Source organism: Salmonella sp. 32020114201800008SM (genome assembly GCF_017572025.1).
In the GTDB taxonomy this organism is placed as follows: Bacteria; Pseudomonadota; Gammaproteobacteria; order Enterobacterales; family Enterobacteriaceae; genus Salmonella; species Salmonella enterica.
In genome coordinates this window covers 57,672-115,342 of sequence record NZ_JAGEQM010000005.1, presented here as the reverse complement: position 1 = coordinate 115,342, position 57,671 = coordinate 57,672, and the positions used below count along the sequence as shown (strand labels likewise).

Annotated in this window: 43 protein-coding genes and 1 pseudogene (2 of these 44 cut by a window edge); 27 read left to right on the top strand and 17 right to left on the bottom strand. The window is 54.5% G+C overall.

Annotated elements, in window-relative coordinates; all coding sequences use genetic code 11:
• The 5 genes from J4613_RS14705 to gntU all read left to right on the top strand — a co-directional run.
• A protein-coding gene (locus J4613_RS14705; RefSeq protein ID WP_000172396.1) for an oxidoreductase crosses the window boundary here: on the top strand, positions 1 to 701 show its 3' portion. 337 nt of this gene lie to the left of the window's left edge; the window shows 701 of its 1,038 coding nt (coding positions 338-1,038); its start codon lies off the left edge, out of view; its stop codon occupies positions 699 to 701.
• A 123-nt stretch (positions 702 to 824) separates the two neighbouring features.
• On the top strand, positions 825 to 1,520 hold the full coding sequence (locus J4613_RS14700; RefSeq protein ID WP_000639790.1) for a pirin family protein: 696 nt from the start codon (positions 825 to 827) through the stop codon (positions 1,518 to 1,520).
• Between the two features lie 129 nt (positions 1,521 to 1,649).
• The gene (gene gntR / locus J4613_RS14695) at positions 1,650 to 2,645 is read left to right on the top strand and encodes a gluconate operon transcriptional repressor GntR (protein ID WP_000730239.1); all 996 of its coding nucleotides are present in this window, start codon (positions 1,650 to 1,652) and stop codon (positions 2,643 to 2,645) included.
• A 138-nt stretch (positions 2,646 to 2,783) separates the two neighbouring features.
• Positions 2,784 to 3,317: a gluconokinase gene (gene gntK, locus J4613_RS14690; protein WP_000108340.1), complete on the top strand. Its 534-nt coding sequence runs from the start codon at positions 2,784 to 2,786 to the stop codon at positions 3,315 to 3,317.
• Positions 3,314 to 4,654, top strand: coding sequence for a gluconate transporter (gene gntU / locus J4613_RS14685; RefSeq protein WP_000105950.1), 1,341 nt, complete (start codon positions 3,314 to 3,316; stop codon positions 4,652 to 4,654). The genes gntK and gntU overlap by 4 nt, the downstream gene beginning before the upstream one ends.
• On the opposite strand, the pseudogene J4613_RS14680 reads toward gntU, so the two are convergent.
• Positions 4,577 to 4,950: pseudogene (locus J4613_RS14680) on the bottom strand (MarC family protein); the annotation flags it as partial. The gene gntU and the pseudogene J4613_RS14680 sit on opposite strands and share 78 nt — an antisense overlap.
• Before the next feature lie 126 nt (positions 4,951 to 5,076).
• On the opposite strand from J4613_RS14680, the gene asd reads away from it, so the two are divergent.
• The 7 genes from asd (at position 5,077) to J4613_RS14645 (ending at position 16,832) form a co-directional block, all read left to right on the top strand.
• A complete protein-coding gene (asd, locus tag J4613_RS14675; protein WP_000799937.1) occupies positions 5,077 to 6,183 on the top strand; it encodes an aspartate-semialdehyde dehydrogenase in 1,107 nt (368 codons plus the stop codon).
• Positions 6,184 to 6,529: 346 nt separating this feature from the next.
• Complete coding sequence (glgB, locus tag J4613_RS14670) at positions 6,530 to 8,716, top strand: 1,4-alpha-glucan branching enzyme (RefSeq protein WP_000098552.1); 2,187 nt, start codon at positions 6,530 to 6,532, stop codon at positions 8,714 to 8,716.
• On the top strand, positions 8,713 to 10,689 hold the full coding sequence (gene glgX, locus J4613_RS14665) for a glycogen debranching protein GlgX (protein WP_000192491.1): 1,977 nt from the start codon (positions 8,713 to 8,715) through the stop codon (positions 10,687 to 10,689). The genes glgB and glgX overlap by 4 nt, the downstream gene beginning before the upstream one ends.
• A 14-nt stretch (positions 10,690 to 10,703) precedes the next feature.
• Positions 10,704 to 11,999 (top strand): glucose-1-phosphate adenylyltransferase, encoded by a 1,296-nt coding sequence (glgC, locus tag J4613_RS14660; RefSeq protein ID WP_000253995.1) that lies wholly within the window; start codon positions 10,704 to 10,706, stop codon positions 11,997 to 11,999.
• The gene (glgA, locus tag J4613_RS14655) at positions 11,999 to 13,432 is read left to right on the top strand and encodes a glycogen synthase GlgA (protein WP_001197669.1); all 1,434 of its coding nucleotides are present in this window, start codon (positions 11,999 to 12,001) and stop codon (positions 13,430 to 13,432) included. The genes glgC and glgA overlap by 1 nt, the downstream gene beginning before the upstream one ends.
• 19 nt (positions 13,433 to 13,451) lie before the next feature.
• Positions 13,452 to 15,899 carry a glycogen phosphorylase gene (glgP, locus tag J4613_RS14650; RefSeq protein ID WP_000993428.1) on the top strand — a complete coding sequence of 816 codons (2,448 nt, stop codon included), beginning with the start codon at positions 13,452 to 13,454 and terminating at the stop codon, positions 15,897 to 15,899.
• Between the two features lie 177 nt (positions 15,900 to 16,076).
• Complete coding sequence (locus J4613_RS14645; RefSeq protein WP_000724553.1) at positions 16,077 to 16,832, top strand: IclR family transcriptional regulator; 756 nt, start codon at positions 16,077 to 16,079, stop codon at positions 16,830 to 16,832.
• 43 nt (positions 16,833 to 16,875) lie between these two features.
• On the opposite strand, the gene J4613_RS14640 is transcribed toward J4613_RS14645, so the two are convergent.
• From J4613_RS14640 to J4613_RS14630, 3 genes are read right to left on the bottom strand one after another with little or no spacing between them, the layout of a single operon-like run.
• Positions 16,876 to 17,781: a dihydrodipicolinate synthase family protein gene (locus tag J4613_RS14640; protein WP_000192194.1), complete on the bottom strand. Its 906-nt coding sequence runs from the start codon at positions 17,779 to 17,781 to the stop codon at positions 16,876 to 16,878.
• A 43-nt stretch (positions 17,782 to 17,824) separates the two neighbouring features.
• Positions 17,825 to 19,540 carry a dihydroxy-acid dehydratase gene (locus tag J4613_RS14635; protein WP_000078494.1) on the bottom strand — a complete coding sequence of 572 codons (1,716 nt, stop codon included), beginning with the start codon at positions 19,538 to 19,540 and terminating at the stop codon, positions 17,825 to 17,827.
• On the bottom strand, positions 19,537 to 20,871 hold the full coding sequence (locus J4613_RS14630) for an MFS transporter (RefSeq protein WP_001518078.1): 1,335 nt from the start codon (positions 20,869 to 20,871) through the stop codon (positions 19,537 to 19,539). Before J4613_RS14630 ends, J4613_RS14635 begins: the two co-directional genes overlap by 4 nt.
• Before the next feature lie 337 nt (positions 20,872 to 21,208).
• Between J4613_RS14630 and J4613_RS14625 the strand changes: the two genes are divergently transcribed.
• The 3 genes from J4613_RS14625 to J4613_RS14615 all read left to right on the top strand — a co-directional run bounded on the left by J4613_RS14625 (position 21,209) and on the right by J4613_RS14615 (position 24,526).
• Positions 21,209 to 22,318, top strand: coding sequence for a glycerol dehydrogenase (locus J4613_RS14625; RefSeq protein ID WP_000258838.1), 1,110 nt, complete (start codon positions 21,209 to 21,211; stop codon positions 22,316 to 22,318).
• Positions 22,319 to 22,411: 93 nt separating this feature from the next.
• Positions 22,412 to 23,971, top strand: a complete 1,560-nt coding sequence (locus tag J4613_RS14620) for a PstS family phosphate ABC transporter substrate-binding protein (RefSeq protein WP_111742213.1) — start codon at positions 22,412 to 22,414, stop codon at positions 23,969 to 23,971.
• A 9-nt stretch (positions 23,972 to 23,980) separates the two neighbouring features.
• Positions 23,981 to 24,526: a hypothetical protein gene (locus tag J4613_RS14615; RefSeq protein ID WP_000393233.1), complete on the top strand. Its 546-nt coding sequence runs from the start codon at positions 23,981 to 23,983 to the stop codon at positions 24,524 to 24,526.
• Between the two features lie 46 nt (positions 24,527 to 24,572).
• Here the strand turns inward: J4613_RS14615 and glpD are convergent, their stop codons facing one another.
• On the bottom strand, positions 24,573 to 26,081 hold the full coding sequence (glpD, locus tag J4613_RS14610) for a glycerol-3-phosphate dehydrogenase (RefSeq protein ID WP_000448179.1): 1,509 nt from the start codon (positions 26,079 to 26,081) through the stop codon (positions 24,573 to 24,575).
• A 198-nt stretch (positions 26,082 to 26,279) separates the two neighbouring features.
• Here glpD and glpE point away from each other — a divergent pair, with 198 nt between their 5' ends.
• The 3 genes from glpE to J4613_RS14595 all read left to right on the top strand — a co-directional run bounded on the left by glpE (position 26,280) and on the right by J4613_RS14595 (position 28,364).
• Positions 26,280 to 26,606, top strand: coding sequence for a thiosulfate sulfurtransferase GlpE (gene glpE / locus J4613_RS14605; RefSeq protein WP_000434523.1), 327 nt, complete (start codon positions 26,280 to 26,282; stop codon positions 26,604 to 26,606).
• A 75-nt stretch (positions 26,607 to 26,681) separates the two neighbouring features.
• Positions 26,682 to 27,512 carry a rhomboid family intramembrane serine protease GlpG gene (gene glpG, locus J4613_RS14600; RefSeq protein ID WP_000928701.1) on the top strand — a complete coding sequence of 277 codons (831 nt, stop codon included), beginning with the start codon at positions 26,682 to 26,684 and terminating at the stop codon, positions 27,510 to 27,512.
• A 93-nt stretch (positions 27,513 to 27,605) separates the two neighbouring features.
• On the top strand, positions 27,606 to 28,364 hold the full coding sequence (locus J4613_RS14595; protein ID WP_000815085.1) for a DeoR/GlpR family transcriptional regulator: 759 nt from the start codon (positions 27,606 to 27,608) through the stop codon (positions 28,362 to 28,364).
• Here J4613_RS14595 and rtcR read toward each other — a convergent pair.
• Positions 28,361 to 29,944 carry an RNA repair transcriptional activator RtcR gene (gene rtcR / locus J4613_RS14590; RefSeq protein ID WP_111742214.1) on the bottom strand — a complete coding sequence of 528 codons (1,584 nt, stop codon included), beginning with the start codon at positions 29,942 to 29,944 and terminating at the stop codon, positions 28,361 to 28,363. The two genes, J4613_RS14595 and rtcR, sit on opposite strands and share 4 nt — an antisense overlap.
• A 189-nt stretch (positions 29,945 to 30,133) precedes the next feature.
• On the opposite strand from rtcR, the gene J4613_RS14585 reads away from it, so the two are divergent.
• From J4613_RS14585 to J4613_RS14570, 4 genes are all read left to right on the top strand, one after another.
• Positions 30,134 to 31,687, top strand: coding sequence for a TROVE domain-containing protein (locus J4613_RS14585; RefSeq protein WP_111742215.1), 1,554 nt, complete (start codon positions 30,134 to 30,136; stop codon positions 31,685 to 31,687).
• Between the two features lie 590 nt (positions 31,688 to 32,277).
• Positions 32,278 to 33,492 (top strand): RNA-splicing ligase RtcB, encoded by a 1,215-nt coding sequence (gene rtcB, locus J4613_RS14580; RefSeq protein WP_001105531.1) that lies wholly within the window; start codon positions 32,278 to 32,280, stop codon positions 33,490 to 33,492.
• 3 nt (positions 33,493 to 33,495) lie between these two features.
• The gene (gene rtcA / locus J4613_RS14575) at positions 33,496 to 34,530 is read left to right on the top strand and encodes an RNA 3'-terminal phosphate cyclase (protein ID WP_080194217.1); all 1,035 of its coding nucleotides are present in this window, start codon (positions 33,496 to 33,498) and stop codon (positions 34,528 to 34,530) included.
• Positions 34,527 to 35,027, top strand: coding sequence for a hypothetical protein (locus tag J4613_RS14570; RefSeq protein WP_111742216.1), 501 nt, complete (start codon positions 34,527 to 34,529; stop codon positions 35,025 to 35,027). The genes rtcA and J4613_RS14570 overlap by 4 nt, the downstream gene beginning before the upstream one ends.
• Before the next feature lie 201 nt (positions 35,028 to 35,228).
• Here the strand turns inward: J4613_RS14570 and malT are convergent, their stop codons facing one another.
• Entirely contained in the window at positions 35,229 to 37,934 is a 2,706-nt protein-coding gene (gene malT, locus J4613_RS14565; RefSeq protein ID WP_000907030.1) for an HTH-type transcriptional regulator MalT, read from the bottom strand.
• A 593-nt stretch (positions 37,935 to 38,527) separates the two neighbouring features.
• Between malT and malP the strand changes: the two genes are divergently transcribed.
• Together malP and malQ are read left to right on the top strand one after the other, a co-directional pair.
• Entirely contained in the window at positions 38,528 to 40,921 is a 2,394-nt protein-coding gene (malP, locus tag J4613_RS14560) for a maltodextrin phosphorylase (protein ID WP_111742217.1), read from the top strand.
• 9 nt (positions 40,922 to 40,930) lie between these two features.
• Positions 40,931 to 43,009: a 4-alpha-glucanotransferase gene (gene malQ, locus J4613_RS14555; RefSeq protein ID WP_111742218.1), complete on the top strand. Its 2,079-nt coding sequence runs from the start codon at positions 40,931 to 40,933 to the stop codon at positions 43,007 to 43,009.
• A gap of 118 nt (positions 43,010 to 43,127) precedes the next feature.
• Here malQ and gntT read toward each other — a convergent pair whose 3' ends face one another.
• From gntT to gntX, 3 genes are all read right to left on the bottom strand, one after another.
• On the bottom strand, positions 43,128 to 44,444 hold the full coding sequence (gene gntT / locus J4613_RS14550; RefSeq protein WP_001131737.1) for a gluconate transporter: 1,317 nt from the start codon (positions 44,442 to 44,444) through the stop codon (positions 43,128 to 43,130).
• Between the two features lie 376 nt (positions 44,445 to 44,820).
• Entirely contained in the window at positions 44,821 to 45,396 is a 576-nt protein-coding gene (gene nfuA, locus J4613_RS14545; protein ID WP_000619387.1) for a Fe-S biogenesis protein NfuA, read from the bottom strand.
• A gap of 58 nt (positions 45,397 to 45,454) precedes the next feature.
• The gene (gene gntX / locus J4613_RS14540) at positions 45,455 to 46,138 is read right to left on the bottom strand and encodes a DNA utilization protein GntX (protein ID WP_000958732.1); all 684 of its coding nucleotides are present in this window, start codon (positions 46,136 to 46,138) and stop codon (positions 45,455 to 45,457) included.
• A gap of 37 nt (positions 46,139 to 46,175) precedes the next feature.
• Here gntX and bioH point away from each other — a divergent pair, with 37 nt between their 5' ends.
• A complete protein-coding gene (gene bioH / locus J4613_RS14535; protein WP_000998144.1) occupies positions 46,176 to 46,946 on the top strand; it encodes a pimeloyl-ACP methyl ester esterase BioH in 771 nt (256 codons plus the stop codon).
• A gap of 35 nt (positions 46,947 to 46,981) precedes the next feature.
• Here bioH and J4613_RS14530 read toward each other — a convergent pair whose 3' ends face one another.
• The 6 genes from J4613_RS14530 to greB all read right to left on the bottom strand — a co-directional run bounded on the left by J4613_RS14530 (position 46,982) and on the right by greB (position 54,283).
• Positions 46,982 to 47,896, bottom strand: a complete 915-nt coding sequence (locus tag J4613_RS14530) for an Rpn family recombination-promoting nuclease/putative transposase (protein ID WP_000235955.1) — start codon at positions 47,894 to 47,896, stop codon at positions 46,982 to 46,984.
• Between the two features lie 234 nt (positions 47,897 to 48,130).
• Positions 48,131 to 48,367 carry a [Fe-S]-dependent transcriptional repressor FeoC gene (gene feoC / locus J4613_RS14525; RefSeq protein WP_000157590.1) on the bottom strand — a complete coding sequence of 79 codons (237 nt, stop codon included), beginning with the start codon at positions 48,365 to 48,367 and terminating at the stop codon, positions 48,131 to 48,133.
• Positions 48,368 to 48,379: 12 nt separating this feature from the next.
• Positions 48,380 to 50,698 (bottom strand): Fe(2+) transporter permease subunit FeoB, encoded by a 2,319-nt coding sequence (feoB, locus tag J4613_RS14520; RefSeq protein WP_079959466.1) that lies wholly within the window; start codon positions 50,696 to 50,698, stop codon positions 48,380 to 48,382.
• 18 nt (positions 50,699 to 50,716) lie between these two features.
• Positions 50,717 to 50,944, bottom strand: coding sequence for a ferrous iron transporter A (gene feoA, locus J4613_RS14515; RefSeq protein ID WP_001160955.1), 228 nt, complete (start codon positions 50,942 to 50,944; stop codon positions 50,717 to 50,719).
• 436 nt (positions 50,945 to 51,380) lie between these two features.
• A complete protein-coding gene (locus J4613_RS14510; RefSeq protein WP_023243446.1) occupies positions 51,381 to 53,711 on the bottom strand; it encodes a Tex family protein in 2,331 nt (776 codons plus the stop codon).
• A 98-nt stretch (positions 53,712 to 53,809) separates the two neighbouring features.
• Entirely contained in the window at positions 53,810 to 54,283 is a 474-nt protein-coding gene (greB, locus tag J4613_RS14505) for a transcription elongation factor GreB (RefSeq protein ID WP_000856695.1), read from the bottom strand.
• A 225-nt stretch (positions 54,284 to 54,508) separates the two neighbouring features.
• Between greB and ompR the strand changes: the two genes are divergently transcribed.
• Positions 54,509 to 55,228 carry a two-component system response regulator OmpR gene (gene ompR / locus J4613_RS14500; protein ID WP_001157751.1) on the top strand — a complete coding sequence of 240 codons (720 nt, stop codon included), beginning with the start codon at positions 54,509 to 54,511 and terminating at the stop codon, positions 55,226 to 55,228.
• Positions 55,225 to 56,577, top strand: a complete 1,353-nt coding sequence (gene envZ, locus J4613_RS14495) for a two-component system sensor histidine kinase EnvZ (RefSeq protein WP_001253818.1) — start codon at positions 55,225 to 55,227, stop codon at positions 56,575 to 56,577. The genes ompR and envZ overlap by 4 nt, the downstream gene beginning before the upstream one ends.
• Positions 56,578 to 56,651: 74 nt before the next feature.
• Here envZ and pckA read toward each other — a convergent pair whose 3' ends face one another.
• Positions 56,652 to 57,671: the 3' portion of a phosphoenolpyruvate carboxykinase (ATP) gene (pckA, locus tag J4613_RS14490; protein WP_001265689.1), read on the bottom strand. 600 nt of this gene lie beyond the right edge of the window; only the last 1,020 of its 1,620 coding nucleotides appear in the window; the start codon falls outside the window, past its right edge; the stop codon is at positions 56,652 to 56,654.

The window sequence follows — 57,671 nt, the reverse complement described above, 5'->3', positions numbered from 1 at the left end:
GAAGCAAAGGACTGACCGTCACGCCATATCAGAATCGTCGTTTTGATTCCTGTTTTCTCACGGCTAAAAAAGCGATAGAGAGCGGCAAACTGGGCAAGATTGTCGAAATTGAAAGCCATTTCGATTATTACCGCCCGGTAGCAGAAACCAAACCGGGCCTGCCGCAGGACGGCGCTTTCTACGGACTTGGCGTCCACACCATGGATCAAATTATTTCGCTATTTGGCCGCCCGGATCATGTCGCGTATGACATTCGTAGCCTGCGTAATAAAGCGAATCCGGATGACACCTTTGAAGCGCAACTGTTTTATGGCGATTTGAAGGCTATCGTTAAAACCAGCCATCTGGTGAAAATCGACTATCCGAAGTTTATTGTTCACGGTACCAAAGGTTCGTTTGTGAAATACGGTATCGATCAACAAGAAACCAGCCTGAAAGCGAACATTATGCCTGGCGAGCCGGGTTTTGCCGCTGACGAATCCGTCGGTGTGCTGGAGTATGTCAATGACGACGGCGTTACGGTGAAAGAAGAGGTGAAACCGGAAACGGGTGACTATGGCCGCGTCTATGATGCGCTGTACCAGACGTTGACCGTCGGTACGCCTAATTACGTCAAGGAATCTGAAGTTCTTACCAACCTGGAAATCCTCGAACGTGCTTTCGAACAGGCAACGCCTGCGACGATAACCCTCGCTAAATAGCCCTTACAGACTCCTCTGCGCTTATTCATATTATTTGAACAGAGGAGTCAATTTTCACCCTCTATGATCCCGGACGGAATGAGTCCACACTTATTCCATCGAAAACATCTGGGGGTGAACACAATGATCTACTTACGCAAAGCAAACGACCGCGGTCATGCGAATCATGGCTGGCTTGACTCCTGGCATACCTTTTCTTTTGCCGATTATTACGATCCGAACTTTATGGGGTTCTCGGCGCTGCGTGTGATTAACGACGATGTGATCGACGCAGGCCAAGGTTTCGGCACGCATCCGCATAAAGACATGGAAATTTTGACCTATGTGCTGGAAGGTGCCGTAGAACACCAGGACAGTATGGGCAATAAAGAACAGGTTCCGGCCGGTGAATTCCAGATTATGAGCGCCGGGACCGGCGTTCGCCACTCCGAGTACAACCCGAGCAAAACGGATCGTCTGCGGCTGTACCAGATCTGGATCATTCCGCAAGAAACCGGCATCACGCCGCGCTACGAACAGCGTCGCTTCGACGCCGCGCAGGGCAAGCAACTGGTGCTTTCGCCAGATGCTCGCGATGGTTCGCTGAAGGTCCACCAGGATATGGAGCTGTACCGCTGGGCGCTGCTCAAAGAGGAGCAGTCGGTGCATCAGATTGCCGCTGAGCGCCGCGTCTGGATACAGGTGGTAAAAGGTAACGTGACCATTAACGGTACCAAAGCGACGACCAGCGACGGCCTGGCGATTTGGGATGAGCAGGCAATCTCGATTCATGCCGATAGCGACAGTGAAGTGTTGCTGTTTGACTTGCCGCCAGTTTAACGTGCTGTAACCTTTTGTAGGCCGGATAAGACGCGAAAGCGTTGCCATCCGGCTTTTCATCGTTTGTCATTAATTCCGCACGTCCGTGGTAAACTGGGCAAATCTATCCCTTTTATACCTTTCAGGACGATGAAAAAGAAAAGACCCGTACTTCAGGATGTAGCCGACCGCGTGGGCGTGACCAAAATGACGGTCAGCCGCTTTTTGCGTAACCCGGAGCAGGTCTCCGTGGCGCTGCGGGGCAAAATTGCCGCTGCACTTGATGAGCTGGGTTATATTCCCAATCGCGCTCCTGATATCCTTTCTAACGCCACCAGTCGCGCTATCGGCGTGCTGTTACCGTCTCTCACCAACCAGGTTTTTGCGGAAGTGTTACGCGGCATTGAGGCCGTCACCGACGCGCATGGTTATCAAACCATGCTGGCGCACTACGGCTATAAGCCCGAAATGGAGCAGGAGCGCCTGGAGTCGATGCTCTCCTGGAATATCGACGGTCTTATCCTCACTGAGCGTACCCATACGCCGCGCACCTTAAAAATGATCGAAGTCGCCGGGATTCCGGTGGTGGAACTGATGGACAGCCAGTCGCCGTGTCTCGATATTGCCGTTGGTTTTGATAACTTCGAGGCCGCCCGTCAGATGACCGCCGCGATTATCGCGCGTGGTCATCGTCATATCGCCTATCTGGGGGCGCGCCTCGACGAACGTACTATCATCAAGCAGAAGGGCTATGAACAGGCGATGCGGGACGCAGGCCTGGTTCCTTACAGTGTGATGATGGAGCAATCTTCATCCTACTCTTCCGGTATCGAACTCATGCGCCAGGCGCGACGTGAATACCCACAGCTTGACGGTATTTTTTGCACCAACGATGACCTGGCGGTGGGGGCGGCCTTCGAATGCCAGCGCCTGGGGCTAAAAATCCCGGACGACATGGCGATCGCCGGGTTCCACGGTCATGACATCGGCCAGGTGATGGAACCGCGTCTGGCAAGCGTCCTGACGCCGCGCGAGCGAATGGGCAGCATTGGCGCGGAACGTCTGTTGGCCCGCATTCGCGGCGAAACGGTCACGCCGAAAATGTTAGATTTAGGTTTCACCTTGTCACCGGGCGGATCTATTTAGTCTGACAACTTTGAAGTAGCTCACACTTATTCACTTTTGGCACGAATGGTCATTGCGTCGTGAATGGTGCGGTTGGACAATGTTACCGATAACAGTTACCCGTAACAAATTTTGCAACTTGTAGAGTGGGGGCCCGCTTTGAGCACGACTAATCATGATCACCACGTTTACGTTCTGATGGGCGTATCAGGCAGCGGTAAATCCGCTGTCGCAAGCGCCGTGGCGCATCAGCTTCATGCCGCGTTTCTGGACGGCGATTTTCTGCATCCGCGCTGCAATATTGAAAAAATGGCTTCCGGCGAGCCGTTGAATGATGATGACCGCAAACCGTGGTTACAGGCGCTGAACGACGCCGCTTTCGCGATGCAGCGAACCAATAAAATCTCGCTGATCGTCTGTTCCGCACTGAAAAAACATTATCGTGACCTGCTGCGCGAGGGAAACCCGAACCTCTCCTTTATCTACCTGAAAGGTGATTTCGACGTCATTGAAAGCCGTCTGAAAGCGCGCAAAGGTCATTTCTTCAAAACCCAGATGCTGGTGACGCAGTTTGAAACGCTGCAAGAGCCGGGTGCCGACGAACGCGATGTTCTGGTGGTGGATATCGACCAGCCGCTGGAAGACGTCGTGGCGAGCACCATTGAGGTCATCAATAAAGGCAGTACGCTGTGAGTACATTAACACTGGTTTTAACCGCCGTCGGTTCCGTCTTACTGCTGCTGTTTCTCGTGATGAAGGCGCGTATGCACGCCTTCGTCGCGTTAATGGTCGTCTCAATGGGCGCGGGGCTTTTTTCAGGGATGCCGCTTGATAAAATCGCCGCGACCATGGAAAAAGGGATGGGCGGCACGCTGGGCTTCCTGGCGATTGTGGTCGCGCTGGGGGCGATGTTCGGCAAGATTCTGCATGAAACCGGCGCGGTCGATCAGATAGCCGTGAAAATGCTTAAATCCTTTGGCCATAACCGCGCGCACTATGCGATTGGCCTGGCCGGGCTGATTTGTGCGCTTCCGCTGTTCTTTGAAGTGGCGATTGTGCTGTTGATAAGCGTGGCATTCTCTATGGCGCGTCATACCGGCACAAACCTGGTGAAGCTGGTCATTCCGCTGTTTGCGGGCGTGGCGGCAGCCGCGGCGTTTTTGTTGCCTGGGCCTGCGCCGATGCTGCTGGCTTCCCAGATGCATGCTGATTTCGGCTGGATGATCCTGATTGGGCTGTGCGCCGCCATTCCTGGCATGATTATCGCCGGGCCGCTGTGGGGGAATTTTATCAGCCGCTACGTTGAGCTGCGTATTCCTGACGACATTACCGAGCCGCATCTGGGTGAAGGTAAAATGCCTTCTTTCGGCTTCAGCCTGTCGCTGATCCTGCTGCCGTTGGTGCTGGTAGGGCTGAAAACGATCGCCGCGCGTTTTGTGCCGGAAGGTTCCACCGCTTACGAATGGTTTGAGTTTATCGGTCACCCCTTCACTGCGATTCTGGTCGCTTGTCTGGTAGCGATTTACGGCCTGGCGATGCGCCAGGGGATGCCGAAAGACAAAGTGATGGAAATCTGCGGCCACGCGCTGCAACCGGCGGGCATTATCCTGCTGGTGATTGGCGCAGGCGGGGTGTTCAAACAGGTACTGGTTGACTCCGGCGTCGGCCCGGCGCTGGGCGAAGCGTTAACCGGTATGGGACTGCCGATTGCCATTACCTGCTTTGTGCTGGCGGCGGCGGTGCGCATCATTCAGGGTTCCGCGACTGTGGCGTGTTTAACCGCGGTTGGTCTGGTGATGCCGGTCATTGAGCAACTGAATTTCTCCGGCGCGCAGATGGCGGCGCTCTCTATCTGTATCGCCGGCGGTTCAATTGTGGTTTCTCATGTTAACGACGCCGGCTTCTGGCTGTTCGGTAAATTTACCGGCGCGACCGAAGCGCAGACGCTGAAGACCTGGACGATGATGGAAACTATCCTCGGCACGGTCGGCGCGATTGTCGGGATGATTGCTTTCCAACTGCTGAGCTGAGTCTTGTTGCTCGGTGGCGCTGTGCTTACCGGGCCTGGAAACGGGCACATATCGACACCGTAAGCCGGGTAAGGCGTAATCGCTACCCGGTTTTTTATTGAGGTGTGCATGGCAATCGCCCAACGACATTTTGCCTCGCCATGTTTCAGTACGCGCATAAAAGCAGGCAAATTTCTACGCTGATCCATAATTAGGATCAATAAAACAGCGACGGAAATGATTCCCTTCCTAACGCAAATTCCCTGATAATCGCCACTGGACTTTCTGCTTGCGCGGTAAGGCAGGATAAGTCGCATTACTGATGGCTTCGCTATCATTGATTAATTTCACTTGCGACTTTGGCTGCTTTTTGTATGGTGAAGGATGCGCCACAGGATACTGGCGCGCATACACAGCACATCTCTTTGCAGGAAAAAAACGCTATGAAAAATGTTGGTTTTATCGGCTGGCGCGGAATGGTCGGCTCTGTTCTCATGCAACGCATGGTAGAGGAGCGCGATTTCGACGCTATTCGCCCTGTTTTCTTTTCTACCTCCCAGTTTGGACAGGCGGCGCCCACCTTCGGCGACACCTCCACCGGCACGCTACAGGACGCTTTTGATCTGGATGCGCTAAAAGCGCTCGATATCATCGTGACCTGCCAGGGCGGCGATTATACCAACGAAATTTATCCAAAGCTGCGCGAAAGCGGATGGCAGGGTTACTGGATTGATGCGGCTTCTACGCTGCGCATGAAAGATGATGCCATTATTATTCTCGACCCGGTCAACCAGGACGTGATTACCGACGGCCTGAACAATGGCGTGAAGACCTTTGTGGGCGGTAACTGTACCGTTAGCCTGATGTTGATGTCGCTGGGCGGTCTCTTTGCCCATAATCTCGTTGACTGGGTATCCGTCGCGACCTATCAGGCCGCCTCCGGCGGCGGCGCGCGCCATATGCGCGAGCTGTTAACCCAGATGGGTCAGTTGTATGGCCATGTCGCCGATGAACTGGCGACGCCGTCTTCCGCAATTCTTGATATTGAACGCAAAGTTACGGCATTGACCCGCAGCGGCGAGCTGCCGGTTGATAACTTTGGCGTACCGCTGGCGGGAAGCCTGATCCCCTGGATCGACAAACAGCTCGATAACGGCCAGAGCCGCGAAGAGTGGAAAGGCCAGGCGGAAACCAACAAGATTCTCAATACTGCCGCTGTGATTCCGGTTGATGGTTTGTGTGTGCGCGTCGGCGCGCTGCGCTGTCACAGCCAGGCGTTCACCATCAAGCTGAAAAAAGAGGTATCCATTCCGACGGTGGAAGAACTGCTGGCGGCACATAATCCGTGGGCGAAAGTGGTGCCGAACGATCGTGATATCACTATGCGCGAATTAACCCCGGCGGCGGTGACCGGCACGTTGACTACGCCGGTTGGTCGTCTGCGTAAGCTGAACATGGGGCCAGAGTTCTTGTCGGCGTTTACCGTAGGCGACCAGTTGTTATGGGGCGCCGCCGAGCCGCTGCGTCGAATGCTGCGCCAGTTGGCGTAGTAGCTATTGCAGCGCTTATCGGGCCTGCGTGTGGTTCTGTAGGCCGGATAAGGCGCGTCAGCGCCGCCATCCGGCGGGGAAATTTGTGTTAAACCAGGGGTGCATCGTCACCCTTTTTTTGCGTAATACAGGAGTAAACGCAGATGTTTCATTTTTATCAGGAGTTAAGCAGAGCATTGGCTATTCTTTAAGGGTAGCTTAATCCCACGGGTATTAAGCCTAACCTGAAGGTAGGACGACGCAGATAGGATGCACAGTGTGCTGCGCCGTTCAGGTCAAAGAAGTGTCACTACCTGATGTTGAATTCAGTGAGATGGAGTGACGCCACAAAACAGGATGACAAACCATGTCCAGTCGTATCGATAGAGACGTGATTAATGCGCTAATTGCAGGACATTTTGCGGACCCTTTTTCCGTACTCGGAATGCACCAGACCCAAGCCGGACTAGAAGTCCGCGCCCTATTACCTGACGCCACCGACGTATGGGTGATTGAACCCAAAACCGGACGTAAAGTCGGCAAACTGGAATGTCTCGACGCTCGCGGTTTTTTCTGCGGCGTTTTACCCCGACGTAAAAATTTCTTTCGCTATCAGCTCGCCGTGACCTGGCACGGACAGCAGAACCTCATCGACGATCCTTACCGTTTTGGTCCATTAATACAGGAAATGGATGCCTGGCTATTGTCGGAAGGCACCCACCTGCGTCCTTATGAAACGCTGGGCGCGCACGCCGATACGATGGATGGCGTCACCGGCACCCGTTTCTCCGTCTGGGCGCCTAATGCTCGTCGCGTTTCGGTTGTCGGGCAATTCAACTATTGGGATGGGCGTCGCCACCCGATGCGTCTGCGCAAAGAGAGCGGTATTTGGGAGCTGTTTATCCCCGGCGCGCATAATGGACAACTGTATAAATTCGAGCTGCTTGATGCGAACGGTAATCTGCGCATTAAAGCCGATCCCTATGCTTTTGAGGCGCAGATGCGTCCGGAAACGGCGTCGATGATTTGCGGACTGCCGGAGAAAGTGACGCCAAGCGAAGAACGACAAAAAGCCAATCAGTTTGATGCGCCGATCTCGATTTATGAGGTGCATTTAGGTTCATGGCGCCGCCATACGGATAACAATTTCTGGCTGAGCTATCGTGAGCTGGCGGATCAGCTTGTGCCTTACGCCAAATGGATGGGCTTTACTCACCTTGAACTCTTGCCGGTCAACGAACATCCGTTTGACGGCAGTTGGGGCTACCAGCCGACCGGACTCTACGCGCCGACCCGCCGCTTTGGTACGCGGGACGACTTCCGCTATTTCATCAATGCGGCCCATGCGGCGGGCCTTAACGTCATTCTCGACTGGGTGCCGGGCCATTTCCCGTCCGATGAATTTAGCCTCGCGGAGTTTGACGGCACCCACCTCTATGAGCACAGCGACCCGCGCGAGGGCTATCACCAGGACTGGAATACGCTGATCTACAACTATGGTCGTCGTGAAGTCAGTAATTATCTGGTGGGTAACGCCCTGTACTGGATGGAGCGTTTTGGGATTGATGCGCTGCGTGTCGATGCGGTGGCCTCTATGATCTACCGCGACTACAGCCGCAAAGAGGGCGAGTGGATACCGAACGAGTTCGGCGGTCGTGAAAACCTGGAAGCCATTGAGTTTCTGCGCAATACCAACCGCATTATTGGCGAGCAGGTGCCCGGCGCGGTCAGCATGGCGGAAGAGTCGACAGACTTCTCTGGCGTGACGCGTCCACCGGAAACGGGCGGCCTGGGGTTCTGGTACAAGTGGAACCTGGGCTGGATGCACGACACGCTGGACTACATGAAGCTGGATCCGGTGTACCGCCAGTATCATCACGACAAGCTGACCTTTGGTATGTTGTACAACCATACCGAAAACTTTGTTCTGCCGCTGTCGCACGATGAGGTGGTTCACGGCAAGAAATCCATTCTCGATCGTATGCCGGGCGATGCGTGGCAAAAATTTGCCAACCTGCGCGCTTACTATGGCTGGATGTGGGCCTTCCCCGGCAAGAAACTGCTGTTTATGGGGAATGAGTTTGCCCAGGGACGCGAGTGGAACCATGACGCCAGCCTCGACTGGCACCTGCTGGAGGGGGGCGATAACTGGCACCACGGGGTTCAGCGTCTGGTACGCGATCTCAACCACACCTATCGCCACCATAAAGCGTTGCATGAGCTGGATTTCGATGCTTACGGCTTTGAGTGGCTGGTGGTCGATGACAATGAACGCTCGGTACTGATTTTTGTACGCCGTGATAAAGCCGGTAACGAGATCATCGTCGCCAGCAACTTTACGCCCGTTCCTCGCCACGACTACCGTTTTGGCATCAATCAGCCGGGACGCTGGCGTGAAATTCTCAATACTGATTCGATGCATTATCACGGTAGCAACACCGGCAATGGCGGCGTGGTGCACAGCGATGAGATCGAAAGCCATGGCCGTCAGCACTCTCTTAACCTGACGTTACCGCCGTTGGCGACGATCTGGCTGATGCGGGAGGGGGAATGACGCAGCTTGCGATCGGCGAAGCAACGCCGCATGGCGCAACGTATGACGGTCATGGCGTGAATTTCACGCTCTTTTCCGCCCATGCGGAGCGCGTAGAGCTGTGCGTTTTTGATTCCCGAGGGAATGAGCGTCGCTATGACCTGCCAGGACGTCGCGGCGATGTCTGGCATGGTTATCTGGCAGGCGCCAGGCCAGGTTTGCGCTATGGCTATCGCGTACATGGCCCGTGGCAGCCAGCGCAGGGGCATCGGTTTAATCCGGCGAAGTTACTGCTTGACCCTTATGCGCGCCGGGTCGAGGGCGAACTAAAAGATCATCCGCTGTTGCACGGCGGACACGATGAACCGGACTACCGCGATAACGCGGCGGTGGCGCCGAAAAGCGTGGTAATCAGCGACCATTATGACTGGGAAGATGACGCCGCGCCGCGCACGCCGTGGGGAAAAACGGTCATCTATGAAGCGCATGTCAAAGGGCTTACCTACCTGCATCCGGAGCTCCCCCAGGAGATACGCGGTACCTATAAAGCGCTCGGTCATCCGGTCATGGTGGCGTACTTCAAACAGCTTGGCATTACGGCGCTGGAACTGTTGCCGGTGGCGCAGTTTGCCAGCGAGCCGCGCCTGCAACGTATGGGGCTGACCAATTATTGGGGTTATAACCCGATGGCGATGTTCGCGCTGCATCCCGCCTGGGCCAGTTCGCCCGAGACGGCGCTGGACGAGTTTCGCGATGCGGTGAAAGCGCTGCATCGTGCGGGGATTGAGGTCATTCTGGACATCGTATTAAACCATAGCGCCGAGCTGGATCTGGACGGTCCAACCTTCTCCCTGCGCGGAATTGATAACCGTAGCTATTATTGGATAAGGGACGATGGCGATTATCACAACTGGACGGGGTGCGGCAACACGCTCAATTTAAGCCATCCCGGCGTGGTGGAATACGCGTGCGAGTGTTTGCGCTATTGGGTGGAAACCTGTCATGTCGATGGTTTTCGTTTTGATTTGGCGTCCGTCATGGGGCGCACGCCGACGTTTCGCCAGGATGCGCCGCTGTTTGCCGCGATTAAAGCGTGTCCTGTGTTATCAACGGTCAAGCTGATTGCTGAACCGTGGGATATTGGCGAGGGCGGCTATCAGGTCGGGAATTTTCCGCCACCGTTTGCCGAGTGGAACGATCATTTTCGCGATGCGGCCCGCCGATTCTGGTTGCCGCGTAACCTGACGACCGGGGAGTTTGCCTGTCGTTTCGCCGCTTCCAGCGATGTGTTTAAACGCAATGGCCGCGCGCCCGGCGCCTCTGTCAATCTGCTCACGGCGCATGACGGTTTTACGCTCCGGGACTGCGTCTGTTTCAATCAGAAACACAATGAGGCGAACGGTGAGGAAAATCGCGACGGCACCAACAGCAATTACAGCGACAATCATGGTAAAGAAGGATTAGGCGGTCCGCTTGATTTAATGGAGCGGCGGCGCGACAGCATTCATGCCCTGCTGGCGACGCTACTGCTCTCTCAGGGAACGCCGATGCTGCTGGCAGGCGATGAACACGGCCATAGCCAGCATGGCAACAATAACGCCTACTGTCAGGATAATGCCTTAACCTGGCTGGACTGGCAGCAGGCAAATCGTGGGTTAACCACGTTTACCGCCGCGCTGATTCGTTTGCGTCAGCAGATACCGGCTTTAACCGGCAATAGCTGGTGGGAAGAAGGCGATGGCAACGTGCGTTGGCTGAATAAAAACGCGCAACCCTTGAGTGCGGATGAGTGGCAAAACGGGCCTAAGCTGATGCAAATTCTGTTGTCGGACCGTTTTCTGATTGCGATAAATGCCACGCTTGAGGTGACAGATATAGTTTTACCCGAAGGGGAATGGCGCGCCGTTCCCCCATTCGCTGGAGAGGATAATCCGGTGATAACGGCGGTCTGGCAGGGACCTGCGCATGGACTGTGTGTGTTCCAGAGAGGATAAAAAAGGAGTTAATCATGGTGAGTTTAGAGAAGAACGATCGTGTAATGTTGGCGCGCCAGCTGCCATTGAAATCTGTTGCCCTAATCCTGGCCGGCGGCCGCGGCACGCGTCTAAAAGATTTAACGAACAAACGCGCCAAACCAGCCGTCCACTTTGGTGGGAAGTTCCGCATCATCGATTTCGCCTTATCTAATTGTCTGAACTCCGGGATTCGCCGTATCGGCGTGATCACTCAGTATCAGTCCCATACGCTGGTGCAGCATATTCAGCGCGGCTGGTCACTGTTTAGCGAAGAGATGAACGAATTTGTCGATCTGCTGCCAGCCCAACAGCGTATGAAGGGCGAAAACTGGTATCGCGGCACGGCAGACGCGGTGACCCAGAACCTGGATATTATTCGTCGCTATAAAGCGGAATATGTCGTCATCCTGGCAGGCGATCATATCTACAAGCAGGACTACTCGCGTATGTTGATCGATCACGTTGAAAAGGGCGCGCGTTGCACGGTGGCCTGTATGCCGGTGCCGATCAAAGAAGCGACGGCGTTCGGCGTGATGGCGGTCGATGAAAGCGACAAGATTATTGATTTTGTCGAAAAACCGGCGAATCCCCCCGCAATGCCTGGTGACGCCAGCAAATCGCTGGCCAGTATGGGCATTTACGTTTTTGACGCCGATTACCTGTATGAATTGCTGGCGGCAGACGATAAAGATGACGCTTCCAGCCACGATTTCGGTAAAGACATTATCCCCAAAATCACCCGCGAAGGTATGGCTTACGCGCATCCTTTCCCGCTCTCCTGCGTGCAGTCCGATCCACAAGCCGAACCGTACTGGCGCGATGTAGGTACGCTGGAAGCTTACTGGAAGGCGAACCTGGATTTAGCCTCGGTGACGCCGGAGCTGGATATGTATGACCAGAACTGGCCTATCCGTACGCATATGGAATCGCTACCGCCTGCGAAATTCGTGCAGGACCGCTCCGGTAGCCACGGTATGACGCTGAACTCGCTGGTCTCCGGCGGCTGCATTATCTCCGGTTCGGTGGTGGTGCAATCTGTGCTCTTCCCACGGGTGAGAATAAATTCTTTTTGTAATATTGATTCGGCAGTGTTGTTACCTGAGGTTTGGGTAGGGCGCTCCTGCCGTTTACGTCGCTGTGTTATTGACCGTGCCTGTATTATCCCGGAAGGCATGGTGATTGGTGAAAATGCGGAAGAGGACGCTCGTCGTTTCTACCGTTCAGAAGAAGGTATTGTACTGGTCACGCGTGAAATGCTGCGCAAACTGCAGGTCAAACAGGAGCGATAATGCAGGTTTTACATGTATGTTCAGAGATGTTCCCCCTGCTGAAGACTGGGGGGCTGGCGGATGTGATAGGCGCGTTGCCTGCGGCACAAATTGCGGATGGTGTTGATGTTCGCGTTCTGCTTCCAGGGTTTCCCGATATCCGTCGGGGGATACCCGACGCGCATGTGGTGAGCCGCCGCGATACTTTCGCAGGTAAGATATCGCTGCTGTTCGGGCATTATAACGGCGTGGGCATTTATCTGATCGACGCGCCGCATCTGTACGAGCGTCCAGGCAGTCCCTATCACGATACGAATTTATATGCCTATACCGATAACGTGCTGCGCTTTGCCCTGTTAGGGTGGGTCGGCTGTGAAATGGCCTGCGGACTTGATCCATTCTGGCGCCCCGACGTGGTGCACGCCCATGACTGGCACGCCGGGCTGGCGCCCGCCTATCTGGCGGCGCGCGGGCGGCCGGCGAAATCGGTCTTTACCGTACACAACCTGGCCTATCAAGGCATGTTTTATGCAAAGCATATGGATGACATCGAACTGCCGTGGTCATTCTTTAATATGCATGGGCTGGAGTTCAACGGACAACTCTCCTTTTTGAAGGCCGGTTTGTACTATGCCGACCATATAACGGCGGTGAGCCCGACCTATGCGCGTGAAATTACTGAACCGCAGTTTGCTTATGGTATGGAAGGCCTGCTGCGTCAGCGTCATCTGGAAGGGCGCTTGTCCGGCATACTGAACGGCGTGGATGAGAAGATCTGGAACCCGGAATCCGATCTGCTGCTGGCGTCGCGCTACACGCGCGATACCCTGGAAGAGAAGGCGGAAAACAAACGTCAGCTACAAATTGCGATGGGGTTGAAGGTTAACGACAAAGTGCCGCTGTTCGCCGTGGTAAGCCGTCTGACCAACCAGAAAGGTCTGGATCTGGTGCTGGAGGCGTTACCGGGGCTGCTGGAGCAGGGCGGGCAGTTGGCGCTACTCGGCGCGGGCGATCCGGTGCTTCAGGAAGGGTTCCTCGCGGCGGCGGCGGAACACCCAGGGCAGGTTGGCGTACAGATCGGCTATCACGAAGCTTTCTCGCATCGCATTATGGGCGGCGCGGACGTTATTCTGGTGCCCAGTCGTTTCGAACCGTGCGGCTTAACGCAGTTATATGGCTTAAAGTATGGCACGCTGCCTCTGGTGCGGCGTACCGGGGGGTTGGCCGATACGGTCTCCGACAGTTCGCTGGAAAATCTGGCGGACGGTATCGCCAGCGGTTTTGTCTTTGAAGACAGTAATGCCTGGTCGTTGCTACGCGCGATTCGGCGTGCTTTTGTGTTGTGGTCACGGCCTTCGCTTTGGCGGTTTGTACAACGGCAGGCGATGGCGATGGATTTTAGCTGGCAAGTTGCCGCGAAATCATACCGCGAGCTGTACTATCGCTTGAAATAGTCATCCAGGAATCATTTATATGAATGCTCCGTTTACTTATGCATCGCCCACTCTCAGCGTTGAGGCGCTTAAGCATTCTATTGCCTATAAGCTGATGTTTACGATTGGTAAAGACCCGGTCATTGCCAATAAACACGAATGGCTGAACGCCACGTTGTTCGCGGTGCGCGATCGTCTGGTGGAGCGCTGGCTGCGTTCTAATCGAGCCCAATTATCGCAGGAAACCCGGCAGGTTTATTACCTGTCGATGGAGTTTTTGATTGGTCGTACTCTCTCTAACGCGCTGCTCTCGTTGGGCATTTATGACGACGTTAAAGGCGCGCTGGAGGCCATGGGCTTAGATCTCGAAGAGCTGATCGATGAAGAGAATGACCCAGGGCTTGGCAACGGCGGCTTAGGACGGCTGGCGGCTTGCTTCCTGGACTCGCTGGCGACGCTAGGATTACCGGGCCGCGGGTACGGCATTCGCTACGATTACGGCATGTTTAAGCAGAATATTGTCGACGGGCGGCAAAAAGAGTCTCCGGATTACTGGCTGGAATATGGCAACCCGTGGGAGTTCAAGCGCCATAATACGCGCTATAAGGTGCTTTTTGGCGGGCGCATTCAGCAGGAAGGTAAAAAAGCGCGCTGGATTGAGACGGAAGAGATTCTGGCCGTCGCGTATGATCAGATCATCCCCGGTTACGACACCGACGCCACTAACACACTGCGGCTGTGGAATGCGCAGGCCAGTAGTGAAATCAACCTCGGTAAATTCAACCAGGGCGACTACTTTGCGGCGGTGGAAGATAAAAACCACTCTGAGAACGTTTCACGGGTGCTCTATCCGGACGATTCCACCTATTCCGGACGAGAGCTACGCCTGCGCCAGGAGTATTTTCTGGTCTCGGCGACGGTACAGGATATCCTGCACCGTCATTATCAACTGCATAAAACCTATGAGAATCTGGCGGATAAAATCGCCATTCACCTCAATGATACGCATCCGGTGCTGTCAATTCCTGAGCTGATGCGCCTGCTGATTGATGAACATAAATTTAGCTGGGACGACGCGTTTGAGGTGTGCTGTCAGGTCTTCTCTTATACCAACCATACGTTGATGAGCGAGGCGCTGGAGACCTGGCCTGTCGATATGCTGGGGAAAATTCTGCCCCGTCACCTGCAGATTATCTTCGAGATTAACGACTATTTCCTGAAAACGGTGCAGGAGCAATATCCCAACGATACCAGCCTGCTTGGACGCGCGTCGATTATTGATGAGTCGAACGGTCGCCGGGTACGGATGGCCTGGCTGGCGGTGGTGGTCAGCCATAAAGTCAACGGCGTTTCTGAACTCCATTCCAACCTGATGGTGCAGTCGCTGTTCGCGGATTTTGCGAAGATTTTCCCGACCCGTTTTTGTAACGTCACTAACGGCGTTACGCCGCGCCGCTGGCTGGCGCTGGCAAACCCGCCGCTTTCTGACGTGCTGGATGAGAATATTGGTCGTACCTGGCGTACCGATCTTAGCCAGCTCAGCGAGCTGAAGCAGCATTGTGATTATCCGCTGGTCAATCATGCGGTGCGTCAGGCGAAGCTGGAAAATAAAAAACGGCTGGCGGTAGTGATAGCGCAACAACTGAATGTGGTGGTGAACCCTAAAGCGTTATTCGACGTGCAGATTAAGCGTATTCACGAATACAAGCGGCAGTTGATGAATGTACTGCATGTCATTACCCGCTATAACCGCATTAAAGAAAATCCGGAGGCCGACTGGGTGCCGCGGGTGAATATTTTTGCCGGTAAGGCGGCTTCCGCCTATTACATGGCAAAACACATTATTCATCTGATCAACGACGTGGCGAAAGTGATTAACAACGATCCGCAGATTGGCGACAAGCTGAAAGTAGTGTTTATCCCGAACTACAGCGTCAGCCTGGCGCAGGTGATCATTCCCGCTGCCGACCTGTCTGAGCAGATTTCGCTGGCAGGGACAGAAGCTTCCGGCACCAGTAATATGAAATTTGCCCTGAACGGCGCGCTCACCATTGGTACGCTGGATGGCGCGAACGTAGAGATGCAGGAGCATATCGGCGAGGAGAATATCTTTATCTTCGGTAATACTGCCGAAGAGGTGGAAGCGTTGCGCAGGCAGGGTTATAAGCCTCGCGACTATTATGAAAAAGATGAAGAGCTACATCAGGTACTGACGCAGATTGGTAGCGGCGTCTTTAATCCGGAAGAGCCAGGCCGTTACCGCGATCTGGTAGATTCGCTGATTAACTTTGGCGATCACTATCAGGTGCTGGCGGACTACCGCAGCTACGTGGACTGCCAGGATAAGGTGGATGAGTTGTATCGTCGCCCGGAAGAATGGACGACGAAAGCGATGCTCAACATTGCCAATATGGGCTACTTCTCATCGGACAGAACCATCAAAGAGTATGCCGAAAATATCTGGCATATTGATCCGGTGCGGTTGTAGCGGTTTAACGCTTGAGAACGGGGCCAAACGGCCCCGTTTTTTATCGTGGTATATTCGGGGGGTATGCCGATATTCGTCTGCTGAATCTGTTAGCGGCACTTGGTCTCTGTCATGGAAAAAGGGTCGAGTACTGGTGTATAGTATTAGCAGAAAAATCCATAATTAATTGATAATAATATGAAAAAGATTACGACATCTATTCCGGCTCTCGATAAAATTATGCGCGTATTTGCTTACCTTCTGGAGTGCGATGGCGCAACGTTTACCCAGATCCATCAAAATTCAGGGATTGCGAAAAGCAGTACCTCATCTTTGCTCAACGGCATGGTGGAGCATGGGTTATTACGCCAGGAAAAAGACAAGTATTATCTGGGGCTACGCCTGTATGAATTAGGTAATAAAGCGGCGGAACAGTACGATATTAAAAAAATCGCGTTACCGATTCTTGAAGAGATTCGCGATAACACCGGCCTGACCTGCCATCTTGGCGTTCTGGAGGGCGATGCCCCTATTTACCTTCTGAAAGTCGAAAGCCCACAGGCTATTGTGATTCGAAGCTGGGAGGGCAAGCGCCTCTCATTACATAGCTCAGGGCTGGGAAAGGTGCTGATTGCATGGCTTAGCGGGGAAGAGCTGGAGGAGTTGCTGCCTCCAGATCAGATATTAACGCGTTTTACGGATACGACGATCACGGATGTGAATATCCTTAAGCAGGAGTTAGCAGGAATTCGCCGTCGCGGCTGGGGTTATGATAACGAAGAAGACTCCCTTGGCGTGCGCTGCATTGCGGTGCCGGTATTCAATACGCAGGGGAAAGTGATCGCCGCCCTGAGCGTATCCGGCGTTACGTTCCAGATCCCCGATGATAAACGCGAGTCGCTTGCTACGCTGATGATGGATGCCAGCCGTAGCCTGACGCGCCTGATGTGCTGAAATAAAAAGACATAGCGGGCAAGAAGCCCGCTTTCGTCATCGCTTAAAGTCCCGCACGCTGTAAGACCTGCTTCAAATTCGAAATATGTTCTTCATTTGCCGGCAAAACGGGGGGCATTACATGAGTTGAAATATCGACTCCGCTAAGCTGAATTGCCTTTTTGATTATCCCGAAGAAAGGTGAATCCAGGCTGTAAATAGTGGAAAGCGCGGACAGCCTGCGCTGTAATCCGAACATTGTCTCATACTCTTTTTCACACCACGCACGGTAGATCCCGCAGGTTAGCTGCGGCGCAAAGTTCGCTGTCGCTGGGATCCCGCCGTTGCCGCCTAAGATAAGCGTATCCATCATATATTCATCATAGCCGGAGAAAATAACGAAGTCCGGACGCACTGGCCTGACATTATTGATGATTTCACGAATATGGCTGATATTATCAACGGTATCCTTAATGCCGATAATATTGGGGTGATCTTGCGCCAGCCGGGTAATTAAATCAACGCTAAGGTCCTGTCCCGTCAATGCTGGAAAGTTGTAGAGAATCACCGGGCTTTTTATGTTATTAGCCACGGTTTTGAAATGATGATAAATATACTCATCGGTCAATCTGGCATAGTAGGGATTGAGTACCAGCACGGCATCGACTTCGAGTCGGTCGGCATGCTGACCATACTCAATCACTTCCTGCGTGCTGGTGCTGCTAATACCTAATAGTACTGGAATACGGCGGTTAATATGACGGACGCAAAACTCTGCGGTTTCCAGACGCAGCGCATTGGTCATATGGCAAAATTCCCCTCCACTGCCCAGCAGTAATACGCCATTGACCTTGCTTGCAATAAGATGATCCAGCAAGGTTGCCATGCCGACTTTATCTAACTCTCCCTGCGCATTAACAATGGTCGGAACTGGCGGAAATACGCCGTGAAATTTCGTAATCTGAGTCATGTATTGATCCTTAAAACAGGCGAGCCGTAGCCCGCCAGGGATATTATTTAAGCCAGGCTCCGGCCATTAATGATGTTGCATTAGCGGTGAACTGTTTAAAGACGCCGCGACGGTTTGAATAATCAGGTTTCTTCCAGCTTGCTCGACGCTCTTCAAGACAGCGGCGTATTTCCTCTTCTGTTTTAGGCATCCCGTCGATCCCTACAATATTGAGCTTGCGGCCTTTCACATCCATTTCGATTAAATCACCATCTTCCACCAGGGCAATCGGCCCGCCATCAGCGGCTTCTGGCGAGACGTGTCCGACACATGGCCCGCTGGTCGCTCCAGAGAAACGACCGTCGGTAATCAATGCGACTTTTCCGTCGAGGCGTTTGTCATACACGATGGCATCGGTGGTCATCAGCATTTCCGGTGCGCCAGAGCCTTTTGCGCCTTCGTAGCGAATGAAAATGACGTCGCCGGGTTCGATATGGTTATGGATGATGGCCTGCTGAGCGTCTTCTTCGGAGTTAAAGACCCGAGCAGGACCGGTATGGTGGTGCATATCCGGCGCACAGGCCGCGTATTTAATGACCGCTCCTTCAGGCGCGATGTTGCCTTTCAGTACCGCAATCGACCCTTTTTTGGTGGCATTTTCTGGTTTACGGATCACCTCCTCCGGGCTGACTTTGTAATTGTTGAGGTAACCGTGGTTGCGTGTAAAGAAGCCGGATTGATGGAGCATTTCCAGGTTGTCGCCGAGCGTACGGCCAGTCACGGTAAGAACATCAAGATCCAGATAATCGCGCAGATACCATTGCACCATTGGCACGCCGCCAGCGAACCACATCATTTCGGTAACGTATTCACCGCTGGGCTGAATATTGGTCAGATAAGGGATTTCGTTATTGATCCGATCAAACAGTTCGGGCTTCAGCTCCCATCCAAGTTCATGAGCGATGGCCGGAAGGTGGATCATCGCATTGGTGCTGCCACCAATAGCAGCATGGACTTTGATAGCATTTTCAAACGCCGCAGGAGTCAGGATCTTATGGGTGGTGATATTTTTCTCCGCCAGATACAGCGCCTGGTGGCCTGCAGTTCTGGCAACGCGGCGAATTTCCGCCAGGGTCGATGGCAGCAAAGCGCTGCCTGGCAGGGCCAGCCCCAATGCCTCCGACATGCACTGCATGGTACTGGCCGTTCCCATAAACTGGCAGGCTCCGGCGGTGGGGCAACCGCATTGCTGCATGGCTTCCACTTGCTGAATGCCGATTTCGCCTTTCTTCAACTTAGCAGTGATCCCGCCGAGGTCAGAAGTACTCATATTCGGTGCCGGACGCATAGAACCGCCGGGAATATGCAGCAGCGGCAGGTTCAGGCGTGCGGCGGCAATCAGATGCGCCGGGATAGATTTATCGCAGCTTGAGATCAGAATACCGGCATCATAAGGCACCACTGAGGCATGAATTTCGACCATGTTGGCAATAGCTTCTCGAGATGCCAGGATGTAGTTCATCCCATCGTGGCCCTGACCCCAGCCGTCGCAGATATCCGTCACATGGTGACGGACCGCGCGCCCGCCGCTTTCATGAACACCCAGCACGGCTTCATCGCCCAGTTGGTTAAGATGGAAACTGCCCGGATGACTTTCGCCATAGCAATCATCCACCAGGACCTGCAGTTTATTGACATCTTCTTTGCTGTAATTCATTCCAAGACGCAGGGCGTCGAGCTGCGACCACAGGTCGCGAGCATGTTGACATTTTTGGCTCATTTGGCGATTCCTTCCTGTTTAAGTGACGCACCCGGCGTCGAGGTGTTAGGTGTGTTGCTGCTACCTGCAGGACGAGCGGTAACAGAAGGTAAGCTGAAAAGCAGTCCAACAGCGATAAGCAGGGCGGCAACCAGTACGGTCATTCCTGCTGTTTGCGAGAACGTCACCGTTAACAGCCCGACGAGGTACGGACCGATAAAGCCGCCGATGTTGCCCAGGGCGTTGATCGTGCCGCGCACGCCGCCCAGAACGTTGGGGGCGAAGAGTAATGGCGGCAGCGTCCAGAATGGACCGGCATAGGCTTGCAGGAAGAATCCGCAAATGACCATCATGCCGTAGGCGAGCCAGACGTTATCTTTCAGTAATAAGGAGAGGGCGAGGCAGACCGCGAAACCCAGCAGAGGAATAGCCGTGTAAAGGCGGCGATTCATCGTTTTATCACACCATTTGGCGATGTAATACTGACCGATAATGCACAGAACGTAAGGCGCCGCGGTGAGTACCCCAACGATGGTCATGCCGCTGCCGGTCAGGTGTTTAATCAGATTTGGCATCCATAGCGCGAAGCCATAGAAGCCGACCTGTACGAAGAAATAGATACCGACAAGCTTCCACAGGTTGATGCTTTTTAATACGCCGCGAATGCTGCTTTGTTCTCCGCCAATACTCAACGCGCGATCGGCCAGCAATTTTTGTTCGATCCAGGCGCGCTCTTTCGGATCCAGCCACTTTGCCTGATGCGGGTGATCGGAAACCAAAGGTAGCCAGACAAAGAGCAGTCCCAGAGAGAGCAAGCCTTCGATGATAAACATCTCCCGCCAGCCGTAGGTTTCAATAAGCCAGCCGGAAAGCGGCCCGGTAATAATAGAAGCGACGGCCAGGTTCATCTGGAAATAGGCGATAGCCCTGGCGCGCTCCTCATTTGGGAACCAGTGGCCAATCAGCGCCAGAATGGCGGGATACACAGCACCTTCCGCCACGCCGAGCACAAAGCGGATAATCAACAACTGCGTCGGTGTCTGAACAAAACCGGTCAGCAGGGCAAAGCCCCCCCAGGCGACGATTGTCCAGGCAATTAACTTCTTGGCGCTTAGCCGCTCGGCTATCTGACCGCCGGGAATTTGCAGGAAGATATAACCAATAAAGAAGATCCCGGCGACCAGACCGGCAAAAGAAGCCGTCATGCCTAAATCTTCATCCATGCCGCCTGCGATCCCAATGGCGATATTGGTCCTGTCCATATAGGCCACGATATAAACGAGGATCGTGGCTGGAATAATATGCAGCCAGCGCCCTCGTGTGGTCGGTTTCTCTATTTCAATGCTCATCATTGCATCCCTTTAGTATCAAAAATGTGTTCTGTATATGGAACTGCTGTTCTGTATATTGACACTATGCCGACGTATTCATACAGCGTCAATTCCATACTCTAAGGAAGGTTATATTTTGTGATTTGCTTCAAAAATGAACGGAGATAAGGTGAGAAAGAGCGGATAACCCAATGGAAACTGCTCATCGGTCTAATACATCGCCAAAATTGTGCGCTGCCTCACAGGATAAGATTATGCTCTCACCTGGTCATTGTGCGTTCAGAGTAAACAGCATTAAATTCTTTATGTGGAATTTGTGTTCTGTATATTGAACTTTAATGCTTTTTAAGGAGAAACAATGGTTACTACCGCGATCTTTCCGTCACGATATGTTCAGGGTAAAGGAGCGTTGACAACGCATCTCCCGCAGGAATTGGCCGCACTCGGTCATAAGGCGCTGATTTTGCAGGATCCTGTTGTTCACAACACCTACCGGGATACAGTTGCAACAGCACTGCACGGGGTGATTGAATTTGATATCGAAGTGTTCAGTAGCGAGTGCTGTGATGAGGAAATTGCTCGCATCTCCGCACGCGCGCAGGAAATTGGCGCCGATGTGATTGTTGGTATGGGGGGCGGGAAAACCCTGGATACGGCAAAAGCAACCGGCGCCAGCCTGCGGCTGCCTATTGCCGTGGTTCCTACTCTGGCCTCAACGGATGCGCCGTGCAGTTCACTGGTTGTTATCTATACGCCAGAAGGGAAATTCAAACGCTACCTGATGATTCCACGTAACCCGACGCTTGTGCTGGTGGACAGCAGTATTATTGCTGCCGCGCCGGTACGCTTTTTGGTTTCCGGGATAGGCGATGCGCTGGCAACCTGGTTTGAAGCGGAAGATTGCCGCATCAAAGGGGCCGGCAATATGACCACCAGGCCAGGACCGATGACCGCATTTGAGCTGGCGCGCTTTTGCTACACCACCTTAATGCGCTATGGACGCCTGGCGAAACTTGCCTGTGAACAACATCAGGTTACTCCGGCGCTCGAACATGTTATCGAAGCGAATACGCTATTATCCGGGCTTGGTTTTGAAAGCGGTGGGCTGGCGGCGGCGCACGCCATTCATAACGGTCTGACAGTACTGCCCGCCACGCACAAATACTGGCATGGGGAAAAGGTTGCGTTTGGCACGCTGGCAATGCTTATGCTCACCGATAGAGCGCCTGAGCTTATCGAGGAGGTTTATCAATTTTGTGAAGATATAGGCTTGCCCACCACGCTGGCGGATATTGGTCTGGCTGGCGTTAGCGATGATGAACTGCTGGCCGTTGCCAGGGCGTCTTGTCAAACTGGGGAAACGATACACAACGAGCCGTTTACCATTACGCCGGAGGCTGTGCAGGCGGCATTGCGGGCCGCCGATGCTGTTGGGCAGGCGCGGAAAAAGATCGATCTTGCAGGTTAATGTGAGCCTGTAAATAAAAAACGGCAGCCGGAACTTTCAACTTCTGTCTGCCGCTATCGTGAATGTTTTAACGTCGCGATTTCAGAAAAATGCATGGGTGGGCTCAGGACTACCGGGTTTATACTTCCGTTATCGCAGGGATTAGCGGATAGAAAAATGAAAAATGCTAATTGGCTTTTTTTGTCAATCATAATGGCGTTTATCGGCGTGCCGCTGCTGGTGAACATTATTACGATTATCGTGGGGGGAATGTGGGCGTACATTAGCGTTCTTGAAAATAGTATCCCCGTCGCGCGATCTATTGAGGAGGCGACCATTATCCCGGTAGCGCTTCTGGGCGCAGGGTTAATTTTTCTTTGTGGCCGGATATGGGGAAAGGGAAATGCATCAGAGGTAAATCCAGAATGGCGTGATTGCTGCCTGCTTATGCCCGCTCTGGTGGTGCTGATGGGGTGGGTCATCCTGATGTTTCTCACCGATCTTAATATTCGCGCGATAGGGCGTAAGCCCATCGCCCAGGTGGTGCAAACGCTTTGGTTAGTACCCCGCGTAATATCCTTTTTCAACGGCTGGGTATGGGCAGTGTTGCTCATCCCGGTTGGCTCGCAGCTCTGTTTTGCATTAGGGTATGGCGGTGCGCGTTGGGGAGTGCTACGCGGCGGTGCGGGCTACACTTGTCGTAACCTGCTGGTGATTTGCCTGCTGTTTTTCGGGAGCTGTGCCGTATACCAGTCACATCTTTATGCCGTGAAGTATCCCGCTCCCGAGAGCAGTGAATATCTTTATTTCCGCGATTATCAGGCGCACACATGGGGCAACAAGCTAACCGGGCTGCGCGATGAACCGACACTTTTGCTCACTCAAAATTGGCCGCGGCTCGATGGCGCAACGGCTGGCTTGCCGTTATACGCCTCGGCTTTTTATGCGCTTACGCGCTTTCCGGATGATATCTGCCCTGAAGACTACCTTGAAAACCAGGGAACCATTGAAGCCTATCAAAATATCCTTAACGGTAATGCCGATCTTATTTTTGTCGCCCAGCCTTCCACTGCTCAAAAGCAATTGGCCGAGGCCAGTGGCGTAAAACTGGTTTACACCCCCTTTGCACGTGAAGCGTTTGTGTTTATCGTCAACCAAAACAATCCCGTGTCATCGTTGAGTGATGTACAAATTCGCGGCATTTTTAGCGGAAGAATCACCCACTGGAATGAGGTGGGCGGAGAGGCAATCGACATTAAGCCCTGGCAGCGACCGGAAAACTCTGGCAGCCAAACGGCGATGCTGGCGAAGGTAATGAAAGAAACGAAGCTGATGCCAGCGCAAACAACATCAGTGGCAACCGCGATGGGGGATATGGTGGATATCGTGGCTGAGTATCGCAATACGCACAACGCCATTGGCTATACCTTTCGTTATTACGCTACGCAGATGCACAGCAATAAAGAGATTAAATTACTGGCGATAAACGATGTTGCGCCGACGGTTGAAAATATTCGTAACGGCAGTTACCCGTACACGGTTGATGTTTATATGGTCACCCGTGAACACCCCACAGCGGAAACACAAAAGCTGGTGGACTGGTTTCTAAGCCCGCAGGGACAACAGTTGGTGCAGGATGTGGGATATGTGCCGCTGTATCCGGCCGCGAAATAAAGGGACTAAATGGAAGAGGTTAAATTATATGTGGAACGGGTTGGCATAGACCCGGCCAGCGGCGCTGATATTCGTATTGCACGGCGTGAATCCACTTCGTGGCATAAAGATATTGTTGCTGAGCTGATTAATCAGGTCCTCCGGTGTGGTGCAGCATTAATCATCATCGCTGTGCTGACCGCCTGCGATGATCGCCAGGTAAGCTATTTTCCTGATTATGCCGCCATACCCGAGCAATCCGGTATCTGGACCTGGCTGCCTGTGTTCTTTCCATCGTCCGCCAGTGAAATAGAGATGACGTTTAACCTGGACAGCAATCTTTTTTATGCTGACTTTAGCGTGGCCGACGGTGATAAACGCGCGCATTTTGAAAGCGTGCTGGGGGAGGAGAGTGTGGTTCATTATGCCAACTTTTCTCATAAAAGCTGGTGTAAAACGGGGAAAACTCTCTGGAATAGCGAAGCGCGGGCAAAACCCTTCTTTATTACCCAAATAAGTGTCGATCGCTACCGTATCACTAATCATATGCCCGGCTGTACAAAACCCGGCGAGTGAATGCGGTATGTGGCGAAAAGGGCGGTATAAACCGCCCCGGATTTTATTACGACGCCATTGAAAGTTGGTGTTTCTCAACATACGCCGCCAGCCACTGGGTGATGCGGGACTGCTGTTCGGCGGTCAGCCACATGCCTTCTTTGGTGCGACGCCAGATAGCGTCTTCAGTACGGCGCACCCATTCGTGATCCACCAGGTACTTGAGTTCCGCCTCGTAAAACTCATGACCGAAATCTTCGCCTAAATCAAGCAGCGACGTGGCTTCGCCGAGAATCCACTCCGTGTTGCTGCCGTAAGTGCGCGAATAGTGGCGCGCCAGCGATTCCGTCAGGAATGGGTAACGACGACGCAGCTTCGCCGCGTAATCTTCGCGGCTGCCGTCGATGTCGCCGCCGGGCAGTACGCACGTTTTGGTCCATGCCGGCCCGATGCCTGGATAATAAGACGCCAGTTTTTCCATCGCATGTTCGGCCAGCTTACGGTAGGTCGTGAGCTTACCGCCAAACACGGAAAGCAGCGGCGCTTTGCCGTTTTCATCATGAATATCAAGGGTATAATCGCGAGTGATCGCCTGCGGTGAGTCGGACTCATCATCGCACAGCGGACGGACGCCGGAGTACGTCCAGACGATGTCATCGCGCCCCAGTTGTTTCTGGAAGTGCGCGTTATAGACCTTCAACAGGTAATTAATTTCGCTCTCTTCAATTTTTACCGCTTTCGGATCGCCTTTATATTCGACATCGGTCGTGCCAATGATCGAAAACTCTTCCATCCACGGAATGACAAAGACGATACGCTTATCTTCGTTTTGCAGAATATACGCCTGCTTCTGATTATGGACGCGCGGCACGACGATATGGCTGCCTTTGATCAGGCGGATGCCATACGGCGACGGCAGATGCATCCCTTCGTCGAAGAACTGTTTGACCCACGGTCCGGTGGCGTTAACCAGTCCGCGCGCCTGCCAGACATATTTTTTACCGGTGTCGATATCTTCCGCTTCGACAATCCACAGACCATTTTCCCGACGAGCGGCGGTTGCGCGAGTACGGGTAAGGACTTCGCCGCCTTTACGCACCACCATCTGTGCGTTAGCCAGCACCAGACGCGCATCGTCTACCCAGCAGTCGGAATATTCGAATCCGCGCACGATTTCCGGTTTGAGCACCGAATCTGCGCCAAACCGCACACCGGTGGAACCGGGTAAACTGGTACGTTTGCCGAGGTGATCGTACATAAACAGACCGATACGGATCATCCAGGCCGGACGTAAATGCGGGCGGTGCGGCAGACGAAAACGCATCGGGAAGGCGATGTGCGGCGCCATTTTCAACAGCACTTCACGTTCTGCCAGCGCTTCGCTGACCAGACGGAACTCGTAGTGCTCAAGGTAGCGTAAGCCGCCGTGGATAAGTTTCGAACTGGCGGAAGAGGTTGCGCAGGCCAAATCCTGCGCTTCCAGCATGAGTACGGACAAACCGCGTCCGGCGGCATCAGCCGCGATGCCTGCACCGTTAATGCCCCCGCCTATCACGATCAGATCTTTGGTTTCCATGCTGCCCTCTTGCACTTTCGTTAAAGTTCAAAAATGTTCGTTATCGAACATAATAGCAAAGAAACGCGCTATTGGTAACATCGAAAAAACATTTTAGAGTGATATGTATAACATTATGGCGTTAAGCTACTCCGTCAACGTACACTGGGCGATAAAATGCCTTAATTGGCTTCACCGGCAATAATGAAAGAGCGATTCATGGAACAATTTGAATGTATCACTGTAGAAGAGGCGTATCAGAAACTGCACCAGGGCGCGGCGGTGCTGGTCGATATTCGCGATCCGCAAAGTTATGCCATGGGTCATGCGCCGCAGGCGTTTCACTTGACTAACGATACGCTGGGCGCGTTTATGCGTGAGCATGGTTTCGATACCGCGGTGATGGTAATGTGCTATCACGGCAACAGTAGTAAAGGCGCCGCGCAGTATCTGCTCCAGCAAGGCTATGATGCGGTTTACAGCATTGACGGCGGGTTTGAGGCCTGGCATCGCCGTTTCCCTGCCGATGTCGCGAATGGCGCGTAATCCCATAAAGATGCAGCCTCCGACGAGAAGGGTATATATACTGTCTTCTTTTGTATGGACTAAGCGACAGCAATAATGTTGATGATTACTTCCTTTGCGAATCCTCGCGTGGCGCAGGCATTTGTTGATTACATGGCCACCCAGGGCGTCATTCTTACTATTCAGCAACATAATCAAAGCGATATCTGGTTGGCGGATGAATCGCAGGCCGAACGTGTGCGGGTCGAGCTGGCGCGGTTTATAGAAAATCCCGGCGATCCGCGTTATCTGGCGGCTAGCTGGCAGTCCGGACAGACTAACAGCGGGCTACGCTACCGCCGTTTTCCCTTTCTCGCCACGCTGCGTGAACGAGCCGGCCCTGTTACCTGGATCGTGATGCTCGCCTGCGTGCTGGTCTATATCGCGATGAGTCTCATCGGCGATCAGACGGTGATGGTGTGGCTGGCGTGGCCGTTCGATCCGGTTTTAAAATTTGAATTCTGGCGCTACTTCACCCATATCTTTATGCACTTCTCATTGATGCATATTCTTTTTAACCTGCTGTGGTGGTGGTATCTCGGCGGGGCGGTAGAGAAGCGCCTGGGCAGCGGTAAATTAATCGTCATTACGGTGATAAGCGCGCTGCTAAGCGGCTATGTACAGCAGAAATTTAGCGGCCCGTGGTTTGGCGGGCTGTCTGGCGTCGTCTATGCGCTGATGGGTTACGTGTGGCTGCGCGGAGAGCGCGATCCGCAAAGCGGAATTTACCTCCAGCGCGGCTTAATTATTTTTGCATTATTGTGGATAGTCGCTGGTTGGTTTGACTGGTTTGGCATGTCTATGGCGAACGGCGCGCACATCGCCGGGCTTATCGTCGGTTTAGCGATGGCCTTTGTTGATACGCTGAATGCGCGAAAACGAACGTGAGGCGTATCCGGCCTGTGGTCGAGATATTTTTCCAGGCCGGGTAGGGCGAATGCCGCTATCCGGCGCAAGGTTGGTTACTTTCAGAGATTATTCATGAAACAAACACAACGGCATGACGCGATCATTGAACTGGTGAAAAAACAGGGGTACGTCAGTACGGAAGAGCTGGTGGAGCATTTTTCTGTCAGCCCGCAAACCATTCGTCGGGATCTTAACGATCTGGCGGAACAGAATATGATTTTGCGCCACCACGGCGGCGCGGCGTTGCCCTCCAGCTCGGTGAATACGCCGTGGCACGATCGTAAGGCGACGCAAACGGAAGAAAAAGAGCGCATCGCTCGCAAAGTCGCGGCCCAGATCCCCAATGGTTCAACGCTGTTTATTGATATCGGCACGACGCCGGAAGCCGTAGCGCACGCTCTGTTAGGGCACAGTAATTTGCGGATCGTGACCAACAATTTGAACGTAGCGAACACGCTAATGGCGAAAGAGGATTTTCGTATTATCCTCGCCGGCGGTGAACTCCGTAGCCGCGACGGCGGCATTATTGGCGAAGCGACGCAGGACTTTATCGCCCAGTTCCGCCTCGATTTCGGCATTCTCGGTATTAGCGGTATTGATAGCGATGGTTCGTTGCTGGAATTTGACTACCATGAGGTACGCACTAAGCGCGCGATTATCGAAAATTCGCGCCACGTGATGCTGGTGGTGGATCACTCTAAATTTGGCCGTAACGCGATGGTAAACATGGGCAGCATTAGTATGGTCGATGCGGTCTACACCGATACCCTGCCGCCGCCGGGCGTGATGCAGGTGTTGACGGAGAACCATATTCAACTGGAGCTGTGTTAATTCTGTAAAACTTCCCACGTTAGACCAAAACGCGCCAGGTACTTACGCAGCCGGTCAGCGTCATTCACCGTGGCTTTCCCCTGACGGGAAACGTTGAATAGCTGCCGCCCGGCGTCGGAAAGGGTTTTCGCCTGGCGGCAGACGGCAACGACGTTTTCCAGTTGTATACGGTCAAACAGATCCAGCGCCGTTGCGTCAATGCCCGGCAGTCCGTTGAGCGCGGAGGGGCGATGGTCATTCCAGCTATAGCGCAAACGCGCGATTTCATCGTCTACCGTTTCGACCGTGATTCGCCCGTTGTCCGCCAGCGTCGCCATGCGGGTGACGCTGGCGGAGAGTTCGCGGAAGTTACCGCGCCAGGCGGCCTGCGGCGAGGTGGCGAAGCTCAGCCAGGCGCGGCGCGCTTCGGTATTAAAACGCACGCTGTCGCCGGTTAGCGCCGCGTGGCGTTCCAGTTCGTAGTCAAGGTTTGGCTCAATATCTTCCTGGCGCTGACGCAGGCCCGGTAGTTCGAAGGTCCAGAGATTAATACGCGCGTACAGGTCTTCGCGGAATGTCCCCTCCGCCACCCGCTGGCGCAGGTCGCGCACCGTGCCGGCAATCAACTGGAAATCGCTGCTGACCTGCTGGTCGCTGCCGAAAGGGTAAAAGCGTTTTTCTTCAATGGCTTTCAGCAACATGGCCTGTTCATCCGCGCCCAGTTCTCCCACTTCGTCAAGAAACAACATGCCGCCGTCGGCGCTGCGCAGCAGCCCTGCACGCTCCTCTCTCGCGCCGGTAAACGCCCCCTTAACGTGGCCGAACAGCGCCGACATCGCCGTGTCGCCGCGCAGGGTGGCGCAGTTCACTTCGACAAACGGGCCGCTGAACTGGTGGCGGGCCAGTTTTAGTTCATAGATGCGACGGGCGAGAAACGACTTGCCCGCGCCGGTCGGGCCATTGAGCAGGATTGGCGAACGGGAGCGTATCGCGACGCGCTCAATTTGCTCAATCATCCGGTTGAAACACGGGTTGCGGGTTGCAATGCCGGACTTCAGGAAGTTGAGCGTCTCCTCCCGCTCCTGGGCGAAGCGGGTGGCGATGTCATTGTAGTGGCTGAGGTCGAGGTCAATAATCGTCACGTCGCCCGTGCTATGCGGTTTATCTTTTTTGCGCGGCGGCGAGGTCTGCGCTAATCGCGCCGGAAGATAGCGCGCCTCCGCCAGCAGGAACCAGCAGATCTGCGCGACGTGGGTGCCGGTGGTGATATGAATCAGATAGTCTTCATCTTCGGGATGAAAGGTATGGCTGCGGGCGAAATCGTGCAGGCAGGCGTAAACCTCTTCGAAGTCCCACGGGTTGCGGATCGCGATTTCTACGCCGACGACTTCCGTTTCCGGCGAGACGCTGGCGATATCCTTCTTTAATCCTTCAAACAGCGAGCGAGAGCGGGCATCGTACAGCAGTTCCAGGCGGTGAACGACCAGCGTCTCCTGCTGACACAGACACAAAGTAGGGCGCCATTTTTCCCAACGCTGACTGCCGCGTCCTGCATAGTCGAGCACCGTGCCGACAAAACCAAAGGCCACCGTTTTTCGCATCTTAGATTTCCTTCTAAAAGACGAGATAATTTTATCGCTTTTTAATGGCTGCCGTGCAGGCATTTTTCTTTCACCTGAACGCTAAGGAAATAAATAACTTAAAAATCAATAGACTATAAAATGATTTATTTTCTGGCACGCTGGTTGCAATAACTCTGGCATGGAGAATAACGGAAATGGGAAAAACAAATGGCTAATCCACTTTTGTTCCGTTCGCTGTTAAGGGACGCGCCGCTGGCCAACGCCAGCAATCAGCAAGGCGCAGCGGCCTTTGCCTTCACCCCGCGCCATAAACTGGCGCAAATGGTGATGACCGGCTGCATGAACGAGACTTTTTATGCCAGCGGCCAGGCGCAGCTAAATGATGTTCTGGCGACGGCGAAAGATCTCGACGATCTGTTTTTAGCGCAACTGGCGATTTATGGCCGCGAACGCGGGATGATGAAGGATATGCCCGCGCTGTTGACCGCCATTCTGGCGGCGCGTGGTTCGGCGCTGCTGCCGGTAGTATTTGCGCGGGTGATCAACAATGGCCGGATGCTGCGTAACTTTGTGCAAATTTTGCGCAGCGGCGTGACCGGGCGGCGCTCGCTGGGGACGCGGCCAAAGAAGCTGGTGCAGCGTTGGTTACAGAACGCCAGCGAAGAGCGTTTATTGCAGGCATCGGTGGGCAATGCGCCGTCGCTGGCGGATATCGTCAAAATGGTGCACCCACGGCCGCAGGCGGCGTGGCAGGAAGCCTTCTTCGCCTGGCTGATTGGTAAGCCGTGCGATAAGGCGCAGCTGCCGGAAAAAACGCGCGCGCTGCTGGCGTTTCGTGAAGGCGACATGGGCGCGGCCTTACCCGATGTGCCGTTTTTACTGCTGACCAACGCGCCGCTGAGTCGCGAACAGTGGGCGCAACTGGCACAGCGGATGAGTTGGCAAACGTTACGGATGAATTTGAATACGCTGGCGCGTCATGGCGTGTTTGAGAATGCAACGCTTGCCGCCAGCGTGGCGCAGCGGCTGGCGGACAGGGCGCAGGTGCGCCAGTCCTGGGTTTATCCTTATCAGTTGCTGTCGGCATGGAGCAATCTGCAAAGCAGCGTGCCGCAGGTTATTCGCGAGGCTTTAGCGCAGGCGATGGAGTACGCGCTGGAGAACATTCCGCCGTTTCGCGGCAACGTGGTGGTCTGCCCGGACGTGTCGGGGTCGATGAAGTCGTCGATAACCGGCTATCGCAAGGGGGCGACCAGTAAGATCCGCTGCGTGGACGTTGCCGGGCTGATCGCCGCCGCCGTGCTGCGTAATCATCCGCAGGCCCGCGTGCTGCCGTTTGAATGCGATGTGGTCGACGTGCAGCTTGATGCGCGCCAGTCGGTTATGCACAACGCGCAAAAGCTGGCGGCGGTTGGCGGCGGCGGCACCAACTGCTCCGCGCCGCTGCGTAGGTTGTTGAACGAGCGGGCGCGGGTGGATCTGGTGATTATGGTGTCGGATAACGAATCGTGGGTTGATAAATCGCGCCATGGCTCAACGGCCACCATGGAATGCTGGATCGAACTGAAAAAGCGCAACCCGCAGGCGCGCCTGGTGTGTATCGATCTGCTGCCTTACGGCACCACGCAGGCGGCGGAACGAAGCGATATTTTGAACGTCGGCGGCTTCAGCGACGAGGTGTTTACGGTGATAGATAACTTTGTTAACGGTCGCTATGGCAGCGCGCACTGGCTGGAAGAGATTGAAGCCGTGACGCTGTAAAGAGTATTCAGCGCGGCGCGAATGCTGGCCGGGATTACATCTTTCCCGATGCGTATCATCCCGGCTATGAATTTGTCGCGCAACGCTGAAGGCACGAATGCTGGTGGATCTACACCTTGTATGGCCAGACGCAGGTTCGAACCCTTCCGGGGCTTAGCCCTGTAGCTCAACGGTAGAGCGGGTGATTCACCTTAACTTGTCGTGCCACCCTATTTTGGCGAATGCCTGTGGATCTACATTTGTTGCGGGTTCGAGACCCGTCAGAGCCCGGCTCTGTAGCTCAATGGTAGAGCGGTGTATTCACATAAACTTGTCGCCATTTTTAACGAAGGCAGCGAACGAGGTTAAACCCGTGGCGCTGTAATGAAAATTTAGCATGGTACGAATGCTGGTCAGGATTACATCTTTCTTAATGGCTATCATCCTGGCTATTTATTTGCCATGCCACCCTGTTTTGGCGAATGCCGAAGGATCTACAGGTTATGCGGGTAGTGCCGCTAGCAGGTTCAATCCCTGCGCCTCCGGTTTTACCGGAGTTAAGATTCTTCACCACTTGTCGCCACCCTAATGATTAAAACGAGAAAAAAATGATGAATTACGAATTGATGACCACCCAGAACGCACCGGTAAAAATGTGGACCAAAGGCGTACCGGTAGAAGACGATGCCCGTCAGCAGCTGATCAATACGGCGAAAATGCCGTTTATTTTCAAACATATTGCCGTTATGCCGGATGTGCATTTGGGGAAAGGATCGACCATCGGTAGCGTGATCCCGACGAAAGGGGCGATTATTCCGGCGGCGGTGGGCGTGGATATCGGTTGTGGAATGAACGCGCTGCGTACCAGCTTAACGGCGGCCGATCTGCCGGAAAATCTGGCGGAGCTGCGTAGCGCCATAGAGGCCGCTGTGCCTCACGGGCGTACCACCGGACGCGGGCGTCGCGATGTGGGCGCATGGGGAAACCCGCCCGCCAACGTTGATGAAAAATGGGCGCAGCTGGAAGCGGGATATCAGTGGTTAACGCAAAAATATCCGCGCTTTTTGAATACCAATAGCTATAAGCACCTGGGAACGTTGGGAACCGGTAACCACTTTATTGAGATCTGTCTGGATGAAACCGATCGGGTATGGATCATGCTGCACTCCGGTTCGCGCGGGATCGGTAACGCCATCGGCACCTATTTTATCGGCCTGGCGCAGCAAGAAATGCAGGAGCAGTTAGAAACGCTGCCGTCCCGCGATCTGGCGTATTTTAATGAAGGAAGCGAATATTTTGATGATTACCTGAAAGCGGTACACTGGGCGCAGCAATTCGCCAGCCTGAACCGCGAGGCGATGATGGAAAACGCGCTGGCGGCGCTCCAGCGCTGCGTGGAAAAACCGATCGCCCTCGATATGGACGAGATCAACTGCCACCATAACTATGTGCAAAAAGAGCAGCACTTTGGCGAAGAGATCTATGTGACGCGTAAAGGGGCTGTTTCGGCGCGGCGCGGTGAGTTCGGTATCATTCCCGGTTCGATGGGGGCGAAAAGCTTTATCGTGCGCGGGCTGGGTAACGAAGAGTCGTTCTGTTCGTGCAGCCACGGCGCCGGACGTGTGATGAGCCGAACGAAAGCGAAGAAACTGTTTAGCGTTGACGATCAGATTCGCGCCACCGCGCATGTCGAATGCCGTAAAGATGCGGACGTGATCGACGAGATCCCAATGGCGTATAAAGATATTGATGCGGTAATGGCGGCGCAGTCTGACCTGGTGGAAATCATGTACACCCTGCGGCAGGTGGTGTGCGTTAAAGGATAAAAAATGGCAAGGATCATCGCGCTGGATGGCGCACAGGGAGAGGGCGGCGGGCAGATTTTGCGCTCGGCGCTGAGTTTATCAATGATAACCGGCCAGCCGTTTGAAATGAGCGGCATCCGCGCCGGGCGCGCCAAACCGGGGCTGCTACGCCAGCATTTAACGGCGGTGCGGGCGGCGACGGAAATCTGCGGCGCGCAGGTGAACGGCGACGAGCTGGGTTCACAACAGCTGCGTTTTACGCCGGGGCCGATTCGCGGCGGCGAGTACCGTTTCGCGATTGGTAGCGCGGGCAGTTGTATGCTGGTGCTACAAACCGTTCTGCCCGCGCTGTGGTTTGCCGATGGTTCATCCCGTGTGGAGGTTCACGGCGGGACGCATAATCAGGCCGCGCCCAGCGCCGATTTTATCTGCCGCGTCTGGGAGCCGCTGTTGGCGAGGATGGGTATCAACCAGCGCACCACGCTGATAAAACACGGCTTTTATCCGGCAGGTGGCGGCGCGGCAGCGACGGTCGTCGAACCGGCAACGTCTTTACGCGGGCTAACGCTGATATCGCGCGGCGAGACGCTGCGCACCACCGCTGAAGCTTTGCTGGCGGCGGTTCCTTACCACGTTGGCGAACGTGAAGTCGCAACGCTGGAAGCCCACTTCCCGCAGGCGGAGAAAAACGTCGTTGCGCTGGAAGGCGGCTGCGGGCCGGGCAACGCGCTGTCGCTGATGATCCAAAGCGAACAGTTGACCGAACTGTTCGCCGCGTTCGGCGTAAAAGGCACCAGCGCGGAAGCGGTAGCTAACCAGGTTGCGCATGAAGCGCGGCGCTATCTCGCAAGCCCGGCGGCGGTGGGAGAGCATCTGGCCGACCAGCTGATTTTACCGCTGGCGCTGGCGGGCGAAGGCGCGTTTACAGTGGCACGGGCCTCCGCTCACTTGCTTACCAATATTGCGGTGGTGGAACGGTTTTTGCCGGTAACGTTCAACCTGGAGGAGGCGAAGGAGATGGTGCAGGTTATGGTAAGTAAAAAGGATAGCGGATCATGACATACCACGCTGATTTCCTTGATGCTGAACAACGCGTTACTGACGCCATCCCGGAGAGGGATGTTAATCCCTTTTCCGGCCCTTCAACGATGCGGCGAAGAGTGCTGGTGAGTCAGGACGGCGAGCCGGTTATCGTGCTGTGTCTTTTTGTCGCGCTGGAAGAGGGGCGCTGGATCGTTGAGCAGTGCTTCAGCGGCATCATGAATAATGATAAGACTATTGCGATATTATACGGTCAGCACGTTCACTTATTTGATACGGATTCACATCAGGTTAAAAGCCTGTTTCTTGATGATTATGTTGGCCATATTTATTCAATACCCGATGTTTGGGATCATAAGGCCTCGCTGAGCGAGAATTTCCTGGTCACAACCTTTCAGTATACGTTTCTTATCAACGTGAGTTCCGGCATTATCTGGCGATCGGAACCGTGTGGTATTGATGGCGTCATTATTCACGATATCCGGGAGGGTATTATTTATGGCAGTGGTGAGTAGGACCCGCCGGATGGATGGGCGCCATTTAACCTGCGGCTGAGCGACGGCCATCGGGCCTGAAGCCAACTCAGCGTCTGGATTTACGTTTATGCCGGATGGCGGCTACGCCTCTACGCCTTACCCGGCCTACAAAACCAGCAATATCAATATGTTTTAAAATGACTCTACAGGCCTGATAAGCGAAGCGCCATCAGGCACACGTTAAACCCCATACCCCATCATCTTCAGCAACTGCTGCGCGTGCTGTACCGCGTCCTGACGGTGCGCGACGCCGAGTTTCTGGTAGAGGTTGCGGATATGCGTCTTAATGGTGGTCGCGGCCACCGCCAGTTCGCCGGCAATCTGTTCGTTGCTGTAACCGGAATAGATAAGCCCTAACACCTGCCATTCACGCTGGGTGAGCGGGCTGGTGCGAATAAGCTCCGGGACATCCGGATGGTTAAGCAGGCGCTCGACGAAGCCTTCGTCAAAATGGGCGAATTTATGCCGGTGATGTTGGTTAATCTCTCGCAGGATGCGCTGCGCGCGATGCTGCTCCATCTCCGGCAGCGTATTGAGCTGGATAAGCTGACGCAATTGTTGCGCCATGGCTTCGCCTTCAATCACAAAATGGCTGATAAATCCGGTGCGGTTGGCGAGCTGTAAGGCATCAAGCAATACGCGCTGGGCGTCGTTTTTCCGCCCGGATTGCCAGTAAAGCTGATTGAGTAACAGCAGATTGCGGTTTAAATCGCTCATTAAGCGCAGGCTACGGGCATTCTCATTTAACTCTTCCAGCACGATTTCCGCAGGCTCGAATTCGCCCAGCAGGATCTGCGCGCGGGCGATATTCCGCCATTGCCCTTGCAGAAAATGGTTATTGGCAAACGCCGGTTTGGGCGTATGACGTAACCAGTTGGCGGCGGATTTTTTGTCGCCGGTTAACTGCCAGTAAATGACACGCACCTTATCGGCGTTAGAGATCCAGTCGCAGTGATAACGGCCATTGCCTAATAAATTTTCCAGTCGGTTAAGCTGACTACGGGCATTATCCAGATCGCCGCGCGCCAGCGAGCACTGCACCAGTAACGTCAGGCACTGCAACTGTTGTTGCGGCTGGAAGGTGGACAGCACAGCGATACCGCTGCGCGCCGAGGCCTCCGCTTCGTCAAGGCGCGCCCACGCCCACAGCAATTGCGCGCGGATACGTACCAGAAACTCATGCATCGGCAGTTGTTCCAGATGTTGCTCTTTGATCAACTGGAAGGCTCTCTCCTGCGTTTCCCATGCGGCCTGCAGGAATCCCTGGGCGAACTGAATTTCACTTTGTTGAATTAAGCTCCACAGCGCGTAATGCCAGACGTCATGATGGCGCGCCATTTGTTCGGTTTGCTGCATCAGCGATAAAGACTGGCTGAGATCGCCTTTACAGTGCAGCACTTCGCCGTGAACGGAGGTCGCGACAATACGGCTATAAAACCAGGCGAGAGGAAGCTCATCCAGCGCCAGTTTCGCCAGCCGCTCAGCCTCTTCCGGATTGCCGTCGTTGATGGCGACCTGGGCGCGCAGCGCGTTAAATTCAGCATGCAGTGTGCCGTCCATGACCCCTTTGATCTCTTGCTCGGCGCGCGCCAGCAGCGTATTCACTTCGCTGTAGCGGTGTTGGCTTTGCATCAGCCAGGCCTGTAACAACACCAGCCGCGGATTTTCCAGCAGGCTTTCCCACGGCAGCGCTTTTAATGACTCTTCCAGCAGCGCCAGTTCACTGTGATTAAACAGCCCCCACGCATGGTTAAGCAGGATATCGCGCAGCATTTGCGCGTCACCCGCCGCCAGCGCATGATGTATAGCTTCGCTGGGAAAACCTTGTTCCATCCAGCTTTCCGCGGCCGCACGGTGGATCTCCGGCAGTTCCGCCGCCAGTTCCCACTGGCAACGCTGGCGCAGAAAGCTACCAAACAACGGGTGATAGCTGAACCATTCGCCCGTGTCGTCCATGCGTTGCAGGAATAACCCCTGGCGCTCAATCTCCTCCAGCCGCATCTGGCCGTTTTCTTCGCCGGTCACGCGCACAATCAACGCGTCATTCATTGAGCGTAAGATCGCGCTTTTAAGTAAAAAATGTCGGGTGCTGACATCCACGTTATCCAGTACTTCGTCCACCAGATAATCAGAAAGGTGGCTGGCATTAATCCCGGCAAGACGGCGGGCGGAGTGATGCGCAGAGGTATGGTTCTGGCGCGCGGAGAGGGCGATCAACTGTAGCGCAGTGGCCCAACCGGCCACATCGTCGCACATACGACTGCTCTCAGCGGCTTCAATGGGCGACGAAAGGCGACGGTCAAAAAATTGCTTTGCTTCCTGATGGTTAAAAGCTAACTGCTGGCTGCCGATTTCCAACAGCTGATCGCGCACGCGCAGATTAGCGATGCCCAGTTGCGGCAAATTACGCGATAACACCACCAGGGTGAAATTTTCCGGCTGATGCCGTAAGAAAAAGCGCATCGCGTCGTGAATCACCGGATTGGTAATCAAATGGTAGTCGTCAATCACCAGATAAAGCGGGCGATGCCACTGCGCCAGTTCAATAAAGAGCTGCGCGAAGAGGGACGTCAGGCTGGCGTACTGACGTTTTTGCGCCATCGCTTCGCTGGTAGAGCAGTGTCCGCCGGTGGCCTGTTGGATAGCGGCAATTAAGTAACTGGCGAATCGCTCTTGCTGGTTATCGCCTTCGTCGAGAGAGTACCAGCCTAATTCATTTTTGCCCGCCGCCCACTGTGAGACAAGCGTGGTTTTCCCATAGCCAGCAGGACTGGTTACCAGGGCGAGCCTGAAATTGTTCGCGCCGGAAAGTTTAGCCAACAGCCGCTCACGAACCACGGTATGGTCGAGACGAACCGGACGACTTAATTTAGACGGAATCAACATAGCAATCACTTCACTGTGGGAAATGGGGGGAACTGCGATTTTTTTTGCGCTTCGTAATTAATAGATATAAGGTCGGCCAGAAAGCATTTTAATGCAAGCTAAGCAGACTTTTTATGTGTCTGAATTTGCACTCTGTCACAATTCTAAATAACGGTATTAAAAAAGTATTCGGCGCGGTTGAAACGAGCGTCAGAGCTGGGCTGAGGTCATATTTCCGTTATTGTAAATAATGTCCTGGACATCATCCGGATTTAACACAATGGCGATACCAGGCGTTTAATTAATTATGTTAAGTTAGTGAACCTCCCGCTGCTGAATATTTCAGGTAAGAAACTATTTCGGCGTTCATATAATCTTCGAAAATACCCCTTCGCGATTTACTGTTATTTCTGTTTATTCATTTGATTATGCGTAACACTGGGTGTCGTTGACAGGAATCGGCGCGTTTATACAGGGGTAAGTGGCGGCGATCACACTTTTATGCTCATCCCCGCTCCTCCTCCCTCCCTAATCATTGCCGGGAGGAGGAAGGTCAACATCGAGCCTGGCAAACTAGCGATAACGTTGTTTTATTACCCGAGGACGGATTTCCTATGTCACAGCCAACCTTCAATAAAGATCAATTCCAGGCCGCCCTGACGCGTCAGTGGCAGCGTTTCGGTTTACTGTCGGCGTCCGACATGACGCCTCGTCAGTGGTGGCAGGCCGTTAGCGGCGCGCTGGCGGAATTACTGAGCGCGCAACCGGTAGCGCAGCCGACGAAAGGCCAGCGTCATGTGAACTACATTTCGATGGAATTTTTGATTGGCCGCCTGACGGGAAATAACCTGTTAAATCTGGGGTGGTACCAGGACGTTAGCGATGTGCTGAAAGCGCACGATATTAATCTGACCGATCTGCTGGAAGAGGAAGTCGATCCGGCGCTCGGCAACGGTGGTCTGGGACGTCTGGCCGCCTGCTTCCTCGATTCGATGGCCACCGTCGGGCAGTCCGCTACGGGCTATGGTCTGAACTACCAGTATGGGCTGTTCCGTCAGTCATTTGTTGAGGGCAAGCAGATGGAGGCGCCGGATGACTGGCATCGCGGCAGCTATCCGTGGTTCCGCCACAACGAGGCGCTGGACGTCCAGGTTGGAATCGGCGGTAAAGTCACCAAAGAAGGGCGCTGGGAACCAGGTTTTGTGATTACAGGCCAGTCCTGGGATCTGCCGGTGTTAGGCTATCGTAACGGTGTCGCTCAACCGCTGCGTTTGTGGCAGGCGACCCACGCGCATCCGTTTGATCTGACCAAATTCAACGACGGCGCTTTCCTGCGGGCGGAACAGCAGGGTATCGATGCGGAAAAACTGACGAAGGTGCTTTATCCCAACGATAACCACACGGCGGGTAAAAAACTGCGCCTGATGCAGCAATACTTCCAGTGCGCCTGCTCGGTAGCGGATATTCTGCGTCGCCATCATCTGGCCGGACGCAAACTGCATGAGCTGGCGGATTACGAGGTCATTCAGTTGAACGATACTCACCCGACTATTGCCATCCCTGAACTGCTGCGCGTGCTGATTGACGAGCACCAGCTGAGCTGGGATGACGCCTGGGCTATCACCAGCAAAACCTTCGCCTACACCAACCATACCCTGATGCCGGAAGCGCTGGAGTGCTGGGACGAGAGGTTAATCAAAGCGCTGTTGCCGCGTCATATGCAGATTATCAAGCAGATTAACGATCGCTTTAAGACGCTGGTCGATAAGACCTGGCCTGGCGATAAGCAGGTATGGGCAAAACTGGCGGTGGTGCATGACCGTCAGGTGCGCATGGCCAATATGTGCGTGGTCAGCGGCTTTGCGGTCAACGGCGTGGCGGCGCTGCACTCCGATCTGGTGGTGAAAGATCTGTTCCCGGAATATCACCAGCTTTGGCCGAACAAATTCCACAATGTCACCAACGGCATTACGCCGCGTCGCTGGATCAAACAGTGCAATCCGCAGCTTGCGGCGTTGCTGGATAAAACGCTGAAAAAAGAGTGGGCTAACGATCTCGACCAGTTGATCAACCTCGAAAAATACGCTGACGATGCGAAGTTCCGTCAGCAGTATCGCGACATCAAACGGGCGAACAAAGAACGGCTGGTGAAATTTATCCAGGCCCGCACCGGGATTGAAATTTCGAGCCATGCGATTTTTGATATTCAGATCAAACGCTTGCACGAGTACAAGCGTCAGCATCTGAATCTGTTGCATATTCTGGCGCTGTACAAAGAGATCCGTGAAAACCCGCAGGCTGATCGCGTACCGCGCGTATTCCTGTTTGGCGCGAAGGCGGCGCCGGGCTATTACCTGGCGAAGAACATCATTTTTGCTATCAATAAGGTTGCGGAAGTCATTAATAACGACCCGGCGGTGGGTGACAAGCTGAAGGTGGTTTTCCTGCCGGATTACTGCGTCTCGGCGGCGGAAATGCTCATTCCGGCGGCGGATATTTCCGAGCAAATTTCCACTGCCGGGAAAGAGGCGTCCGGCACTGGCAACATGAAACTGGCGCTGAACGGGGCGTTGACAGTGGGAACGCTGGACGGCGCTAACGTGGAAATCGCTGAAAAGGTGGGTGAAGAGAATATCTTTATCTTTGGCCATACTGTGGAAGAGGTCAAGGCGCTCAAAGCCAAAGGCTACGATCCGGTGAAATGGCGTAAAAAAGACAAAGTGCTGGATGCGGTGCTAAAAGAGCTGGAAAGCGGTCAATACAGCGATGGCGATAAACATGCCTTTGACCAGATGCTGCATAGCCTCGGCAAACAGGGGGGCGATCCGTACCTGGTCATGGCGGACTTCGCCGCTTATGTCGAGGCGCAAAAGCAGGTGGATGCGCTGTATCGCGACCAGGAAGCGTGGACGCGCGCCGCGATCCTCAATACCGCGCGCTGCGGTATGTTCAGTTCCGATCGCTCTATTCGCGATTATCAGGCCCGTATCTGGCAGGCAAAACGCTAAGGGAGCGCGATGGAAAATAAACGTCTCGATAGTGCCGCGCTGGCGGCGGGGATCAGTCCCAGTTACATCAATGCTCATGGCAAACCGCAGTCTATTGGCGCTGAAACCAAGAGACGTTTGCTGGCGGCGATGCACGGCACGACAACAGGACCACAGTCGGTCGTGCCGAATGTGAAGGTTTATACCGCGGGTAAAAAAATGGCGTTGCCGGTAGAGGGGCGCGGTGAGTTTGCCTGGCTGCTGACTACGGAAGAGGGCGTGCATTACAAAGGGCGCGTGACGGGCGGTAAAAAACTTAACCTTCCGGCTACATTGCCGGAGGGCTACCACACCCTGACGTTGACTCAGGATGAACAGCGTACGCACTGCCGTATTATCGTTGCCCCGCCGCGATGCTATGAGCCGCAGGCGCTGCTGGAGGGGAAAAAACTGTGGGGGGCCTGCGTCCAGCTTTATACTCTGCGTTCAGAAAAAAACTGGGGTATTGGCGATTTCGGCGATTTGAAGTCGATGCTGGTCGACGTGGCGACACGCGGCGGCGCGTTTATCGGCCTGAACCCGATCCACGCGCTTTATCCGGCGAATCCGGAGAGCGCCAGTCCCTACAGCCCCTCGTCTCGTCGCTGGCTGAACGTGATATATATCGACGTCAACGCCGTCGAAGATTTCCGCCTGAGCGAAGAGGCGCAGGCATGGTGGCAAATGCCCGCCACACAGCAACAGCTGCGACAGGCGCGCGATGCGCAATGGGTCGATTACGCTACCGTTACCGCGCTGAAAATCACGGCGCTGCGGATGGCGTGGACGCGCTTTGCCGCTCGCGACGATGCGCAAATGGCGGAGTTTCGTCACTTTATCGCCCGCGAAGGCGAAAGCCTTTACTGGCAGGCGGCATTCGACGCGCTGCATGCGTATCAGGTGAAAGAGGATGAGCAGCGCTGGGGCTGGCCAGCCTGGCCGGAGGCGTACCAGTCGGTAGAGTCTCCCGCTGTAAAACAATTCTGTGAAGCGCACCGCGAAGAGGTGGAGTTTTATCTCTGGCTTCAGTGGCTGGCCTGGCGCCAATTCGCCGCCTGCTGGGATACCTGCCAGAGTTTTAAACTACCGATTGGTCTGTACCGCGATCTGGCGGTTGGCGTAGCGGAAGGCGGCGCGGAAACCTGGTGCGACCGGGAGCTGTACTGCCTGAAAGCATCTGTCGGCGCGCCGCCGGATATCCTCGGCCCGCTCGGTCAGAACTGGGGGCTGCCGCCAATGGACCCGCATATCATTGTCGCCCGGGCGTATGAGCCCTTTATCGACCTGCTGCGCGCCAATATGCAAAACTGCGGCGCGTTGCGCATTGACCATGTCATGTCGTTGCTGCGTCTGTGGTGGATACCGTATGGCGAAACAGCGGATCAGGGGGCTTACGTCCATTATCCGGTAGATGATTTGCTTTCTATTCTGGCGCTGGAGAGCCAACGTCACCGCTGTATGGTGATAGGCGAAGATCTGGGGACGGTGCCAGTTGAGATTGTCGGCAAGCTGCGCGATAGCGGGGTCTATTCTTATAAAGTGCTGTGGTTTGAAAATGACCTTGAGAAAAACTTCCGCGCGCCAGGTGCGTATCCGCAACAATCGATGGCTGTCGCCTCGACGCACGATCTCCCCACGCTGCGCGGCTATTGGGAATGCGGTGACCTGACGTTGGGTAAAGCTCTGGGGCTTTATCCGGATGAAGTGATTCTGCGCGGGCTGTATGAGGATCGCGAGCGGGCGAAACAGGGGCTATTGGACGCGCTGCATAAATATGGCTGTCTGCCAAAACGCGCCGGGCATAAGGCATCGTTAATGTCGATGACGCCAACGCTAAATCGCGGACTTCAGCGCTATATCGCCGACAGTAACAGCGGTCTATTGGGGCTTCAGCCGGAGGACTGGCTGGATATGGCCGATCCGGTTAACGTACCGGGCACCAGCGATCAGTATAAAAACTGGCGGCGGAAGCTCACCGCCACGCTGGAGCAGATGTTTGCCGATGAGGGCGTAAACAAGCTGATTAAGGATTTGGATAAGCGCCGAAAAGCGGCCGCGAAGAAGAAGTAATAAAGCCGGGGATTTCCCCGGCTTTATGATGGTGAGAGCACGTAGGCCTGATAAGCGCAGCGCCATCAGGCAATCCTGGCGCACATTGCTGCCTTATCCGGCCTACAAGCCGTCTCGCTTAAACCACCATACCCAACAGCAGACAGCCGATCAGGCCGCAGACGGAGATGATCGTTTCCAGCATCGACCAGGATTTAATGGTCTCGCCGATAGTCAAATTGAAATACTCTTTGAACAGCCAGAAGCCCGGGTCGTTGACGTGAGAGAAAATCACGCTCCCGGAACCGACTGCGATAACCATCAGTTCAGGGCTAACGCCGGTAGTGGCGATCAGCGGCGCCGCAATGCCGCCTGCGGTAATCGCCGCGACAGTCGCGGAGCCCAGCGCGATACGCAGCACCGCCGCGATAGACCACGCCATTAACAGCGGAGAGACATTGGTTTCATGCATCATTGAAGCGATGTATTTATCCACGCCGCTATCGACCAGCACCTGCTTGAACGCGCCGCCGCCGCCGATGATCAGCAGCATCATGGCGATAATTTTGATGGAAGAGACCAGCGTATCGTTAATCTGATCCATTGAACGCCCGCGGTTCAGGCCAAAGGTGAACATCGCAATCAGTACGGCAATTAACGTAGCCATTACCGGGTCGCCCAGGAACTCGGCAACGGGCAGGAAAGCGTGGCCTTTTGGCAGAATCATCTCGGCAATCGCACGCATCGCCATCAGAATCACCGGAACCAGCGACGTCCAGACGCTGACGCCAAAGCCCGGCATCTCTTCTTCCGTAAAAGTTTTCGCGCTGTACAGGCCTTCCGGGATCGGCTTATCGATACCTTTCAGGAAACGGGCGTAAACCGGTCCGGCAAGGATCACGGTCGGGATTGCCAGAATCGTACCAAACAGCAGCGTCTTACCCATATCGGCATGGAAAATCGTGGCGATTGCGGTTGGGCCCGGGTGCGGCGGCAGGAAGCCGTGTGTGACGGAAAGCGCCGCGGCCATCGGCACGCCGACGTACAGTAACGGGATATTCGCTGCTGCGGCAATGGTGAATACCAGCGGCAGCATCAGAACGAAGCCCACTTCATAGAACAGAGCGAAGCCGACGGTAAAGCCGGTTAACACTACGGCCCACTGAATATGCTTTTTACCAAATTTCGCGATCAGGGTAGTGGCGATACGTTGAGCGCCGCCGCAGTCGGCAAGCATTTTGCCCAGCATGGCGCCGAACCCCATAATCAGGGCCAGACTGCCAAGCGTACCGCCGACACCGGCTTTGATGGAGCCGATGACTTTATCCAGCGGCATTCCCTGCATCAACCCGACAGCGAGCGCTACCAGGACAAGGGCGATAAATCCGTTCATTTTGAAGCGGATCATCAGAAGAAGTAACAAGATAACACCGATAGCAACGATGACTAATGGCATGATTTACCTGGCCTTTACTTTGTTATGGGTAACGTCATTGTTTCGACGACAAATTCCTGTTGTTCCCGACGGGAACAGAGTCGCAATAGCACCAATACTGATTACCGTTGAAACGAATGAGCGTAGTCAGATGTTATATGGATGTTAGGTGCCCATAAGAATGATACGGGTAACATGTGGGTGTTGAAAATGACCCTGGCAGGCAAAATTTAAATTATGAGACACAGGTCATGTTATCGGCGAAAGAAGAAGGACCATCGTTCTGAGATGTGGCTGATGGCGCAGGATGGCGGCGTAGACGCCTTATTCGGCCTACGGTGGGGCAGATAAGGCCCGACAGGCGCAAGCGCCATCGGGCATGGATGCGGGGAAAATCTTAGTAGTAGGAGTGCTCGCCGCGCTGGTGTTCGGTCAGATCGCGAACCCCTTTCAGCTCCGGGAATTCATTCAGCAACTGTTTCTCGATCCCTTCTTTCAGCGTGACGTCAACCATCGAGCAACCGTTACAACCGCCGCCAAACTGCAGAATTGCATAGCCTTCATCGGTAATTTCCATCAGCGAGACGCGACCGCCGTGGCCCGCCAACTGCGGGTTAATCTGCGATTGCAGAGCATATTCCACGCGCTCCATCAGCGGCGCGTCATCGGCCACTTTGCGCATCTTCGCGTTTGGCGCTTTCAATGTAAGTTGAGAACCTAGCTGGTCGGTCACGAAATCAATTTCCGCGTCTTCCAGATAGGGCGCGCTCAGTTCATCAACATAAGCGGTCAACAGGTCAAATTTCAGTGCAGTATCGGTGGCTTCTACGGCGTCGGGCGGACAATAAGAAACGCCGCACTCTGCGTTAGGAGTGCCGGGATTAATGACAAATACGCGGATTTGCGTCCCTTCTTCCTGATTTGCCAGCAGTTTGGCAAAGTGCGCTTGTGCAGCATCGGAAATACGGATCATAGTAATGGCCTAATAGTTGACTATTTTAGTTGGTTATAATACGCCCATCATCGAGGCTCTACAAGGTTCGACACAGGCACCATACCTGGACAGTCGCTGCGCCGTTGCGCAAAAGCAGTTGCGCGATTTCCGCGACGGTACTTCCGGTAGTGACGACATCATCCACAATAACCATATGGAGACCCTGTACCGGCAATTCAAGGCGAAACGCGTTTTTCAAATTGCGTTTACGTAACCTGGCGCTGAGATGATGTTGTGTTGCGGTCGCCCGTACCCGCGTGATGGTCTGGCTGTCCCACGCGCAGCCCAGCCAGTGCGCTAACGGTTGGCATAACAGATCGCTTTGGTTAAATCCCCGCCGCCAGTGTCGGCGCGACCAGAGCGGAACGCTGACGATTCTGTCGGGAAGCTGCAAGCCAGTGCTGCGGCGCGCCATGAGGACTTCCTGCAACAGTAGACGCGCCAGTGCGGCGGCAATTTCGCTGCGGCGGGTAAATTTAAGCTGATGCACCAGTAAACTCAAGGGCGGTGTATAGTCACTGACGCTCACCAGACGCTGCCAGGGCGGAGGTTTTTGCAGGCAGCGACCGCAGGGGAGCGAAGGATGCGCGGCAGGTAATCCGCATTGTGGACACAGGCTGACGCGCTGACGAACGGCGCGCGCGCATACGGAACAAATCCCCCAGTGGCTTAACGCCAGCGGCATTCGGCATAGCCAGCATAATCCCGGTACTGTTAGCATAGGTGCATCCTTGTTAGACAAAAGAGAACAGTAACTGATGAATGACATCTGGTGGCAGACCTACGGCGAGGGAAATTGTCATCTTGTGCTGCTGCACGGATGGGGATTGAACGCGGAGGTATGGCATTGCATTCGCGAGGAACTCGGCTCGCATTTTACGCTGCATCTGGTCGACTTGCCGGGCTATGGTCGCAGCTCGGGGTTTGGCGCCATGACGCTTGAAGAGATGACGGCGCAGGTAGCGAAAAACGCGCCGGACCAGGCTATCTGGCTTGGCTGGAGCCTGGGCGGCCTGGTGGCGAGTCAGATGGCGCTCACCCACCCTGAACGCGTTCAGGCGCTGGTGACAGTCGCCTCTTCGCCATGCTTTAGCGCGCGTGAGGGGTGGCCGGGAATAAAACCAGAAATCCTCGGTGGATTCCAGCAGCAGCTTAGCGACGATTTTCAGCGCACGGTGGAGCGTTTTCTGGCGCTGCAAACGTTAGGGACGGAGACGGCGCGTCAGGATGCCCGCACCTTAAAAAGCGTGGTGCTGGCGCAGCCTATGCCGGATGTAGACGTGCTCAATGGCGGACTGGAAATCTTAAAAACGGTCGATCTACGAGAAGCGCTTAAAAATGTGAACATGCCGTTTTTGCGTTTGTATGGTTATCTGGACGGTCTGGTGCCGCGTAAAATCGTGCCTTTGCTCGATACGTTATGGCCGCACAGTACATCACAGATAATGGCGAAGGCGGCCCATGCGCCGTTTATCTCGCATCCGGCGGCGTTTTGTCAGGCGCTGATGACGCTAAAATCATCGCTGTAACCAGGGCGTTGCCGGGCCCGGACCATTCTGCAAGGTTAATGGCTTTCAGACGCCAGATCGGCAGGCGCCAGCCCGGTAACCCTAAGCACGGTATCGCGATCGAAACCATCGTTTAGCATGGAGCGGGCAATGCGCAATGCGGCGAGCCGTTGGCCTTCCTGCTTGCCTTGCTGTAACCCGTTACGATGTCCTTCCTGACGTAATCTGTCTGCGATAGTCATGATCTTCTCCTTATGCTGTGGGATACGCATAGCCACCTGGCGGATAAACGTATTGAAGCGCGCGGCGTCGCCAGTGTGCATCATGTAATTAAACAAACTTTGAAGCTGGGTGTCATTAGCGTATCCCTTAACCAGCAGGGCGACCAGCTGTTCGACAAGCCCCATCAGATCACGCTGGCGGATGTGTTTTTGTATGAGTTCCAGCAGCGCGACCCGTCGGTGTCGCATAATCTCGTCGTCCGGCACGACCGTAATATCGACCAGAGGAAAGGCGGTGGCGTATAGCTTACGCGCCATCACCGGGTCGGCAAATTCATCCAGCCAGCATAATGAGAACGGATACGGGCTGCGGTTTCCGTGATAAAACAGCATTGGCACCACTAACGGCAACGTCTTATGCCCGGCCTCCAGGTGCCGTTGCATTGCAGCCATTGCGTAACGCATCAGCCGAAATGCCATATGCGCGTCCGGCGTACTCTGATGTTCAATAACCACGTAAATGTAACCTTCACCTTCACTTGTTTCCAGCGACCAAAGAATATCGGAATAATGGGGGCGTAAATCCTCTTCAATAAAGCTACCGGACTCCAGCCGTAACGTATTCAGATTACAGATTTGACGTAATGTCGTCGGGAGATGGATTTCCAAAAAATCCCGTGCAGTATCGGGGTGGCATAAAAACTGTTTGAATACCGCGTCATGCGGCGTGGATGTTGTTGAGGTCGCCATATCGATCCGTCATCGGTGAAGTTCAATGGCGTGACACTACGCGCAGACCGGGCTGATTGCAGTAGAGGATTAGTGCGCTTGCGAGGCGCGTGGGGAGATAAATGCGCACGGCGGTAACGCTTTCATCTTTGTGGAAGGCATGACGCAAAATTGCCCGGCAGCGTGACGCGTACCGGGCAACATAACGCGGGATAAAGGCCGGATAAGACGCGTTACGTCGCTACCCGGCGAAGGCTAACGCAAGGTCCACCATTCGCGCAGGCAGGCTTTACCTTCCGGACAACTTTTACAGCTGCCTGAAAGGCAGCCGTCCGGTTCTTCCGGGATACGTACCGCTTTACCCATGATCTCCAGTTGATTCAGCATGGCGTCGATCATGGGCTGCGGAGCGTGCAGCGTATGGCTGATCTGCGTTGCCTCCATACGCCCCCGTAGCGCCAGTAGATCGCGAACCTGTATCAATGAAGCCATTTTTTACATCCCTTAGTGACAATTGCCCGCAGTGCCCGAACAACAGGAACTTACGTTTTTGCGGGTTGCCAGCAGTTCAATGTCTACACGGCTGCGGGCGCGGCGTAACAGGCTTAACACCACAACGTTAAAGACGATCACTGCCAGAATACAGATCAGGCTGTACGTCGGGTGCTGACTGAAGCTGGTAACCTGGTAGAACAGCGTGGCGAGCGAATAGGCGATATTCAGCCCCCACAGGATGGAGAAGCCCATCCAGCCGCGGCTGGACTCGCGGGCGATAGCGCCCATTACCGAGATACACGGTACGTAAAGCAGGACGAAAATCAGGTAACTGTACGCCGCCGCGGCGCTGCCGAATTTTTGATCCATCACGCCCATCGCGCCGGTCGCCATTTCGCCGTCACCTTTACTCGCTTCGATCGGGTTAGCCAGTACGCTCAGGCTAAAGGTGTCTTTCAGGCTTTGCCAGGTATCGTCAACCGCGCCCAGCAGTTCATCGCCGAGGTGAAAGTCGGCAGGATTAAACGCTTCGTCCTGAATATTTTCGGCGGTGTAGAGCGTGTTCAGCGTACCGACGACAACTTCTTTCGCCATGGCGCCCGTAAACAGACCCACGGTCGCTTGCCAGTTATCCTCATGGACGCCGATCGGTTTAAAGACTGGCGTGATGACCCGGCTTACAGAGGCGAGGGCGGAGTCATTAATGTTATCGACGATTTTGCCGCTCAGCGAGAAACTGTTAAACGCGCTCAGGAAAATACTCACGATGATAATGACTTTACCGGCGCGTAGTACAAAACCTTTCAGGCGTTGCCAGGTCTGGATGATCAGGCTCTTGATATGCGGGACGTGGTAAACCGGCAGCTCCATCACAAACGGAGAAGCTTCGCCGCGCATAATGGTATGCTTCAGCATCAGGCCGGTTAATACCGCCATGACAATACCCAGCACGTACAGCGAGAAGACCGCCAGCGCGCCGTTTTGCCCGAAGAAGGCGGCGGCAAAGACGGCGAAAATCGCCAGGCGCGCGCCACAGGACATAAACGGCGCCATCATGATGGTCATCAGGCGTTCGCGCGGAGCGTCAAGCGTGCGGGCGCCCATCACGGAAGGTACATTACAGCCGAAGCCGACAATCAGCGGCACGAAGGATTTACCCGGTAGTCCCAGCGCCTGCATCAGGCGATCCATGACGAAGGCCGCGCGCGCCATATAACCGGAGTCTTCAAGGAAGGAGAGGAACAGGTACATCATCCCGATTTGCGGCACCAGCGGCAGGACGGTATTGATCCCGCCGCCAAGACCTTGCGCCAGGAAGATGGTTAACCAATCCGGGAAGTGCAGCGTGTAGCCAATCCATTGAATGCCATGAATAAAGATGGCGACGGAACCGGCATCAAACAGGGGTTGCAACGCGCCGCCGATGTTAATGGCGAGCAGGAACATCAGGTACATCACGAACAAAAAAATCGGTAAGCCGAGGAAGCGGTTCAGGATAATTTTATCGACCGCCCTGGTGAAGCGGCTGGGTTCGGCTGTCAGGGTATTACTTACCACGTCGCAAATAGCGGCGATACACTGGTAACGGGCGTCGGCGATATGCAGCGCCGGGTCGTCCATTTCGTCCTTCAGACGGGCAAGGGAGGTGTCCAGGTTTTGCGCCGCCTCGCCTGCGTAAGCCCGGCTGTAGATATCGCCCTCCAGCATTTGCAGACCCAGCCAGCGGCGCTGTTGTAAAGGCATCTCCTGGGCCATCGCGTCGGCCAGGAAATCCGCTTCGCGCAGCAGCGGCTGGGCATAATGCACCAGTTCGACGTTGTCGTTAGCGTTGTGACGGTCAATGGCCAGTTTCAGCGCCTCGATACCGCGGCCGCGAGTCGATACCAGCGGTACGACAGGGCAACCCAGACGCGTGGACAGAGCGTCGACATCAATACGAACCTGCTGTTTTTCGGCGATATCCAGCATGTTGAGCGCGACAATACAGGGGATACCCAGCTCCAGCAGTTGCAGCGTCAAATAGAGGTTGCGCTCCAGATTGGAGGCGTCCACAACGTTTATCAACAGATCGGCGTCGCCGCTCAGGATGTAGTGGCAGGCGATCTGTTCGTCGAGAGAGGTTTGTGACGAGATGGTCGTCAGAGAATAAGTGCCGGGTAAATCTACCAGCGTGACCTGGTGGTCAGTTGTCACGAACTGGCCCTCTTTACGCTCGACGGTGACGCCCGCCCAGTTCCCCACGCGCTGACGCGCGCCGGTGAGTTGGTTAAATAAGGTGGTCTTGCCGGAATTAGGATTACCAATTAAACCAATGGTTAATTTTTTCATTTTTATAGACTCACTGTATTAACAGGAAACCGCTTCCACTTCTATTAACGCCAAATCCTTTTTACGTAAAACCAGACTCACGCGTCGTGTTTCGATATGGATCGGATCGCCTAAGGGCGCGACGCGGACAACATTAAATGAAGAGCCGGGCAACATGCCGAGCGAAAGCAGTTTTTGACGATACGCCGGGCTGATTTCACGCGCAAAGCCGGTGATTTTCCACGCAGTGTCAGGAGTGAATTGCATACGACCTACTTGTTTCTTACTAACTGGATGTATACCTCATGCGGCGCTCAGGGGGGCGGCAGGAGACCCGATGTTTAGCCAACGAAGGAAAGAGTAAATAATCAACAACACAATGATAATGAGAATGGTTTCTATCTTCAACGATTAAAATGTGACGGAATGTACAAATAAGCGATAATTTGCGCCGATGTTGATATGGCTCAACATTTATTTGTCTTTTTGCAAATACCCCTAATGTGCAAATATCCACCGTTTTTAATGTTTAATTAAGGTTTCATCTGTTAATAAAGTGATAATTAATAGTGCAGATAGCAGAAGAAAATTAATTAACAGATTCTAATGGGTAAGATTTAATTGTTAATTAAAAAAGAAAGGGTTGGACGTATTGCAAAATCGCAGGCCGGATAAGAAGTAACCCGGCCTGCGTATTACCCGATTAGCGTTTTTTCCCCATTGCCGCTGCCAGCGCGTCCATCATGGCGCTGTTACCGGCTGGCTGGGCGTCACGACCGCGCGGTTTCGCCGCTTTTGACGCCGGGCGGTTGCCCTGCGCGCGATCGGCGGCGCCGCCGCGGCGAGCGGCGGTTTCGCCGGGCTGTTCGTCCAGACGCATCGTCAGCGCAATACGCTTACGTTGCAGATCCACTTCCAGCACTTTCACCTTCACGATGTCGCCAGCTTTTACCACGGTGTGTGGATCGTCGACGAACTTAGTCGACAGGGAAGAGATGTGGACCAGGCCATCCTGATGAACGCCGATATCGACAAACGCGCCGAAGTTAGTGACGTTAGTGACCGCCCCTTCTAGAATCATCCCCGGCAGCAGGTCGTTCATGGTTTCGACGCCATCGGCGAATTGCGCGGTTTTAAATTCAGGACGCGGGTCGCGGCCCGGTTTTTCCAGCTCTTTGATGATATCGCTCACGGTCGGCACGCCGAATTTATCGTCGGTAAAATCAGCGGCCTTGAGGTGACGCAATTCGTTGCTGTTGCCCATCAGATCTTTTAGCGCTTGCTGCGTCGCCGCCAGAATGCGTTCGACAACCGGATAGGCTTCCGGGTGGACGGTGGAGGCATCCAGCGGGTTATCGCCGTGGTTAATACGCAGGAAGCCCGCGCACTGCTCAAACGCTTTCGGCCCCAGACGGCTCACCTTCAACAGTTGCTGGCGGTTCTGAAACTGACCGTTCTCATCGCGCCAGGCGACGATGTTTTGCGCCATCATGCGCGTTAAGCCCGCGACGCGGGTCAGCAGCGGCACGGAGGCGGTATTCAAATCGACGCCGACGGCGTTTACGCAGTCTTCGACCACCGCATCCAGTTTACGGGCCAATTGGGTCTGGCTGACATCGTGTTGATATTGGCCGACGCCGATGGATTTCGGATCGATTTTCACCAGTTCCGCCAGCGGATCCTGCAGACGACGCGCGATAGAGACCGCGCCGCGCAGGGAGACGTCGAGATCCGGAAACTCCTGCGCCGCCAGCTCAGAAGCGGAATACACGGACGCCCCCGCTTCGCTGACGATCACTTTCTGCGCCGTCACGTTCGGGAACTGTTTCTGTACGTCGAGATAGAAGCGTTCGGTTTCACGCGAGGCCGTACCGTTGCCAATCGCGACCAGTTCGACGTGGTATTTTTCGCACAGCGCGGCGATCACGGTAGCCGCTTTGGCCGCCTGACCGGTATGCGGATAAATGGTATCCGTCGCCACCAGCTTGCCGGTGCCGTCAACGACAGCGACTTTTACGCCGGTACGCAGGCCAGGATCAAGGCCCATCGTGGCGCGCAGGCCTGCGGGGGCTGCCATCAGCAGGTCGTGCAGGTTACGGGCAAACACGTTAATCGCTTCATCTTCCGCACGTTCGCGCACGGTGCCCATCAGTTCGGTTTCGAGGTGCATTAAGACTTTGATACGCCACGTCCAGCTCACTACGCCTTTGCGCCAGCTATCCGCCGGGGCGTTATTCAGCCGCAGGCCGAGATGGTCCATGATGATTTGCTCGCAGTAGCTTTCTTTTGGCGGCTCATCAAACTGTGGGTCGGCATTGAGCGAAAGTTGCAGAATGCCTTCGTTACGACCACGGAACATGGCCAGCGCACGGTGAGACGGGACGCTAGCAATGGGCTCATGATGGTCGAAATAGTCGCGGAATTTTGCCCCTTCTTCCTCTTTGCCGCTCACGACGGTGGCGACCAGATGGGCGTTCTTCCACAGGTAATCACGTACTTTCGCCAGCAATGCGGCGTCTTCGGCAAAGCGCTCCATCAGAATGTAGCGTGCGCCGTCGAGCGCGGCTTTCGTGTCCGCCACGCCTTTGTCGCCATCAATGTACTTTGCCGCTTCCACGTCAGGATCGTGGGACGGCTCGTTCCAGAGCAGATCGGCCAGCGGCTCAAGGCCGGCTTCAATGGCGATTTGTCCACGGGTGCGGCGTTTAGGTTTATAGGGCAGGTAGAGGTCTTCGAGCTCGGTCTTACTTAACGTAGCGTTGATGGCGCCAGCCAGCTCATCGGTCAGTTTGCCTTGTTCGGAAATGGACTTGAGGATGGCCTGACGCCTGTCTTCCAGCTCACGCAGATAGCCCAGACGCGTTTCCAGGTTACGCAACTGCGTGTCATCCAGACCGCCGGTGATTTCTTTACGATAACGTGCGATAAACGGCACGGTGTTCCCTTCGTCAAGCAGGCGAACGGCAGCTTCAACCTGCCCGGCATTTGCCTGGATTTCACCCGCAATAATGCGGCAGAAAGAATCATTCATCATGGGTTAGCTTCGTCTTCAGGATAAAAATCAGGGGATAGTTATACGGATTGGCTGGCAAAAATGCCAGCCATCAGCGGGGGCTTAGGATTCTTCTTGTCTTATTTGACGTATTCGATCGCATTGACGTACCAGTTTGCTTCGCCGACAGGGGTGTTGACCACCGCCAGATCGCCCACTTCTTTTTTCAGTAGCGCCCGCGCCATCGGCGAGTCGATAGAGATGTAATCCTTACGTCCGAAAATTTCATCGTAGCCGACAATGCGGAACTTCAGCGTATCGCCGTCATCATTTTCAATTTCCACCCAGGCGCCGAAGAAGACTTTGCCCTCCTGCTGCGGGGAATAATCCACGATTTTGAGATTTTCCATGCATTTGGTCAGATATCTGACGCGTCTGTCGATCTCACGCAGGCGCTTTTTATTATACTGATAGTCGGCATTCTCGCTGCGGTCGCCCAGACTCGCAGCCCAGGTCACTTTTTTGGTGACCTCCGGGCGCTCTTCACGCCAGAGATAATTGAGCTCTTGTTTGAGTGTTTCGTACCCTTCGCGGGTGATCAGGGGCGTTTTCATCTCGTTGATTTACCTTTGCTGTCGATATTGCGCACACGGGGTATAACGTGATCGTCCCGACAGAATAAATAATGGGGTTGCCGATTAATTGTATATTTAAGCTGCTGTTAAATATGCTTTGTAACAATTTAGCCTGAAATTCATACCAGAATTTGCTGGTGACTCACGTGAGCTTTTTTAAGAATACACACTTACATTTGTTGCGAACCTTTGGGAGTACAGACAATGCAAGAGAATTATAAGATTCTGGTGGTTGATGACGATATGCGTCTGCGGGCGCTACTGGAACGTTATCTGACCGAGCAGGGCTTCCAGGTTCGAAGCGTCGCTAACGCTGAGCAGATGGATCGTCTGCTGACCCGTGAATCTTTCCATCTCATGGTACTGGATTTAATGCTGCCAGGTGAAGATGGTCTGTCGATTTGTCGTCGCCTGCGTAGTCAAAGTAATCCAATGCCGATCATTATGGTCACGGCGAAGGGTGAAGAGGTTGACCGTATCGTCGGGCTGGAAATCGGCGCCGATGACTACATTCCTAAACCGTTTAACCCGCGCGAGCTGTTGGCGCGTATTCGCGCCGTGTTACGTCGTCAGGCAAACGAACTGCCCGGCGCGCCGTCGCAGGAAGAGGCCGTTATCGCGTTCGGTAAGTTTAAACTGAACCTCGGTACGCGCGAGATGTTCCGTGAAGATGAACCGATGCCGCTGACCAGCGGGGAGTTTGCGGTACTGAAAGCGTTAGTCAGCCATCCGCGCGAGCCGCTCTCTCGCGATAAGCTGATGAATCTGGCCCGTGGCCGCGAGTATTCCGCGATGGAACGCTCCATCGACGTCCAGATCTCCCGCCTGCGCCGTATGGTGGAAGAAGATCCGGCACATCCGCGTTATATTCAGACCGTCTGGGGCCTGGGCTACGTCTTCGTACCGGACGGTTCTAAAGCATGAGGCGAATGCGCTTCTCGCCGCGAAGTTCATTTGCCCGCACGCTGTTGCTCATCGTCACCTTGCTGTTCGTCAGCCTGGTGACGACCTACCTGGTGGTGCTGAACTTCGCGATTTTGCCGAGCCTCCAGCAGTTTAATAAGGTTCTGGCTTACGAAGTCCGTATGCTGATGACCGATAAGCTGCAACTGGAGGACGGCACGCAGTTAGTCGTGCCGCCTGCGTTTCGTCGGGAAATCTATCGCGAGCTGGGGATCTCTCTCTACACCAACGAAGCCGCTGAAGAGGCCGGGCTGCGTTGGGCGCAACACTACGAATTCTTAAGCCACCAGATGGCGCAGCAATTAGGCGGCCCGACGGAAGTGCGCGTTGAGGTCAACAAAAGCTCGCCCGTCGTGTGGCTCAAAACCTGGCTGTCGCCCAATATCTGGGTGCGCGTGCCGCTGACCGAGATTCATCAGGGCGATTTTTCTCCGCTTTTCCGTTACACTCTGGCGATCATGCTCCTGGCGATAGGCGGCGCGTGGCTGTTTATTCGTATACAGAATCGACCGTTAGTGGATCTTGAACATGCCGCCTTGCAGGTAGGGAAGGGAATTATTCCGCCGCCGCTGCGTGAATATGGCGCCTCTGAAGTGCGCTCTGTGACCCGGGCGTTTAACCATATGGCAGCCGGCGTGAAGCAATTGGCCGATGACCGTACGCTATTGATGGCGGGCGTCAGCCACGACTTGCGCACGCCGTTGACCCGTATTCGTCTGGCGACGGAGATGATGGGCGAGGAAGACGGTTATCTCGCGGAGTCGATCAATAAAGACATCGAAGAGTGTAACGCCATTATCGAACAGTTTATTGACTATCTGCGTACCGGTCAGGAAATGCCAATGGAGATGGCGGATCTCAATTCCGTGCTGGGCGAGGTGATTGCGGCGGAAAGCGGCTATGAGCGTGAGATTAACACTGCGCTTCAGGCAGGCAGCATCCAGGTGAAAATGCACCCGCTCTCGATTAAGCGCGCGGTGGCGAATATGGTGGTCAATGCTGCCCGCTATGGCAACGGCTGGATTAAGGTCAGCAGCGGCACCGAGTCGCATCGCGCCTGGTTTCAGGTAGAAGATGACGGGCCGGGCATTAAGCCGGAGCAGCGTAAACATCTGTTCCAGCCTTTTGTGCGTGGCGACAGCGCCCGTAGCACCAGCGGCACAGGGCTGGGGCTGGCGATTGTGCAGCGCATTATCGATAACCATAACGGGATGCTGGAGATTGGCACCAGCGAGCGTGGCGGATTGTCAATTCGCGCCTGGCTACCGGTTCCTGTGGCTCGCGTCCAGGGGACGACAAAAGAGGCATAAGAAAGGGAGGTATTACCCTCCCTTTCTTCTCAACGCCGGATGACGCCGTTCAAAGCCGCCATCCGGCCTGTTCCTTACAGCTTCGGTCCGGCGCTAACCAGCGCTTCGCCTGCCGGGGTATCCGTATACTTCTCGAAGTTCTCAATGAACAGTTTCGCCAGCGCGGTGGCTTTTTCCTGCCATTGTTCCGGCGACGCGTAGGTGTTACGCGGGTCGAGAATGTGGGTATCCACGCCTGGCAGTTCAGTCGGGATCGCCAGATCGAACAGCGGCAGACGGAAGGTTTCCGCGTTATCAAGAGAACCGTTCAGAATGGCGTCGATAATTGCGCGCGTATCTTTGATGGAGATACGTTTGCCGGTGCCATTCCAGCCGGTGTTAACCAGATAAGCCTGCGCGCCCGCTGCTTGCATACGTTTCACCAGCACTTCAGCATACTGCGTCGGGTGCAGCGTCAGGAACGCGGCGCCGAAGCAGGCGGAGAAGGTGGGGGTCGGTTCGGTGACGCCGCGTTCGGTGCCGGCCAGTTTAGCGGTGAAACCTGACAGGAAGTGGTACTGCGTCTGGTTAGCGGTTAAACGGGAAACCGGCGGCAACACGCCGAAGGCGTCCGCCGTCAGGAAGATAACCTTGGTGGCGTGACCTGCTTTGGACACGGGCTTAACGATGTTATCGATATGATAGATCGGGTAAGAGACGCGGGTGTTTTCGGTTTTGGAACCATCGTCGAAATCAACGGTGCCGTCTTCGCGCACGGTGACGTTTTCCAGCAGCGCATCACGGCGAATCGCATGATAAATTTCTGGCTCCGCTTCTTTCGACAGTTTGATGGTTTTGGCGTAGCAGCCGCCTTCAAAATTGAACACGCCGTCGTCATCCCAACCGTGCTCATCATCGCCAATCAGACGACGTTTCGGGTCGGTGGAGAGAGTGGTTTTTCCGGTACCGGAAAGGCCGAAGAAGACCGCGACATCGCCTTTTTCACCCACGTTGGCGGAACAGTGCATTGAGGCGATACCTTTGAGCGGCAGCAGGTAGTTCATTACCGAGAACATCCCTTTTTTCATTTCGCCGCCGTACCAGGTGCCGCCAAT

Bases quoted from the DNA above. Each gene is read 5' to 3' on its own strand.
- malT (WP_000907030.1), bottom strand. From the start codon at position 37,934: ATGTTGATTCCGTCTAAATTAAGTCGTCCGGTTCGTCTCGACCATACC.
- J4613_RS14625 (WP_000258838.1), top strand. From the start codon at position 21,209: ATGGTTACTACCGCGATCTTTCCGTCACGATATGTTCAGGGTAAAGGA.
- ompR (WP_001157751.1), top strand. From the start codon at position 54,509: ATGCAAGAGAATTATAAGATTCTGGTGGTTGATGACGATATGCGTCTG.
- J4613_RS14640 (WP_000192194.1), bottom strand. From the start codon at position 17,781: ATGACTCAGATTACGAAATTTCACGGCGTATTTCCGCCAGTTCCGACC.
- glgB (WP_000098552.1), top strand. From the start codon at position 6,530: ATGTCCAGTCGTATCGATAGAGACGTGATTAATGCGCTAATTGCAGGA.
- glgX (WP_000192491.1), top strand. From the start codon at position 8,713: ATGACGCAGCTTGCGATCGGCGAAGCAACGCCGCATGGCGCAACGTAT.
- rtcR (WP_111742214.1), bottom strand. From the start codon at position 29,944: ATGCGAAAAACGGTGGCCTTTGGTTTTGTCGGCACGGTGCTCGACTAT.
- envZ (WP_001253818.1), top strand. From the start codon at position 55,225: ATGAGGCGAATGCGCTTCTCGCCGCGAAGTTCATTTGCCCGCACGCTG.
- gntX (WP_000958732.1), bottom strand. From the start codon at position 46,138: ATGCTAACAGTACCGGGATTATGCTGGCTATGCCGAATGCCGCTGGCG.
- J4613_RS14630 (WP_001518078.1), bottom strand. From the start codon at position 20,871: ATGATGAGCATTGAAATAGAGAAACCGACCACACGAGGGCGCTGGCTG.
- J4613_RS14570 (WP_111742216.1), top strand. From the start codon at position 34,527: ATGACATACCACGCTGATTTCCTTGATGCTGAACAACGCGTTACTGAC.
- rtcA (WP_080194217.1), top strand. From the start codon at position 33,496: ATGGCAAGGATCATCGCGCTGGATGGCGCACAGGGAGAGGGCGGCGGG.
- rtcB (WP_001105531.1), top strand. From the start codon at position 32,278: ATGAATTACGAATTGATGACCACCCAGAACGCACCGGTAAAAATGTGG.
- asd (WP_000799937.1), top strand. From the start codon at position 5,077: ATGAAAAATGTTGGTTTTATCGGCTGGCGCGGAATGGTCGGCTCTGTT.
- J4613_RS14645 (WP_000724553.1), top strand. From the start codon at position 16,077: ATGAAAAAGATTACGACATCTATTCCGGCTCTCGATAAAATTATGCGC.
- gntT (WP_001131737.1), bottom strand. From the start codon at position 44,444: ATGCCATTAGTCATCGTTGCTATCGGTGTTATCTTGTTACTTCTTCTG.
- greB (WP_000856695.1), bottom strand. From the start codon at position 54,283: ATGAAAACGCCCCTGATCACCCGCGAAGGGTACGAAACACTCAAACAA.
- J4613_RS14585 (WP_111742215.1), top strand. From the start codon at position 30,134: ATGGCTAATCCACTTTTGTTCCGTTCGCTGTTAAGGGACGCGCCGCTG.
- feoB (WP_079959466.1), bottom strand. From the start codon at position 50,698: ATGAAAAAATTAACCATTGGTTTAATTGGTAATCCTAATTCCGGCAAG.
- glgA (WP_001197669.1), top strand. From the start codon at position 11,999: ATGCAGGTTTTACATGTATGTTCAGAGATGTTCCCCCTGCTGAAGACT.
- nfuA (WP_000619387.1), bottom strand. From the start codon at position 45,396: ATGATCCGTATTTCCGATGCTGCACAAGCGCACTTTGCCAAACTGCTG.
- glpG (WP_000928701.1), top strand. From the start codon at position 26,682: ATGTTGATGATTACTTCCTTTGCGAATCCTCGCGTGGCGCAGGCATTT.
- J4613_RS14510 (WP_023243446.1), bottom strand. From the start codon at position 53,711: ATGATGAATGATTCTTTCTGCCGCATTATTGCGGGTGAAATCCAGGCA.
- feoA (WP_001160955.1), bottom strand. From the start codon at position 50,944: ATGCAATTCACTCCTGACACTGCGTGGAAAATCACCGGCTTTGCGCGT.
- bioH (WP_000998144.1), top strand. From the start codon at position 46,176: ATGAATGACATCTGGTGGCAGACCTACGGCGAGGGAAATTGTCATCTT.
- glgC (WP_000253995.1), top strand. From the start codon at position 10,704: ATGGTGAGTTTAGAGAAGAACGATCGTGTAATGTTGGCGCGCCAGCTG.
- J4613_RS14635 (WP_000078494.1), bottom strand. From the start codon at position 19,540: ATGAGCCAAAAATGTCAACATGCTCGCGACCTGTGGTCGCAGCTCGAC.
- J4613_RS14615 (WP_000393233.1), top strand. From the start codon at position 23,981: ATGGAAGAGGTTAAATTATATGTGGAACGGGTTGGCATAGACCCGGCC.
- glgP (WP_000993428.1), top strand. From the start codon at position 13,452: ATGAATGCTCCGTTTACTTATGCATCGCCCACTCTCAGCGTTGAGGCG.
- J4613_RS14595 (WP_000815085.1), top strand. From the start codon at position 27,606: ATGAAACAAACACAACGGCATGACGCGATCATTGAACTGGTGAAAAAA.
- J4613_RS14530 (WP_000235955.1), bottom strand. From the start codon at position 47,896: ATGGCGACCTCAACAACATCCACGCCGCATGACGCGGTATTCAAACAG.
- gntR (WP_000730239.1), top strand. From the start codon at position 1,650: ATGAAAAAGAAAAGACCCGTACTTCAGGATGTAGCCGACCGCGTGGGC.
- malP (WP_111742217.1), top strand. From the start codon at position 38,528: ATGTCACAGCCAACCTTCAATAAAGATCAATTCCAGGCCGCCCTGACG.
- J4613_RS14700 (WP_000639790.1), top strand. From the start codon at position 825: ATGATCTACTTACGCAAAGCAAACGACCGCGGTCATGCGAATCATGGC.
- feoC (WP_000157590.1), bottom strand. From the start codon at position 48,367: ATGGCTTCATTGATACAGGTTCGCGATCTACTGGCGCTACGGGGGCGT.
- malQ (WP_111742218.1), top strand. From the start codon at position 40,931: ATGGAAAATAAACGTCTCGATAGTGCCGCGCTGGCGGCGGGGATCAGT.
- glpD (WP_000448179.1), bottom strand. From the start codon at position 26,081: ATGGAAACCAAAGATCTGATCGTGATAGGCGGGGGCATTAACGGTGCA.
- J4613_RS14620 (WP_111742213.1), top strand. From the start codon at position 22,412: ATGGGTGGGCTCAGGACTACCGGGTTTATACTTCCGTTATCGCAGGGA.
- glpE (WP_000434523.1), top strand. From the start codon at position 26,280: ATGGAACAATTTGAATGTATCACTGTAGAAGAGGCGTATCAGAAACTG.